Origin of the sequence: Roseateles sp., from assembly GCF_965262435.1 — a bacterium.
Lineage (GTDB): Bacteria > Pseudomonadota > Gammaproteobacteria > Burkholderiales > Burkholderiaceae_C > Paucibacter_A.
The window spans coordinates 4,220,836-4,277,601 of sequence record NZ_OZ253537.1; the positions used below are offsets into that span (position 1 = coordinate 4,220,836).

Genomic DNA, 56,766 nt, shown 5'->3' on the forward strand with positions numbered 1-56,766 from the left:
TTGAAACGCTCGCCCGGCGGCGCTGCGCGAGTGCCGAGCTGCTGGGCCGCAGCCTCCAGACCCTCGCGCGCAGCAGCACGCCCGAAGCGCTCCAGATCGTCGATGCCGTCGTAGCGTTCAGTGAAGCGCAGGCCGGAAGCCATGCGCAGAAGGTCGCGCAAGCGCACAGGGCCGTACAGCGAGCCGGTCAAGCTGGGCGCATAGCGCTGAGCCGGATCGTCCAGCGAATGCAGTAAACCTTCCTGCAAGGCCAGTCCCACGGCCAGTGAGACCAGGGACTTGGCAATGGAATTCGAAACAAAGCGGTGTTGTGGGCCGCGCCGATACTGATATCGCTCCAGCTGGATAACCCCGTCCTTGATGACCAGAAGACCCATGACTCTTTGGCGCGCAAGAAAATCATCCACACCCAGATTGCGCAAAGCGTCGATATGCCAGCGGTAGGCCGGCTCGGTCGCGCTGCGCTGCAGCGTCAGGGGCTGAGCACTGGGCGCCAGCTCCCGCACGCCGCCGTTCATCAAGCCTTGGATTTCGCCTTGATGAGTGAAAGAGCCGACACGCACCGATTCTTGACTGAACCAGTTGCTGGCTTGCCCGACCGGATAGCCCTGGGCGCGACCCAGCAGATCTTCATCAGGCGCCGCCCAAACGCTGACTGGCCACAAGGTCAGCAGCAAACAGAGAAGCATCGAGGCGCGCGTGGGGCCGCAGGACGGCACAAGACTGTAGGCAGTTTTCATGGAGCCGCGCAGCTTGCCAGTTACTGGAGCGCAGAACAAGTCCCATCGCCACGCGCCAGGATCTGTGCTACATTAGCGGCATAGATACGCACAAGACCGTTTCTTCAAGGTCTTCAATCTGCAGCCCCGCCGTACGTTCGCTTCATTCGTCGCGCCAGGCTCGCTTCAGTTTCAACTCCCCGTTTGACTGTTCTTGAGTGTTTCTGTCTCTGCAGGCTTTGCGTTGTCGCGAGCCGCGGAGTATTTTTAATTTGTTCAAAAGGAACACATCATGACAACAATGCAAACTGGCACCGTGAAATGGTTCGACGACGGCAAGGGCTTCGGCTTCATCACGCCTGAAGACGGCTCCAAGGACCTGTTCGCCCACCACAGCGAAATCCGCAACAACGGCGGCTTCCGCACTTTGGCCGAAAACCAAAAGGTTGAATTCGAAGTCAAGCAAGGCCCCAAGGGTCTGCAAGCTTCGAACATCCGCGCTCTGTAATTGAGCCCGGCGAGTGGCGCTCTTGAGCGCCACTCACCTGATGGGTTGGCGTGCAAGCGTCAACCCATTGTTTTTTGTTTGCATCGGGCACTTTGACCTAGGCAGCAGAAAACGAAGTACCAAGAAGTAGAAAAACAAACGAAGAAGACAAGTCCGGCCAGCATTGCGCTCCGTCAAAGCGCACACTGGACCTGACAAGCCCTGCCGATGATGGCAGGCTGAGGCGGCCCCGCCATGGCCGAGCACCTCAAGCCAAGCCGAGCATCCCAAGCCCGGCCCTGAGATCGATGGAGACCTTGAGGACTCTCGATCCACTGCATGCCCCAACATGCCGTAGCAAGCTACCCTCCCCTGTTTCGAACGCTTTTCCGAACTCCTTGGACTGAATCTTTTCATTCCAATCCCTGCGGCACGGGCAGCCAGCCCAGCCGCAATGCAAGAAAACAAGAATATGCAAAACAAGCACAGCATCGAAGTCGGCAAGTACCTGGTCTCGCCGATGATCAAGCCGCAATCCGATGGCAGCTTCGCCGCCTCGGTCTCCATCCGTTCTGGCCAGGGCATGGCCAGCCACGACCGCGTCATGCGCTTCACGCCGAGCTTCCACAGCCAGCGTGCCGCCATCCGCTACGCTCGGGCAGAAGGCCTGGCCTGGATTCAGGCTCACTGAGTTCTGCCTGAAGGCCGGATGGGCCCAAGCCCATCCGCATGAATGAGCGAAAAAGGCGCCCGGTCGATTCGACCGGGCGCCTTTTGCTTGGGCAGGTTCAACTCAGCGCATCAACCCGCTTTCAAGCCACCGCCCAGAGCCTTGTAGAGCTGCACGCCGTTGAGCAAGGAGCCCAGGCGCACTTGCAGCAAGGCTTGCTCGGCAGCGAAGGCGGCGCGCTGGGCGTCGAGCAGCTCCAGGCTGTTGGAGGCGCCGTTGGCATGGCGCAGCTCCACCAGCTTCAGGCGCTGCGATTCGGCGGCCGTCTGCGCGGCCTGGGCCTGCAACTGCTCGCCGAAAGTGGCACGGCCCGCGAGAGCATCTGCCACCTCACGGAAGGCGGTTTGCACCGCCTTTTCGTACTGCGCCACGGCCACGCCCTGGGCCGCCTTGACGGCTTGCAGATTGGCCTCGTTGCGACCCGAATCAAAGATGGGCATCAAGGCCTGACCCACCAGGCTGAACGCGGTGTTCTTGAACAGCTCGGACAGCTGCGAGCTGGTCGTACCCAGATTGCTGGTCAGCGTGATGCTGGGGAAGAAGGCCGCGCGAGCCGCGCCGATATTGGCGTTGGCGGCACGCAGCTGCTGCTCGGCCTGAAGCACATCGGGGCGCTGCACCAGCACTTCCGAAGGCAGACCGGCCGGCACATCGGCCAGACTTTGCGCTTGCAGGCGCTGGCCCGCCGGCAGATCGGCCGGCAAGGGCTGACCGACCAGCAGCACCAGGGCGTTCTCGTCCTGGGCACGCTGACGCTGCTGCTGAGCCACGGCCGCGCGGGTGGCGGCTGCGGCCGACTCGGCGGCGCTCAGGTCCAGCGAGGAGGCCGCACCTGCATCGAACTTCAGGCGAGTCAGGCGCAGCGTGTCTTCACGCGAAGCCAGGGTGCGCTGGGCCAGCTGCAGCAGTTCCTCGTCGGCCTGCAGCACCAGATAGGCCGAGGCCACGCCTGCCACCAGGCTGATCTGGGCGGCGCGGCTGCCTTCGGCCGAGGCCAGGTAGCGGGCCGTGGCGGCATCAACCTGGTTCTTCACCCGGCCCAGCAGATCGACCTCATAGGCCGTGACCTGCAAACCCGCCTGGTAGTTGTTGCTGCTGCCCACGCCATTGCTATTGGGCTGGCGGCTGGCGCTGAAACCGGCGTTGACCGTGGGCAGGCGGCTGGCTTCGCTGACGCGGGCCAGGGCCCGGGCTTGCTCGACATTGAGCAGGGCCACGCGCAGATCGCGGTTGTTCTTGAGTGACAGGTCGATCAGGGCGCGCAGGCGCTCGTCCTGGCCGTAAAAGCTCTGCCAGCTCAGCTCGGCCGCGGCCGTGCCGCTGGTGGCGGCCGGGGCCGACCACTGTGCGGCCACCGGGGCGGCCGGGCGCGCATGCTCGGGCGCCAGGCTGCCACAGGCCGTCAGGCTCAGAGCTGCGAAAGCCAGCGCGCTCAAACGCAGCAACGGGGTCTTGCGAAAGGTCTTGTTGTTTTCCATTCAAACCTCCTCGGCGGGCAAAGAACCGCTGGGCTGGGCACCATCGGCCTGATGGGCGTAGATGCGGCGTTGGCGTTCGCTGCCCTTGAACAGGCGACGCACCACCAGGAAGAACACCGGCACAAAAATCACCGCCAGAACCGTGGCTGACACCATGCCCGAGAGCACACCGGTGCCGATGGCACGCTGGCTGGCAGAGCCTGCGCCAGTGGCGAAGAACAGCGGCGTCACGCCCAGGATGAAGGCCAGCGAGGTCATGATGATGGGACGGAAGCGCAGATGGCAGGCCTCGAGGATGGACTCGATCAAGCCCTTGCCTTCAGCCTGCAAGTCCTTGGCGAACTCGATGATCAGGATGGCGTTCTTGGCGGACAAGCCGATGATGGTGATCAGGCCGACCTTGAAGTACACGTCATTGGGCATGCCGCGGAAACTGGCACCCATCAGCGCACCCAGCAGGCCCAGCGGCACGACCAGCAGCACCGACAGCGGGATGGACCAGCTCTCGTACAGCGCAGCCAGGCACAGGAACACGGCCAGCAGCGAGAAGACGAGCAGGATGGTGGCCTGTGAGCCCGAAAGCTTTTCTTCACGCGACAGACCGGTCCATTCGTAGCCGATGCCGGGAGGCAGTTGCTTGACCATCTGCTCCAGCTCGGTCATGGCCGCGCCGGTGGAAGCACCGGGCGCCGCGTCGCCGGCCAGGCGCATGGCCGGGTAGCCGTTGTAGCGTGTGGCTTGCATCTGGCCAGTGATCCAATGGGTCGAAGCGAAGGCCGACAAAGGCACGCTCTGACCCTTGGCGTTGGTCACGTTCAAGCGCAGCAGGTCTTCCGGCTGCATGCGAGCCTGGGCTTCCGCTTGCACGACCACGCGTTGCAGGCGACCGTTGCTTGGGAAGTCATTGACATAGGCCGAACCCAGCTGGGTGCCGATGACGGCAGCCACCGCGTCGTAGCTCACGCCGAGCGCGGCCGCCTTGTCGCGGTCGATGTCCAGCTGCAGCTGCGGCGCGTCTTCCAGACCGTCCGGGCGCATGCCGGTGATCAGCTTGCTCTTGCTGGCCATGCCCATCAGCTGGTTGCGGGCGTTCAGCAGGGCCTCGTGGCCGAGGCCGCCGCGGTCCTGCAAGCGCAGGGCGAAGCCGGTGGCCGTGCCCAGTTCAGGAATCGGCGGGGGCGAGAGCGGGAAGATGAAGGCATCACGCACCGCCATCATCGCGCCGAAGGCACGACCGGCCAGGGCCGAAGCACTGTGCTGCGGACCAATGCGCTCTTCCCAGGGCTTGAGCGGCACGAACACCAGGGCGGCGTTCTGGCCTTGGCCCGAGAAGGAGAAACCGATCACGCCCACGGTGTTCTGCACCTCGGGCTGGGCCAGCATGAAGTCTTCGACTTGCTTGACCGCCGCCTCGGTGCGGTTGGCCGTGGCGCCCGGGGGCAGCTGCACATTGACGATCAGATAACCCTGATCTTCATTGGGCAGGAAAGAGGTGGGCATGCGGGTGTACATCAGGCCGACGGCGGCGACGATGACGCCGTAGACCAGCAGCATGCGGCCGCTGCGCTTGAGCAGCTTGGCCACCCAGCCTTCATAGCCCTTGGCCGTGCGCGAGAAACCGCGGTTGAACCAGCCGAAGAAACCGGTCTTGGCGTGGCCGTGACCGGCTTCCACCGGCTTGAGCAAGGTGGCGCACAGGGCCGGGGTCAACGTCAGCGCCATCAGGGCCGACAGCAGCATGGAGGCCACCATGGCCAGCGAGAACTGGCGGTAGATATTGCCCACCGAACCGGCGAAGAAGGCCATGGGCACGAAGACCGAGACCAGGACCACGGTGATGCCGATGATGGCGCCCGAGATCTGGCCCATGGCCTTGCGGGTGGCCTGCAGCGGCGGCAGCCCCTCCTCGTTCATGATGCGCTCGACGTTTTCCACCACCACGATGGCGTCGTCCACCAAGATACCGATAGCCAGCACCATGCCGAACAAGGTCAGCACATTGATGGAGAAGCCCAGCCACAACATGATGGCAAAGGTACCCAGCAAAGCGATCGGCACCACGATGGTGGGGATCAGGGTGTAGCGCCAGTTCTGTAGGAACAGGAACATCACCAGGAACACCAGGACCACGGCCTCGACCAGGGTCTCGACCACTTGCGTGATCGAGATCTTGACGAACTTGGACGAGTCGTAAGGCACCTCGTAAGCCACGCCTTCGGGGAAGTAGGCTTGCAGCTCGGCCATGCGTTCCTTGACGGCAGTCGCAGAAGCCAAGGCGTTGCCGCCTGGCGCCAGCTGGATACCGATGCCGGTGGCCGGCTTGCCGTTCAGGCGAGAGTAGGAGCCATAGTTCTGGCCACCCAGCTCGACCCGAGCCACGTCCTTCAGGCGCACGCTGGAACCATCGGTGTTGGCGCGCAAGACGATGTTCTTGAACTGGTCCGCGCTTTCCAGCTGACCCTTGACCACCACGGTGGCCGACATGGTCTGATCGGACAGATTCGGCAGCTCACCGATGGAGCCTGCCGGCACCAGCGCATTCTGGGCGCGGATGGCGGCGTTGACCTCGGCCGGACTGATGTTGAAGGACAGTAGCTTGGCAGGGTCCAGCCAGATACGCATGGCGCGCTCGGTGCCGAAAAGCTGGGCCTGGCCGATGCCGGGCAGGCGCTGCAGCTCAGGCACGATGTTGCGCGCCGCATAGTCACCCAGAGCCTTGGTGTCCAAAGTGCCCGTCTTGCTGGACAGCATGACGAAGAGCAGGAAGTTGTTGCCAGCCTTGTCGATGCGCACGCCCTGCTGCGTCACGGCAGCGGGCAGGCGCGGCGAGGCGCGGCTCAGGCGGTTCTGCACCTCCACCTGAGCCAGCTCCAGATTGGTGCCGGGCTCGAAGGTGACGGTGATGGCGCCGGTGCCATTGGCCTGACTGACCGATTCCAGATAGGCCAGCTTGGGCGCGCCATTGAGCTCTTGCTCGATGACGGAGATGACGCTCTCGTCCAGGGTCTTGGCCGACGCGCCGGGATAGGCCACATTGATGGACAGGGCAGGCGGCGCGACCGTGGGGTACTGCGACACCGGCAGCTTGGTGATGGAGACCGCGCCGAAAACCAAGATGAACAGTGCGATCACCCAGGCAAAGACCGGCCGGTCAATGAAGAAACGTGCCATGTTGTGAACCTCGTATTAGCGGCTGGCGGCCGAGGCCGGAGCGGCGGGGGCGGCCGGCGCCGAAGCAGAAGCGGCCGACCAAGGCACCGGCGTGACCGGCGCGCCGGGCACGAACATCTTCTGGAAGCCGTCGACGATGACCTGCTCACCCGGCTTCAGACCGTCCAGCACCACCCATTGGTTGCCCTGGGCGCTGCCGACCTTGACCATGCGCGGCTCGGGCTTGTTGCCGGCACCGACCACCAGGACCGAGTCACCCTGGTTGCTGCGCTTGACCGCTTGTTGCGGCAGCAGGATGCCGGCCGGCAGTTCGCCTTGCGACAAACGCACCCGCACATACTGACCCGGCAAGAGCTGACCCTCGGCATTGGGCACCTCGGCGCGCAGGCTGACCTGGCCCGAAGCGGCATCGACGCTCAGGTCGGTGAACAGCAGGCGGCCGGGCTTGGCCAGCTCGCTGCCGTCGTCCAGCACGATGCGCACCTGGGCGGCCTGGGCACCGGCCGAGCGCAGCTTGCCGCCCGCCAGGGCACGGCGCAGCTGCTGCACTTCATTGGCGCTCTGCGTGAAGTTGACGTAGACGCTGCTGGTCTGCTGCACCAGGGCCAGCTGCGTGGCTTCCGCCGCGCTGACCAGGGCGCCTTCGGTCACCAAGGCGCGGCCGATGCGGCCCGAGATCGGCGCTGTGACGGCGGCGTAGCCGAGGTTGAGCTTGGCGCTCTGCACCGCGGCGCGGCCAGCGGCCACATCGGCCTCGGCGGCCTTGGCGGCGGCCACGCTGCTCAGATATTCCTGCTGGCTGATGGCGCGGGCCTCGACCAGGGGCTTGTTGCGCTCGGCCTGGGCAGATGCCTGGGCCAGATTGGCTTGCGCCTTGGCCAGGCTGGCTTGGGCGCTGTCGAAAGCGGCCTGATACGGTGCCGGATCGATCTGGAACAAGACCTGTCCGGCCTTGACCTCAGAGCCTTCGGTGAACAGGCGCTTGAGCACCACGCCGTTGGCGCGGGCGCGCACCTGCGCCGTGCGCTGCGCTTCCACCCGGCCAGGCAGCTCGGTCTGCAAGCCCACGGCCTGCAGCTCCGTCTTGACCACGCCGACCGGGGCCGGCGGCGGCATGCCGCCAGCGGCCGGGCCGGCGCCGGCATTGTCGCCGCCGCCACAGGCGGTCAGCGCGGCAGCCACGGCGATCACGAGGGGCAGCACATAGAGCGCGCGACTACGCATGGCGTCACGGGCGGGATTCAGAGCATCGGAGGCTTGAAGTTGGGAGGGCAGCATCGGGCTTGTCCTTTGATTTCGCTGAGCGTGCGGCGCAGCAGGGGCGATCGAAAAAGTGTGATTTGGCGTGTAGGGCATCTTGCTTCAGATCAAGCGCCGGCGACAAATGTCAGGCACGCTCGAGTCGTGGGGCTGTTGCAGAACGGTCGCCAGTATATACATACATTCGCGCATGTATGTTTTGTGCCTTAAAATCCTTGCACCATGGCCCGGAAAACCAAACAAGAAGCACAAGAAACACGCATGAGCTTGCTCGACGCGGCGGAGCAGCTGTTCCAGCAGCGCGGCGTCTCCCGCTGTTCCTTGCAAGACATCGCCCTCAGCGCCGGAGTCACCCGCGGCGCGATCTACTGGCACTTCAAGGACAAGGCCGAGCTCTTCGACGCCATGATGGAGCGCGCCACCATGCCCCTCGAAGAAGGCATGGACATGAATGTGGACGCCAGCGGCGTGCTCAGCCTTGCCGATCTGCGCTGGGGCCTGATCAACGTTTTCTACTCGGCCATGCACAACGAGCGCACCCGGCGCGTGTTCGAAATCGCCATGCAAAAGGTCGAGTACACCGGCGAGATGCAAGCCCTGCAGGAGCGCAAGCTGCAGTCGCACCGCAACTGGCGCGAACAAAACCGCCTGGCCTTTGAACATGCCATCAGCCTGGGGCAACTGCCACCAAGCTTGAACACCGGCCGCGCCGCCGTAGCCCTGGTGGCCCTGGTGGACGGCTTGCTGCACCAATGGATCATGGACCCGGAGTCCTTTGACCTGATGGAAGTCGGCCAGACCGCCATCGAAGGCTTTCTGACCAGCCTGGCGCAGAGCCGCGAACCCTTGCTGCCCCCGATGAGCGCAGAGGAGATCGCCCGCCTCGGCCAGCAAGGCATTTGTCAGGGCCTGAAGCGGGAAAACTGACGCGCCCGTGCAGGCAGCACGGCCGGCGCTCCCCTGCATTTCCACACAGAAAGCCCCGCAAATTTCACGGCTGATGCCGGGTTTGCCCGCAGTCCTGGGACAATCGCCGGTTGCTCTTTTGGAAACCGCCGCCGTGTCCGCACACCCCATCCTCACCGTTCCGAAACCGAACAAAGCCCTGACGGCCTACCGCCCGTTCTGGGCCAAGCGCTTCGGTCCTGCCCCATTCCTGCCCATGAGCCGGGCCGAGATGGAGCAGCTGGGTTGGGATTCCTGCGACATCATCATCGTCACCGGTGACGCCTATGTGGACCACCCCAGCTTCGGCATGGCGGTGATCGGGCGCACGCTGGAGGCCCAGGGCTTCCGCGTCGGCATCATCGCCCAGCCCGATTGGCAGAGTGCCGAGCCCTTCAAGGCCCTGGGCAAACCGAATCTGTTCTTCGGCATTGCGGCCGGCAATATGGATTCGATGATCAACCGCTACACGGCCGATCGAAAAATCCGCAGCGACGACGCCTATACGCCCGGCGGCCTGGGCGGTTCGCGACCGGACCGCGCCACCCTGGTCTACACCCAGCGCTGCAAGGAAGCCTGGAACGAGGTGCCCATCGTCATCGGCGGCATCGAGGCCTCGCTGCGCCGCATCGCCCACTACGACTACTGGCAGGACAAGGTGCGCCGCTCGGTGCTGGTGGACTCGAAAGCCGATCTGCTGGTCTACGGCAATGCCGAACGAGCCATTGTTGAAATTGCCCACCGCCTGGCCGCGCGCCAGCCGGTCGAGAGCATCACCGATGTGCGCGGCACGGCCTTCATGCGCCGCACCGACGACCCGACTTCGTCGGAATGGTTCGAGCTCAATTCCTCCGATGTCGACCAACCCGGTCGCATCGACACCCTGATCAGCCCCTACCAAACCATCGAAGAAACGGCCGAGAGCAAGGCCGCCTCCTGCGTGACCGGCCAGGTGAAAGCGCCCGGGCTGGAGGATGGCGCCAAGCCCATCACCATCGTCCGCAAGCCGCAGGCCGCAGCGCCGACCGGCAAGATCCAGATGCCGCCGCGTGAGCGCACCGTGATCCGCCTGCCGGCTTACGAGCAGGTCAAGAGCGACCCGGTGCTCTATGCCCACGCCAACCGCGTGCTTCATTTGGAGACCAACCCCGGCAATGCCCGCGCCCTGGTGCAGCGCCATGGCGAGCGCGATGTCTGGATCAACCCGCCACCGATCCCGCTGACCACGCCGGAGATGGACCATGTCTTCGACCTGAACTACGCGCGCTCGCCCCACCCCCGCTATGCCGACGAGAACGGCAGCCACGAGGGCGCGACCAAGATCCCGGCCTGGGAAATGATCCGCTTCAGCGTCAACATCATGCGCGGCTGCTTCGGTGGCTGCACCTTCTGCTCGATCACCGAGCATGAAGGCCGCATCATCCAGAGCCGCAGCGAAGACTCAGTGATCCGCGAAATCGAAGAGATGCGCGACAAGGTCAAGGGCTTCACCGGCATCGTCTCCGACCTCGGCGGCCCGACCGCGAATATGTACCGCATCGGCTGCAAGAGCCCCGAGATCGAGGCCGCCTGCCGCAAGCCTTCCTGCGTCTACCCCGGCATCTGCTCCAACCTGAACACCAGCCACGACCCGCTGATCAAGATGTACCGGCGCGCGCGCGCGCTGAAGGGCGTGAAGAAGATTCTGATCGGCTCCGGCCTGCGCTACGACCTGGCCATCAAGTCACCGGAGTATGTGAAGGAGCTGGTCACCCACCATGTCGGCGGCTATCTGAAGATTGCGCCCGAGCACACCGAGGGCGGGCCGCTGTCCAAGATGATGAAGCCCGGCATCGGCACCTACGACAAGTTCAAGCAGATGTTCGAGCAGGCCAGTGAAGAGGCCGGCAAGAAGCAGTACCTGATCCCCTATTTCATCGCCGCCCACCCGGGCACCTCGGATGAGGACATGATGAATCTGGCGGTCTGGCTGAAGAAGAACGGCTTCCGCGCCGACCAGGTGCAGACCTTCTACCCCAGCCCCATGGCCACGGCCACGGCCATGTACCACTCAGGCAAGAACCCGCTGAAGAAGATCACCCGCAGCGCCGAAACCAGCGAAACCGTGGACATCGTCCGCGGTGACCGCCGCCGTCGCCTGCACAAGGCCTTCCTGCGCTACCACGACGCCAACAACTGGCCGATGCTGCGCGAGGCCTTGAAGACCATGGGCCGCGAGGACCTGATCGGCAATGGCAAGTACCACCTGATCCCGACCTACCAACCGGTCACCGACGGCAGCTACGAAAGTGCGCGGCGCAAGAACTCAACGCCGACCGGCGTCAAGACCTCGGTGGCCAAGCCCCTGGCCAAGCAAGGTCTGGGCAATGGCCGTCCGGCGGCACCGCGCCCGGGTCAGATCTTGTCCCAGCACACCGGCTTGCCGCCGCGCGACAACGGCAGCCGCCCGGCCAAGGCTGGGGCACGTCCGGCTCGCCCTGCCGGATCCGCCAGCCCAAGCAGCACGGCTGCGCGAGCGCCCGGCAAACGGCCACGCTGAAGCTCTGGCGGTCAGAGCTCGGCTTCGCTGGCGGCAGGGCGCGCGCCCTGCCCCTGCCCTCGCCCATCAGCCGCCGCCTCAGGCCTGAAATCGGCCCTGAATTCGGCTTTGACCGCGGTCCAGAGGCGTGCGACCCGCAAGCCCAGGCGCAGCCAGTTCAAGCTTGCACCCAGGCTGCCAGCGCCCGACCTTGCGCCTTTGAAGTGCCAGGCCAAAGCCGCGGCCGCAAGGCCCAGGCCGCCCCACAAGCCGACACGGGATCGTGGCCCCGAGCCCATCAGGCCCTGAACCAGCTGCACGGGTTGGAGCAGATCACGGCGCACCGCGGCCAACTCGGCACGCAGCTCGATGTGTCGCAGCCGCAGGGCCAGTTGGCGCTGCTGCTGCTCATTCAATTCACGCTGGAACAACATGGCGGCTCACCTGTCCAGACCGGCGCGGTCGCGCGCCAATTCAGCCGCGCTGGCCGCGAACAAGCCCGAAGGCTGGCTCAGCTGCGCGCGCGCACCCGACCAGGCCCAAGCCGCCAGGCCTGCGTAGATCACCGTCAAGACCAGGCCGCTGAGCCAGCGCCAGCCGTCCGGGCTCAGCAGCAGAACGGCCAGACTGAACATGAACAGGGCGCCGCCGGCCATCAAGAGGGCGAGCAGCATCTGGACCAGAGCGCCAAACAAGCGCAGCTTCTCGGCTTCGAGTTCGCTGGACAGCAGTTCGACCCGCGTCTGCAGCAGCTCCAGAAGCAGGCGCGCCAGACGCCCCAAAGGCCTGGCGGCAAGGCCTGCCGCCGCCGCAGCGCCTCCGGCCTCTTGTCGCGATTCAGACCTGGGCCCGGTTTCATTCATGCTTGCCTCCCATATGTGATCTTCTTGCCTTGCATTTGCAGTGATCACACAGCGGGCAAATGCTCTATAAACCCAAACTGCATGTATCGTGAGTGCCACCACATAAGCACTTGCGCGCATGGCGACCGGGTACAGAATGAAATACCCTCAAGCTATTGTCAATCCATCGGCTGGAGCACAGGCCCTCATGCGCGAGACAAACAGTCCGGCCAAGCCCGATCACGAAGAAGACGACGATCTGCTGGAATTTCTGGACAGCCCCGAGCACACGGACCCGACCGATGCTCATCTGATCCATCCCTGGCGGGTTCTGATCGTCGATGACGACGGCGATGTTCACAAGGCCACCGAGCTGGCCATGCAAGGCCTTCTGGTGGAAGGCCTGCCCCTGAGCTTTCTGCATGCCACCTCGGCCGCCGAAGCACGCCAAGTGCTGGCCAATGAGGCCGATCTGGCGGTCGTGCTGCTCGATGTGGTGATGGAATCCGAAGACGCCGGCCTGCAGCTGGTGCGCTACATCCGCGACGAGCTCAAGCTCGGCGCTACCCGCATCGTTCTGCGCACCGGCCAGCCCGGCTATGCGCCCGAGATCGAGACGGTGCAGGCCTATGACATCAACGACTACAAGACCAAGTCCGAACTGACCCGCACCCGCCTCTACACGGTGCTCACAGCAGCGATCCGCTCCTACCGGCAGATCTGCGCCCTGGAGGCCAACCGGCGCGGGCTGGAAATGATTGTTGACGCCAGCACCGAGCTGAGCCGATTGCGAGGCCTGCACCGTTTTGCCGAAGGCGTGGTGACCCAACTCTGCGCGATGCTGGGCATCCTGCCGGAAGGCCTGGTCTGTGCCCAGGTTGGCATGGAGGCCGACGCCGAGGTGCGGGTGGTGGCCGCTGCCGGCCAGTACAGCGGCATGATCAATGCGCCGCTTTCGGCCGTGCAGATCAAGCCGGTGCGCGAACGCCTGCAGCAATGCCTGGACCAGCGCCAGAACATCTACGAAGAGGGCACCTGCCTGTATTTCGGCATGAGCAATGGCCGGCCGATGGCGGCCCTTGTCGACGTTGGGCGCGAGCTCAGCGAAACGGACCAGCAGCTGCTGCGCGCCTTCTGCTCCAACATCTCGGTCGGCTTCGAGAACGTGGTGCTCTACGGCCAACTGCTGGACCAGGCTTACAACGACCAGCTGCTGCAGCTGCCCAACCGCAACCGCTTTGTCGAGCTGCTGGACAAGAACCTCAAGAACCCAGCCGATGTCACCCTGGCCCTGATCGACATCGACGACTTCTCCGACATCAATGACGCCTTTGGACATCACTTTGGCGACCAGGTGCTGCGCGCCGTGGTCCTTCGCCTCGGTGAAGCCCTGGGTCTGAACACCGCCATGGCCCGGGTGGGCGCCGACACCTTCGGCCTGCTGGGCCCCAGCGACCATGTCAGCGCCAACAACATCCAGCAAGTCTTTCTCGAGCCCTTCTCGGTGGCCGGCGAACGCCTGCAGCTGTCCGCCACCACCGGCTTGGTGCGCTTGGCTGAATCCGCGGCAGTCGGCTCCGAACTGCTGCTCGATGCGCAGATTGCGCTCAAGCAGGCGAAGTCCCAGCACCGTGGCTCCTCGCAGTATTTCTCTTCGGCCATGGGCACCGATGCCCGCGAGCGATTCAAGCTGCTCAAAGGCTTGCGCGCCGGCTTCGAAGAAAACCGCTTGTTCGTGGTCTACCAGCCCCAGGTTCTGCTCAGCAATGGCCAGCCCCTGGGCGCCGAAGCGCTGCTGCGCTGGCGCACCGAAGAAGGCCAGTTCGTACCGCCTGACCAGTTCATTCCGCTGGCGGAGAAATCCGGCCTGATCATCAGCATCGGCGAGTTTGTGCTGCGCACCGCCTGCCACCAGCTCAAGCGCATGCTCGAACTCGGCTACCAGGACTTCCGCATGTGCGTGAATGTCTCGCTAGCGCAATTCCGTCACCCCGGCTTCATGGCCGTGCTGCGCAGTGCCTTGCGCGACACCGGCGTGGATGGGCGCAATCTCGAACTCGAAATCACCGAGTCCATGGCCATGGAGGACACGGAACTGGTCATGCACATCCTGGCCGACATCAAACGCTGCGGGGTCAGCGTGGCCATCGACGACTTCGGCACCGGCTTCTCCTCGCTCAGCCATCTGCGCCAGCTCGATGTCGACCGGCTCAAGATCGACCGCGCCTTTGTGCGCGAAGCGCAAACCTCGAGCGCCGGCTCGACGATTGCACAGATGGTGATCAACCTCGGCCGTGGCCTCAATCTGACCGTGATCGCCGAGGGCATCGAAACCGAAGAGCAGCGCCAGCAGCTGATGAGTCTGGGCTGCCATGAAGGACAAGGCTATCTGTTCGCACGCCCCATGCAGGCCGACCAGCTTGAGCGCTGGATGGAACAGGCGCCGGGCAAGACCTGACACCGGACCGTCCGCCACCTGAGCACCGTTCGGACACAAGAAAGCCCCGCCGGCCTTCGGGCCGCGGGGCTTTTTTTATGGCCGAGCGGGCTGCTCGACGGCTGCGCTTCAGCGCCGGGCGATCAACATGCCCAGCAAGAGACCAACGCCAGCCGCCACGCCGATCGACTGCCAGGGGTTCTCATGCACATAGTGGTCGGTCGCCCGGCCAGCGGCCTTGGCCTTGTCCACGGCGGCATCCTGCAGATCATGAAGATTGCGCTTGGCGCGGTCCAGGCTGGCCTGAACCTTGGCGCGCAATTCGCTCGCGCCCTCGCTTGCCGAACCGGCGGTCGCACGCAACAGGCCTTCGGCCTCGGCGACGACTGCATGCAGATCGTCCATCAAACGGTCTTTCTGGGATTGGTTGAAGCTGGACATGAGAAACCTCCTGGGTTGAACGAAATCAGATGATGCGGGCCTCGCCGCCGGCGTTCGCCGTTCGCTTGATCGCTCGATCAGTCGAACAAAGCCTCGGCCGGCACATACTCGTAGCCGAGGTCACGAGCCACCGCTTCATAGGTGACGTGACCGCGAGCCACATTGAGGCCGGCGCAGAGATGCGGGTTGTCAATCAAGGCCTGCTTCCAGCCCTTGTCGGCCAGCGCCACGGCGTGCCCTATGGTGGCATTGTTCAGCGCAAAGGTCGAGGTGCGCGCGACCGCACCGGGCATATTGGCGACGCAGTAATGGACCACGCCGTCGACCAAAAAGGTCGGGTCTGCATGGGTGGTGGCATGCGAGGTTTCAAAGCAGCCGCCCTGGTCGATGGCCACATCGACCACCACGGCGCCCTGTTTCATGCGCGCGACCATGGAGCGGGTCACCAGCTTGGGCGCCGCGGCGCCAGGGATCAGCACGCCGCCGATCACCAAGTCGGCGCTCAGCACGGCCTCCTCGACACTGGCGACGTTCGAGTACTGGGTGCAGATGCGGTTGCCAAACACCAGATCCAGTTGACGCAGGCGGTCAACGTTCTTGTCCAGCACCGTCACTCGCGCGCCCAGGCCCACGGCCATCTGCAGTGCATGGGTGCCCACCACGCCGGCGCCCAGGATCACCACATGGCCCGGGGCCACGCCGGGCACGCCGCCCAGCAGGATGCCCATGCCGCCCTTGCTCTTCTCCAGGTGGGCAGCGCCCGCCTGGATCGACATGCGGCCGGCCACTTCGCTCATGGGTGCCAGCAGGGGCAAGCCGCCGCCGACCCCGGTGACGGTTTCGTAGGCGATGCAGATGGCGCCGCTCTTGACCAGGGCAGCCGTCTGCTCGGGGTCCGGTGCCAAGTGCAGATAGGTGTAGAGAATCTGGCCTTCCCGCAGCATGGCGCATTCTTGCGGCTGCGGCTCCTTGACCTTCACGATCATGTCCGCCTTGGCGAAGATGCGGGCCGCGTCGGCCTCGATCGCGGCGCCGGCGGCCACATACTGCTCGTCCCTGAGGCCAATGGCGGCGCCAGCCCCCGCCTGCACCAGCACCTGGTGGCCGCGGCTGCTCAGCTCGCGCACGCTGGCCGGCGTCAGGCCGACACGGTACTCATGGTTCTTGATTTCCTTGGGGCAACCGATCAGCATGTCTGTCTCCGTGGCTCTGTGGCCGAGTTGAGGTGTCTCTTTGTACGAGCTATGTCGGCCGATGGGAAGCGGCATTTCCGCCTCTTCAGTTCGATTAGAACCGCTAATGCAAGAAGCCGACGGCACACGCGGCTTTGTCTGACACGTGCACTGCGCCCTGATAAGGTCCCGGCCTCCATAGACCGTGCGGAGGCGTCCGATCAAGTGCAGCGGCTGGGCAGCTGAGTCGCGAGCCACAAGCTCGCGAAAACCTGGCCTGAGCTGCCGCACAATCAGGCCCCATGGCCGGGCTGCGGTCGCCGCCCGCCACCGTCAACGGAGCACCTCATGAGCCCCTGCAAGATTCTCGTCACCCAGGGCGGCGGCCCGACTGCCGTCATCAATCAGTCCATGGTCGGCGTGGTGCTGGAAGCCCGCCGCCAGGCCGGTGTGGCCGCCATCTACGGCGCCCGCCACGGCGTGCGCGGCATCCTCACCGAAGACTTTGTCGACCTGGCCCAGGAAACCAGCCACAACCTGGAGCTGGTGGCACAGACGCCCTCCTCGGCCCTGGGCTCCACCCGCGACAAACCCGATGCCGCCTACTGCCACAAGATCTTCCAGGTGCTGCAGGCCCATGGCATCACGCACTTCTTCAATATCGGCGGCAACGACTCCTCGGACAGCACGCGCATCATCAGCGAGGAGGCGGCCGCCGCGAACTACCCGCTGCGCTGCATCCACATCCCCAAGACCATTGACAACGACCTGGTGCTGAACGACCACACGCCCGGCTTTCCCTCCGCCGCGCGCTTCGTGGCCCAGGCTTTTGCCGGCGCCAACCTCGACAACGCCGCCCTGCCCGGCGTTTACGTCGGCGTGGTCATGGGCCGCCATGCCGGCTTCCTGACCGCGGCCGCGGCCTTGGGCAAAAAGTTCCCCGACGACGGCCCGCACCTGATCTACCTGCCCGAGCGGGTGTTCGAGCTTGATCGATTCCTGGCCGATGTAAAGGCCATGTATGAACGCTACGGCCGCTGTGTGATCGCCGTGTCCGAAGGTATTCACGATGCCAGCGGCCAGCCCATCGCCGCCCAGCTGGCCAAGGACCTGGAGCGCGACGCCCACGGCAATGTGCAGCTCTCGGGCAACGGCGCCCTGGCCGATCTGCTGTGCGAAGAGATCAAGAGTCGGCTGGGCATCAAGCGCGTGCGCGGCGATACCTTCGGCTATTTGCAGCGCAGCTTCATCGGCTGCGTCTCGGACGTGGATCAGCGGGAAGCACGCGAGGTCGGCGAGAAGGCCGTGCAGTTCGCCTTCCACGGTGCCGGCGGGCGAACTTCAGGCTCGGTGGCCATCAAGCGCAGCGGCACCTACTCGGTGGACTACGAACTGCTGCCCCTGGCCGATGTGGCCGGCAAGACCCGGGTGATGGAAGACGAGTTCATCAGCCCCTGCGGCACCAACATCACCGACGCCTTCCGCCTTTACCTGCGCCCCTTGCTGGGCTCGGGCATGCCGGACGCCTTCCGCCTGCGGCCCAATGCAGTGCCCAAGATCCTGAATCGCACCTGATTCCGTCCTGACCGTTCCCGCGCCCGGCGTCCTTACAGTCAGCGGCCCACTCCACCCCGCATCACATCGCATCGCTGAACCATGAAGCCCACGCCTCTTCCGCTGAACCATTTTCTGCCCGGCAGCAGCCGCCTGGTCCTGGGCTGCATGAGCTTGGGTGGGCCCTGGGACGCCCAGGACATCGGCGAGGCCGACATCGCCCAAGCCCATGCGGCGCTGGAGGCGGCCCAGTCCATCGGCATCACGGTCTTCGACCATGCCGACATCTACAAACGTGGCCGGGCCGAGCGCTGCTTCGGCGCCCTGCTGCGCCGCCAGCCTTCTCTGCGCGACGGGATCATTCTGCAGAGCAAATGCGGCATCCGCTTTGCCGATGACGCGGGGCCAGGGCGTTATGACCTTTCGGCCAAACACATCATGGCCTCGGTGCAAGCCAGCCTGGAGAGGCTGGGCACCGAGTACCTCGACTTGCTCCTCTTGCACCGGCCGGACCCGCTGATGGAGCCCGAGGAAATAGCCGAGGCCTTCCGCCAGCTGCAGAGCCGCGGCCAGGTGCGCCATTTCGGCGTGTCGAATATGCAGGCCAGCCAGATGCGCTGGCTGCAGCGTGCGCTGGACCAGCCCCTGGTCGCCAACCAGTTGGAAATGAGCCTAGGCAAGCTCGACTGGCTGGCCCAGGACGCCAGCTTCAACGACGGCCAGAGTGGCACGGCCCTGCCCTGGGCCGGCACCTTGCAACACTGCCAGGCCGAAGGCGTGCAGCTGCAAGCCTGGAGCCCGCTGGCCCAAGGCCGCTTCAGCGGCGCGGCAGCGGCCGACGATCGCATCGCTCAGGCCGGCACCGCCCTGGTGCGCGAACTCGCCGACCAGCACCAGGTGTCGCCCGAAAGCATCGTCCTGGCTTGGCTGCTTCGCCACCCGGCCGGCATCCAGCCCGTGATCGGCAGCAGCCAGCCTGAGCGCATTCGGGCTTGCGGCGCTGCGACGCAGGTGCAACTGAGCCGCGAGGACTGGTACCGGCTGTTTGTCAGTGCACGGGGTCAGGCCTTGCCCTGAGCGCCAGGCTCAGAAAGCGCGGCTGAAGCTCATCGCCAGCGTTGGCTGGCGGCGCTTTTGAACCAAGGGGCTGTTGCCGGCATCGCCGCGCAAGCTCTGCAAGCCCATGCGGGCGCTGAAAGTCCAGTCCTTGTCCAAGGGCACCTGAGCCTGGGCAAAGACGCCGGCGCTGGCCACTCCTGCACGGACTCTGTGCGCGCGCAGCTTGCTGCTGGCGGCCTGGCTCGCGTCGACGCCGAACAAGGCCTGGCCCAGGCGGGCATCCATGGCCTCGACGCTGACACCGGCGGCCAAGGCCAAGCCCGGCGTGGCCAACAAGCCATAGCTGGCATCGAGCTGCACACTGTGCCCGCCCTTCTTGTCCTTGCTGCCAGCCGCGCCACGGCTCAGCGTCCCCAGGCGAGAGCTGCTGCTGAGTTCCAGGCTGAAACGCTCGACCTGCCACTGCGCGGCCAGACGCAAGGCCGGCGCAAATTTGACGTCGCCCAGGCTGGCCCAAGCCGTGGGCAAGTCCTTGCGACGCCGCCAGTGGCTGTCCAGCACCAAGGCGGCACTGAGGCTCAGGCCCTCGGCCGGCCGCCAGTCGGCACCCAGACCCTGCAGGGTGCTGGCGAAGAAGTGCTCGCCGAAGCGGGCTTCGATCAAGGGGGCGGCCAGCAGCTGCTGGCGATCGGCGCCCGGGTACTTGGGCAGGCTGAGGACGGCCGCACCCCAGCGCATTGGGCTGGCGGCCGCGGCGGACATCGACCCTTGTTGGGCTGGGGTGGCGCTCTGAGCCTGAGCGAGCGGGGCGATGGCCAAGGCCATCCAGAGGGGCAAGGTGTACAGATGATTCATGGTGTTCAGGTGGATGCTTGTGATCGGGCTTGCATTGCAGTGAAAAAGGCTCATCTCGAGAAAGCGAGGTCAGTGTCTGAGTGGGCGCATGAAGCAGCGATGAAGCCGGCGCATCCCCAGGGCGCGCAGCGCACGCGCGGCTTCTTGGTCCTTGCGGCTCGGCGCTCAGGGTTGCGCCGCAGTCGTGGGGGCAGCACCCGGCTCACTGCGGGCACGCACCGACCCCGAGCCCGGCAACCAGAGCTGCAAGGCCGGCTGACCGCCGTAGCTGACATCGCCCGAACCGTAGACACTCAGCTGCAGCTGCTCCACCGCACCCAGCTCCGCGTCACCGCTGCCGAAGGATCTCAGCCTGAGCCGCTGGCCGTGCAAACCGGCCGCCTTGACATCGCCGCTGCCCGACAGCAACCAGCTCTGCTGCGAGGCACGACCGGACCGCACGGTGACGTCCCCCGACGCCCGCAGCTTGGCCTCCAGCTGATCGGCCTGCAGCGCCGCAATCTGCACGCCACCGGAGCCCGTCAGGTTCAGACTCAGTTGCTGGGCTTGCACCTGCCCCAGCTGCAAGCTGCCCGAGCCATGCACGGCCAAATCCAGCTGGCTGGCCGTGACCCGCTCGACACGCAAGCTGCCTGAGCCGCTGAGCAACAAGCGCAGACGCTCCAGCTGCAGGCTGCCAATCTGCACCTGGCTGGAGCCGCGCAGCTCGATGGACTGCAGCTGACCCGCCGGGTGATGCACACGCACGCTCGGCCGCTCAGACAGGCCCAACTCGCTTGCCACGGCGGTGCCCACGGGCGACATCAAATGCAAGGTCTCACCCTCCACCCAAGCACGCACACGACCTGCCGGCAGCTCCAGCGTCGAGCTGCTGTCGGCTTGCAGCTGCAGGTCAAAAGCACCATCGAGCTGCAGCTTGCTGAAGGCCGGCAGTGGCTGGCGCGCGAGCGCCGGCGCGGCGGCGGCAATCGTTGCGGTCCCTGACGCAGCGGCCGACATGGGCGCAGCCAAGGCCATGCACAACAGCGCGAACCGGCAGCGCCGCGGGGAAAGATCGGAAAAGAGCTTCATGGCCATGTCCTGGGCAGAGTGGATCGGTCGCTGCAGTCTGAAAGCAGGCCCATGAAGGGACGGTGAAGCCGGGGGAAGCAAAGGTGGCCGCGCGCCGCAGATGAAGCGGAGATGAAGACCTGAGGGAGGCCGGCAACAGGCGTCACCGACAGCCTCCTAGAATCCGCCGCCAACGCCCAACTCCGGACTCACGCGCCAGCCCTCGCCCATGGCCAACATCCTGCTTGTCGAAGACGATTTGCCCCTGGGCAACTCGCTGCAACGCGTGCTGAGCATGGCCGGCCACCAGGTCGTCTGGCTGCGCAATGCCGGCGATGCCCGCCGCTTTCTCGGCGAGATGGATTTCGCACTGCTGCTGCTCGACATCGGCTTGCCCGACGAGCTGGGCCTGGACTTGCTGGCCTGGTTCCGCCAGCTCGGCCGCCAGACGCCAGTGATGCTGCTGACCGCGCGCGACAGCGTCGGCGAGCGCGTGCTGGGCCTGGACGCCGGCGCCGACGACTATCTGGGCAAGCCCTTCGCGATGGAAGAGCTGCTCTCGCGCGTGCGGGCCCTGCTGCGCCGCCACAGCGGCCAGGCCAGCAACCACTGGCAGCTCGGGCCCCTCATCATCGACACCGCGCGCCGCCGCGTGCAGCTGAACAATCAGGAGGTGATGCTGTCGGCGCGCGAATACGACATCCTCCTGGCCCTGGCGGCCGAGCCGGGCCGGGTGTTGACCCGAGCCCAGATCGACGCGCGCCACCAGCTCGCCGACACCCTGGACAGCAATGCCACCGATGTCCATGTCTACAAGCTGCGCAAGAAGCTGGGCAACGAGCTGATCGGCACCGTGCGCGGCGTCGGTTATGTGCTCGATGTGCCGAACGCATGAAGGTGGCCATGACGAGCAAGAACACGCAGGCACAAACCGCAGTGCAGCGCTACCCGTCCCTGATCCAGCGCCTGATCGCCTGGCAAGCCCTGGCTCTGGTGCTGGCCTGGCTGGCCCTGGCCGCGCTGCTGACCTGGCGCGGCGTGGCCTGGGGCGAGGCCGAAGTGAACGCCCGGCTGCAGCGCATGGCGACCGTGCTGGCCGGCGCCGCGCTCAGCCCGGAGGCCGAACTGCAAGCCCGCATGGACAGCACCGAGGATGCCGTGATGGCCTTGCTGGGTCTCGAGGAAGACCTCGCCAAGGGCTTGCGCTCCGTCTACCAACTCTGGGACCGCGAGGGCCGGCTGCTGTATCGCAGCGCCAATGCGCCGATCACGCGCCTGGACGCCGAACCGCCCCCGGGCGAGGCACCGCGCTGGATGGTGCAGCGCTCAGACCCGGGCCAGGGCATGGGCCGCGTGCTTTTGATCGCCGAACCCCTCGACACGCCGCTGAGCGCGGTGCTGCCCCTGCTCTGGCTGGTGCTGAAGTCGCAGCTGGGCGTTTTTCTCTGGCACGGCCTGGTCATCTGGCTGAGCGTGCGCGTCGGCCTGAGGCCGCTGGCGCAGTTGGCGCAACGCATCGCCAAGCGCCGCGCCGGCGACACCGCGCCGGTGCAGGTGGATCGCCTGTACGCCGAGACCGCGCCGGTGCTGCGCGAGCTCAACGATTTGCTGGCCCACGAGGCTCAGCGCCTGGACAAGGAGCGCCGCTTCCTGGCCGACGCCGCCCATGAGCTGCGCACCCCGCTGGCGGCCGTCAATGCCCAGGCCCATCTGCTGCTCAGCGAAGAGGACGGCCAGGCCCGGCGCGAAGCCGCCGGCGCGCTCAAGCAAGGCATCGCCCGCGTCTCCCACCTGCTGGCCCAACTGCTGACCCTGGCCCGCGCCGAGGCAGGGGCCAACGCACAACCGGAACGCAGCGAACTCGATGCCGCCGACCTGCTGCGCGCTCGCGTGGCCCAGCTGGCCGCCCTGGCGCGACCGCGGGGCATCGAGCTGTCGCTGAATGCACCGGAGCATTTGCCCTTCCGAGTGGAACGCGAGGGCTTTTGCTCCATCGCCGACAACCTGATCGACAACGCCATCCGCTACACCGGCCCGGGCGGCCGTGTCGAAATCAGCCTCGGCCTGCAGCTCGATCAGTGCCTGGAATTCTGTGTGCGCGACAACGGACGCGGCATCGCGCCCGAGCAACGCGAGCGTGTCTTCGAGCGCTTCTACCGGGTGCCCGGCAGCAGCGAGCAAGGCACAGGCTTGGGCCTGGCCATCGTCCGGCGCATTGCCGATCGCGAGGGGGCGGAGCTCAGCTTTGTGGCCGGGCTGGACGGCAGCGGCCTGGGCCTGCGGCTCCGCTACCCAGCCGCCTGACTGCGTGCCTGCCTGCAAGCGCGCAGCAAGGCGGAAAGTCCCCCCGGCGGAGGCCTCATCAAAAGCGGCTCGGCTCAGCTGCAGACCACCCAGCTGAGTCCGTCACGGCTGCATTCCTTCAAGCGCGTCTGGTCGGCGCGCATGCTTTCGCGGGTCCATTCGCCCACATAACGATCGGTCTGAACGCGCAGAGCGCCGCTGTCATCGGTCTTGCGCTTGTGCCAGTAAACAAAGCGCTGCTCGCCCACAACGGGGGCCTCGACGCGGTAGTCCAATGGAGCCAGATGTTCGATCAAACGCGCAGGGTCCAAACTGGCAGCCCTGTCTTTCAAGTTCAGCCAGTCGGCCAGTGGGCCGCTCACGGAAGCTTCGGGTGTCAATGAAAACAGGGCATCGTGGTGTATGCGTCCATCCCTGAAAGACACGCGGTAGCTCCTTGCGGTGGGCGCATCCCGCCAATCCGGCGCTCGCACCAGGCATTCGGCTGGGCTTGCAGCCTCGTCCGCTGGGAACACATTCGAAAGGCTGTACTCACGGCCTTGGTGCTGCACGGTCAAGACTTCCTCAACAATACAGTAAGCGGCCTTGCTCAGGTCCCAGTGCTGGGTGCCACTTTTGCGCAGGATGTAGCGCCCTGAACCCCAGGCCCTGCTGCTTTCTTCGCGAACGCTGTGGACGGTGCTGACTTCCGTCAAGCCAGCACGCATGCCCACCAGCTCTTCACGATAGCCACCCCCTGGCAGCCAGACCTGGCTGACCCGGTACCAGCCCTCGGTCGGCGCATACGAGGTCTTGCCATGGTAGATCTCGACGCGCAGGTAGCTGGCGTCGGGGTGGCTGGCCTTGAGCGCCTGCCGATGGGCAAAGCCGGCCTTCAGGCCGCGCACGAGGTCCTGGGCGACCAGGTAGGCGGCGCGGTCCTCGGTCTGGATGAAGTCGGCATGGATGCGCGGCTCAGATAGGTTGTGGCGCTGCACCAGCTCCTGCGTCACTGTGCGGATCTCCTGGCTCAGGCTTTCGCGCAGCGCTTGGTTCTGCTGCAAGGTCTGGCAACTGCTGACGCCAGGCTGGGTGGTCGAGACGCGGCCTTCGACCTGCTCCCAGATCGACGTGGTCAGCGGCGAGATGTTCATCACCGGGTCCTCGCTGAGCGCTTGCAAGCGCGGCGCCAGCGCCATCTGGTAGGCAGCACTGACCGGTCCACTGTCCTCATTGACGGCGCCCACCGGCACATCGGCGAAGAGCGTCGCATAGGGCAGGCAGGCGCGGTCGGCGGGTCCAAGCTCCAGCTGGTAAGCGCCGGCCTGCTGCGAGACGGCGCTGGGTTCGCCGGCATCGCGCACGCGGTTGCCGTTGAGATCAAGCCATACGGTGGCGCCGCGCACATATCCGTCGATCACGCGACCCGCCAGCGGCTTGGCGTCCGGAATTGGAGGCGTTGGCGAAGGATCCGAGCTTCCGCCACCGCAGGCCAGCAGACCGCTGACAGCCAGACCCAGCAACGCTCTCTCTGCGCCGCGTTGAACCCACACGCTCATTTTTCATCTCTCCGCTTGCTGACCCTCTTGGGGCCAGGTGGCCCAGAGCTCAGCCTCATGGTGCGCCGGCGTGTGTGAAACCACCATGACACTGGATCGAGATTGCCCCGTGGACTCCAAGGTAGCGCGGCGCGGCCACCCTGGTGCGAACGATCAATACCCGGGCATGTCTCTCATCTCCACCGACTTGTCGCTGAATTGGATGCGTTCGATGCTGCGCAAGACCAGGCGCGCTCCGTCGGGGCTGCCGCTGAGAAGATGGGCGTCATGCTGCCCTGGCATCGGCGTCACCACGAAGCGGAAGGGTCCAAAGGCATTGACCCGGGTGAGCTTGGCGTGCTGGCTGGGAAAGCCCAGCACCAAGGTGTCGCGCGCCAGGCCGCCATCGACCAGGGACAGCTTGTCACTGGCAGTCTTGAGCTCGATCACATCGTCACCGTTGCCGGCATAGATCAGATTGACCGCCTGCGGCTTGCCGACGATGCGGTTGCCGCCCTCGCCTCCGTAGAAGGCCGCTTCGGCCTTGGGCGCATCGCTGCCCGAGCCGACCGCTGCCAGCTGGATGGAGGTGGGGGCATCCGTGCTGAGCGTGGCCGCACTGTGCTCCACTCGCAGATCCACCAACGCAGCACCGGCGTTTCCGCTGGTCTCCACCTTGACGAAGACAGCACCATCGCGCAAGGCCAGCAGGGGAAAGGCAAGATGGCCCAGGCTGCCGATGCGATCGGGCTCGTTCACCCCCGCATAGAGCTGGTAACCGGCTTCGTCGTAGACGGTCAAATTGAATGACCAGTCATTGCTGCTGCTGAAGCGATAGAAATGGCCCTTGCGCAGCTCCACACGGTAGATGCCCGCACCCAGGACATCGGCTCGCTGCTCCCAACCATGCGCATTGGCCAGCACCGGCTGGAACCGGGAGGCGGCCACGCCCATGGCCGTTTGTGCCGCGCTCTCCGCCAGACGCCATTCGCTGTCATAGGCCGTGGGCTTGGGAATGTAGGGCGAGTGGACCGCCAAGGCAGGTGTGGTCGGTGTGGTCGGTGTGGTCGGTGTGGTCGGTGTGGTTGGTGTGGTTGGTGTGGTCGGTGTCGGCGTCGGCGTGGTCGGCGTGGTCGGTGTTGTGGGCGGTGGGGGTGTTGTCGGCGTCGCAGGAGGCGTCGGTGGCGGTGTTGGCGTCGTGGGCGTCACGGGAACCGAGCTGTCGCCCCCTCCACCGCCACCGCCACCACCGCAGGCGCTCAAAGCCAAGGCCATCAGGCACGTCAAAGCGGGGCTCGCCCAGCGCTCATGCGTGATTCTCTTCATCAAACGTCTCCCTCTTTCTTGATCACAAAGTGTGTCTTAAGTTGCGCGCAGGTGGCTTCAGCGCAGGCCTTGCCTTGCCCTCGCCTGCTCAACGGGCCCAAGTCCTAACGAGAATACAAAGCGCCATGCCGAGAGGGCGATTGCCGCACCTCGATGCTCAGCTCACGAACGATCCCAGCGCCAATCCATAGGCAGCCAGCCCTGGCGAAACAGCTCCTGCTGGCGATGCCAGGCAGGGTCCTGTAGCTTGCAGCGACCACCGTCCTCAGCTGCCCAGCTGCAGCCCATGGGCGTGAGCGCATCTTTCATACGCTGTATTAGCACAGCGTCCAGCGGCGCCGCGGGCGCCATGCCGGGCGCGAGTGACTGCTTCAGGTGAATCAAACGACTCAGGGCCTGCGGCGCTGACCAGGACGTGGTGGCATGAGGAACCGGGCTGAGATCCAAGCCATAGACCGAATCGGTGATCAAAGGTGGGGCCTGATTGACCTTGGGCGGGAATTCACCGTCTCGCATGCCGGTGCTGATGAACACATCGATCCAGCGTCGGTCGTCTGCGTTGGGCTCCAAGACCTCAGGTCGCTGGGCTCCGGTCACGCCATCGGCGGGGAGCTGCGCTGCTGCGGGGTGGAACAAGCTCACACGCACACGGTGCGCCAGTGGCAAGGTCTCCAAGGGATGGCTGATGGGCGACAACATCACGCCGGCGGCCTGCACACCCAGCACGCTGGGGTTCTCGAACAGGGCACCATACAGCGGCCGAAAGGCCATGATCAGCCCTTGTGCGTCGCTGGCACTGAGCGTACCGCCGCATGCCAAGGGCGCCCAACTGTCCGGCAGATTCGAAGTGTCCAGACCGCCTGACAGGTTCACATAGTCCACACCGTGGCGCTGCATCACCGTGTTCAAACTCTGCGCCATCTGCCGCACACCCTGCTCCAAGCCAGCCCAATCCTTGGCGCAAACACGGGCCCGATGGGCGCGCATCAGCGTGGTGATCGGGATGGGGTCCAGCACTACAAAGCCGGCTTGTGGGTTGGCCTCCACCAGCTGGGCCAACACCATATTGCCGTGCGGCACACGGTCGACCATCGCGAAATCGCGGTGCCCGCTCAGCAGGGGCCGCAAGGCGCTGAACCAATCGGCCGGTACAAAGCTCGACCCTTGCCGACCGGCTGCATCACGGTACTGAAAGCCGTCAATGGCGCGCAGCAGCTCGGCGCCCCAGCGCGGCGTACTCTCGATCACAGGATCATGGGCTTCGACCAAGCCGCTGCTTTCACTGACCCGGTAATAGCCCAGCATCCTGGAGCGGTAGCGCAAGGTGGCGGCGTGACCGATGCCGCTGTCGATCAAGAGGATGGTCTGATCGGCACGCAACTGGGTCGACCGTGCCTGGCCATCGGAGAAACGGATATTGCGCAGCGCTTCGCACGGGCCGGTCTGACTCTGCCGGCAATCCACAGGCTCGATCTTGGCTTTTTGCTCAGCCACCCAGGCATCGACCTGCTGGCGCAGACGAAGCTTGTCGACGGCTTCAGGCACAGCATCGGGTGGCTGAACCGGTGGCGGTGCTGGCGGGGGCGGCGGCGCTTCACTTCCGCCGCCACCTCCACACGCACTGAGCCAGACGCTCAAGAGGAATGCCAGCACCGTGGCACTCAACGGACGTACAGCCCAGGCCCCCGGCTTGTTGGCTCGGCCAGGTTCAGCGTGCAGCCGGCTTGTGGACTGAATCATGCAAGAGTCTCCGCTAACGTTCTGAAACAGCGGTCAATGAGCTGATTCAAGCGAGCGCAGTCTATGGCTGAGACAGCCTTGCCGATGTCAGGGCTTGCGCCCCAGGAACGCTGATCGCCCGACTTTTGGGGGAGTCCCTTGAAAGCCTCAGGCAGAGCAGCGCCCCACATCCATGGCAGGATCCCAGCCTCGCCCAGCTCACCTCAACCTCCCCCCTGTCACGGAGCTTCCCCTTGGCCCACATGATCGAATTCCAGCGCCCCGACGGCGCCCACAGCCCCGCCTACCTGGCCACGGCCTCACGGCCGGATGCACCGGGTTTGATCCTGCTGCAGGAATGGTGGGGCCTGAACGACAACATCCGCGCCACCGCCGATCGCTATGCCGCGGCCGGCTTTCACACCTTGGCGCCCGACCTCTACCGCGGCCGCCAGGCCAGCGATGCCGACGAGGCCAGCCACCTGATGAGCGGCCTGAGCTTTGCCGACGCCACCCACCAGGACCTGGCCGGCGCCCTGCGCCATCTGCGCGAGGTCTGCGGCAGCCCCAAGGTCGGCGTCAGTGGTTTTTGCATGGGCGGCGCACTGACGGTGGCGGCCGCCGTGCATGTGCAGGGCTTGTCAGCAGCCAGCTGCTTCTACGGCATCCCGCCCGCCGACTTTGCCGCGCCGCAAGACGTGGGTATCCCCTTCCAGGGCCACTACGCTGACATCGACGACTGGTGCACGCCCGCGGCCGTGCGGGCCTTCGTGGCCCAGCTGCCACCAGGCGCAGAAATCCACCACTACCCGGCCGCCCACGGCTTCTTCAACAGCAGCCGCGCCCATGTCTTCGACGCGGCCTGCGCCGAGCTCGCCTGGCAGCGCACGCTGACTTTCCTGCGCGCGCGCTTGAGCTGAGCTCAGGCCTGGCGGCGATGCCGGGCCTGAAAGCCGCGCAAGCCCGTCAGGCCCAGCAAGCCCAGGCTCATCAGAGCCACCGTGCCAGGCTCGGGCACCGGGGCCAGCTCCAGCTTGCCCAGCAGGCCGTCGCGCTCTTCATCCGGGCCGGCTGTGAAGTACAGCGCATTGGCGTCGCCCAGGGCCACACCGTTGCCAAAGGTCAGACCCCAGATGCCGTCGATGCTGATCACCTCGCCCTGCGCATCGCGCAGATAGCCCAGCGAAGCGCCGCTCTGCACGTCATAGCCGGCGATGGTGCCGTCGCCGAAATTGGCCACCAGCAGCGCGCCGGCAAAGGCGCCGAAGCTCTGCGGCGCGATCACCATGCCCCAAGGGGCGTTGAGCAGGCTGTGCTCGGAAAAGTCCTGCAGCAAGCGGCCATCGCGGTCGTAAGCGGCGATGCGGCCGAAGCCGGCGCCGGGGATCTCTTCGGTCGGCTCATCGATCTCGAAGGAATTTTCGGCCCAGGCCACGTACACCCGGTCACCCATCACCTGCACATTGAAGGGGTGGTAGCTGGCGGCCAGCCCGTCGGGTCGGGCAAAGCTGCCGGCGACCGTCACGTCCTGCCACTGGTTGTCAAAGGTCTGGATGAGGCCGTTGGCAAAGTCGGCGGCGTAGAGCCGGTTGTCGGCCAACTTCTGGCCCTGTGCATCCAGGCGCCAGGCCTCGGTCGTCATGGCCACGCCGGTGTAGCCCGGAGCCACACGCAGGCCATGATCGGCCGGCTGAATCAGAGAGTAGTCCTTGACCACCACGGCCTCCAACATGCCGGGGTTGGTGCCGCTGCGCCAGGCATTGATGGTGCCGTCCATGGTCACGAAGACGAACTTGGCGGCGCCCTCGATCACGCCGGCGCTCTGGCCGTTGTTGTAGTTGACCGCCGCGCCCCTGACCTTGAATTCAAGCGGCTGGCCGGCCACGTCGCTGGCCGCGTTGTAGACCTGGCCGGTCACCTGGGCCACGCCGTCGCTGCCGGTGGCGAAGGGGTCGCGGTCGCGAGCACTGGTGACGATGGGCACGAGCTTGAGCCCGTCCTGTTGCAGGGGCAGGCCATTGACATCACCGATGTAGGTGCTGGTCGTACCGGTACCAGCATTGCTGGTCCAGATGTGGCCGCCGATGCCGGGCGGGCGCAGGGCGATGCCCCAGGGATTGACCAGATCGGGGTCGATCAGGGCGGTGGGTTGGTATTTGGCGCTGTTGGCGACCAGATTGGTCTGCACAAAGGCGTTGAGCGCGCTGGGCGCCGCCTGGCTGGCCACAGAGGCCAGCAGGCCCATCAAGCCAGCCAGGGTGATGCGCGAGGCGGGGTGCAAGTTCAGCATGGGTCGGTTCCGTGAGAACTGAGGCCGACAGGCTGGCTTGCACGCCGAGATCAGGAGCTGGCTTGCCGTCGATACAGAAAGTTTGAAAACAAAAACAGTGCCGGCGCAGCCCCGGCCCACTGGACCCGGGCCGCGCCGAACAGCAGGGCCGATCAGGCCTTGCGGCGACGGGCGACGAAGCCCACCAGGCCCAAACCGGCCAGCAGCATGGCATAGGTCTGCGGCTCAGGCACAGCCGTGATCTGCACCAGGCGGTCAACACCACTGGCCGGATGCTGCACGTTCACATAGGCCACATTGGGGTTCACAGTGTCGAAGTACAGACCTGTGGGCTCGGCACCGGCCGTGCTCAGGCTGGCCCACTTGCCGACGGCATCGGCCACGCCGTCACCGTTCGTGTCCTTGGCGAACCAGATGTCGGCTTTGCCGCCGTCCTGGTCTTCGATCACATAGATGTTGCCGTCGGCGTCGATGGCCAGGTTGTCCGGGTTGCTCCAGGTGGCGCCGACCTTCAGGCCGGTGGCCATGTCGATGGTGTTGTTGTCGGCGAAGAGCTTGACCTCGGTGCTGTCCAGGTTCAGCGAGTAGACACGGCCACGGCCATTGCTGCTGCTGCCGTCGTTGTCAGAGTCGGTGGTCGTGAAATAGATGATCTGCTTGCCATTGGCGAGCGTGCGGATCTCCAAGTCTTCCGGACGGTTGTAGCCAGTGGCCAAAACGCTGGCGTGGTCGGCCGTGGCACGGCCGTCGATGGTGCCGTCAGCCAGCACCGTGGAGATGCCAGCCAAGGCGCCACCGTTGGCGTTGGTGATGGCCACCCAGGAAGCGGCGCCGGCGATGGCCGAGCCATTGTTGCCTTCGAACTGGCCACCGGCGCCGACCTTCAGCGCGAAGGTCTGACCGGCTGCAAAGTAGTCGTTGCCGTTGTTGGCGTTGGGGTTGGCCGACACGTACTTGTAGATGGCGCCGCCGTTCAGCTCGTCGACAAAGTACAGGCTGTTCTGCTTGTCGAAGGCCAGGCCTTCATGCGAAACGCGCGGCAGGATGCTGCGCTGGATGAAGTTGCCGCCATTGGCCGTGGCCGTCGTGGCATTGGTCAGCTCGAACAAGCGGCCACGGGTGCTGCCCGTGCCCCAGGATTCTTCGGCTGTGACATAGCTGCCCCAGGGGGTCCAGCGCGAGGCGTCGCCCGAGACAAAGCTCTGGGTGCCCGGTGCCACCACGGTGACGGTGCGAGTGGCGTAGTTGGTGTCCCACAGGTCCACGCGCTGCACGCCGCCGGCATTGGTCTCGAAAGGCATGAACAGGTAGCGGCCGCGATCCGCACCGCTCTCATTGGCGGTGATCATGTCCCAGGAACCGGAGTTGCTGCCCGGAACCAAGCTGTTTTGCGTGGCGCGGTCGGCCAGGATGGTCTGGCTGAAATTGGCCGAAGACAGCTTGAAGGGCGCGGTCTCCGGCAGCGCGCCGGCAGCCACATTGCCGGTCATGGGTGTGAAGTTGGAGAACTGGCTGAGGCCTGCGATAGCACTCTGGCTCAGGGCAAGAATTCCGAGGCCGGCGATAGCGGCGGCGATGCGGGACGGTGCGAAGGTCATGAGGTGGACTCCGAATTGCGGGCTTGAAGAACTGGCGGCTGCTGTCTTATGCAAGACCTGCAAGCGCCAGTGTCGGCAAAAGCCGTGACCTCGGAATGAACCGCAACGCGTTGGCATGAGCCGATCGGCTCATGCCCTTGGACTCATCTCAAAGCAGGTTCAGCCCGCCCGTTTCGCCAGCAAGGCCCGAGCCACGCGCGAGACCGGCGGACGGCCCAGCACACCGGAGATGAAGGCGCCGGCGTCGACGAGAAGATCGAGGTCGATGCCGGTGTCGATCCCCAGGCCGTTCAGCATGAAGACCACATCCTCGCTGGCCACATTGCCCGTGGCACCCTTGGCATAGGGGCAGCCGCCGAGGCCGGCGACGCTGGTGTCGAAATGGTGGACGCCCAGCTCCAGGCAGGCGTAGATATTGGCCAGGGCCTGGCCGTAGGTGTCGTGGAAATGGCCGCTCACCTCGACCAGCGGATAGTGCTTGAGCGCCCGTTCCATGGCCGCCTGGACCTTCTTGGGCGTGCCCACGCCGATGGTGTCGGCCACGCCGAGATGATCGACGCCAATGCCCTTCATCAGCTGCACCACGCGCTCGACCTGGTCGGCGCTGATGTCACCCTCGTAAGGGCAACCCACCGCGCAGGACAAGGCGCCGCGCACCTTGATGCCGGCCGCATGCGCGGCTTCGACCACGGGCGCAAAACGCTCGATGCTCTCGGCGATGCTGCAGTTGATGTTCTTCTGGCTGAAAGCCTCGGACGCCGCCGCAAAGACCACGATCTCGTCCGGTCGGGTTGGCTGGGCCGACTCAAAGCCCTTGAGATTGGGTGTCAGCACCGAATAGCGCACACCGGGCTGGCGGGCGATAGCTGCCATCACCGCCGTGTTGTCTGCCATCTGCGGCACCCACTTCGGCGACACAAAGCTGGTGACCTCGATTTCCTTCAAGCCCGCGGCCTGCAGCATGGCCACCAGCTGCGCCTTGTCCTCGGTGGACACGGCCTGTTTTTCATTCTGCAGGCCGTCCCGGGGGCCAACATCGACGAGGGTGACGTGATTGGGTAAGTTCATTCAATACTCCTCATTGCTGGGCTTAACTGCTGTCGGCACAAGGCTGAAATTCGGTGGCCGGGCTTCCGCGCTGCGGTGACTCGGCCCGCCGCCGTGCTCATGGTGCACGGGTCGGCTCTGCGAGCCGACTGCCCTCGCTGCTCACTTCGCGGCTCAGCGGCGCCAAACTCCCTCCGTTCGCTGCGCTCACTGTGGTCAAACAGTGGCGCCGAGTCAGTGCTTGAAGCGCGCTTGAAGCAAGCTTCGGCGCGCGCCTGAGCCGCTTCGCTGCGCTCTCGGCCGCGCACAAATCGCCCGTCGTCGGGCCGAGCCACCTTCGAATGTGGTGTGTTCCACCGTCGAGGGGCACATCGATCGCGATGCAAGCGCCCTGCAGTTCGGGCCGCCGCTGGGCGATTTGTGAAGGGCTGAGCAGCGCAGCGGCTCGGGGCGCGCGTGTACCCGCGCGCTTCAAGCGCTGACTTGGCGCGTCTGTTTGAACGGAACGAACGCAGTGAGTGAAGTGAGTTATGCGCCAGCCCCGAGGCGCGAGCAGCGCAAGGCAGTCGGCCCGCCAGGGCCGACCCCGGAACCATGAGCCCTGCGGCGGCCCGGACTGCAGGGCCCACGAGGGAGAACAAGATGGTTGCATGGGGCCGCTCGCAGCCGAAGGCGTGCCGAACACCGACGCGCCACTCATGTGTTCAAGCCTCGAGCCGCAGCAGCTCAGCACCGTCGCCGATCTGGTCGCCCACAGCGAACAGCAGCTCGGCCACCACGCCGTCCTTGGGCGCGTTGATGGTGTGCTCCATCTTCATGGCTTCCATCACCGCCAGCGGCTGGCCTTTGCTGACCTTGTCGCCCACCGCCGCCAGGAAGCTGACCAGCTTGCCCGGCATGGGCGCTGTCAGGCGCCCCGCTTCGGCGGCGCCGTCGCCGGCATGGGCCAGAGCATCAATCTCGGTGATGTAGGCACTGCCTTGCGGCGCGAACACAGCCACGGTTTCGCCGTCGGCATAACTGTTCACCAGCACACGCTGCTGCGCCAGGCCTGATCCCAAGAGCAGCTCATGGCGTTCCAGGCTGCTGGAGTTGACGGCAAAGGCCAGAGCCTCGCCGCCATCGATGCTCAGCTGCATGACACCCTGGTGGTGGCGCGACAGCAGCACCGCGTGGCGCTGTGCGGCGATCTCCAGATCGAAGCGGCGCGCCGACGCACCGAACAAGCGCCAGCCGTCGCGACGACTCCAAGGGTCGGCATCCTGTTGCTGCGCCTCGGCGGCCAGGGTGTGGGCAACCACAGCGGCCGCGCTGATCTGCAGCGGCAGGCCGGGCTGTTCAAACAGAGCTGCGCGCTCGCGCTCGATCAGGGCAGTGTCCAGATCGGCGCTGGCAAACGAGGCCGTGGCGGCACAGCGGCGCAGAAAGGCCACATTGGTCTGCAGTCCGACGATGTGGGTGTCGCGCAGCGCCGCATCGAGCCGAGCCAAGGCCTGGGCGCGGTCCTCGCCCCAGACGATCAGCTTGGCGACCATGGAGTCGTAGAAAGGGCTGATGGCATCGCCCTCGCCCACTCCGGCGTCGATCCGCACCGAGCCACGCTCGAAAGCCACATGCTCCGGCCAGCGGGCCACGTTCAGCGCGCCGGTGGCGGGCAGGAAACCGGCCTCTGGGTTCTCAGCGCAAATGCGCGCCTCGATGGCATGGCCATGCATGCTCAACTCGTCCTGCTTCAGCGGCAAGGGCTCGCCCGAGGCCACGCGCAGCTGCCACTCGACCAGATCCTGGCCGGTGATCGCTTCCGTCACCGGATGCTCGACCTGCAGGCGCGTGTTCATTTCCATGAAATAGAAGCGTCCGTCTTGCTCGCAGATGAACTCCACCGTGCCGGCACCGCTGTAGCCCACGGCCTTGGCCGCCGCGACGGCCGCGCCACCCATCTGGGCGCGGCGCTCTGCGGTCATGCCAGGAGCCGGCGCTTCTTCCAACACCTTCTGGTGACGGCGCTGGACCGAACAATCGCGCTCGAAGAGGTAGACGCAATCGCCGAAGTTGTCGCCGAAGACCTGGATCTCGATATGGCGTGGGCGTTGCACATAACGCTCGATCAGCACCGCATCGTCGCCAAAGCTGTTGATCGCCTCGCGCTTGCAGGAAGCCAGCGCAGCATCGAACTCGTCGGCGCTGTGCACGGCCCGCATGCCCTTGCCGCCACCACCGGCGCTGGCCTTGATCAAGACGGGGAAGCCGATGCGCACGGCCTCGGCCTTGAGCAGGGCCGGGTCTTGATCGGCACCGTGGTAGCCGGGCACCAGGGGCACGCCGGCGGATTCCATCAAACGCTTGGACTCGGCCTTCAAGCCCATGGCCTGAATGGCGCTGGCCGGCGGGCCGATGAAGACCAAGCCATTGGCCGCGCAAGCCTGAGCAAACTCGTCGTTCTCGCTCAAGAAGCCATAACCCGGGTGCACCGCCTCGGCGCCGGTCGCCTTGGCCGCATCGATGATGCGCTGCCACTGCAGGTAGGAATCACGCGGCGCCGGGCCACCGATCAGCACCGCCTCGTCGCAAGCCTGCACATGCTTGGCGCGCGCATCGGCCTCAGAGTAGACGGCCACGGTCTTCACACCCAGGCGACGTGCCGTCGCCGCCACGCGGCAGGCGATCTCGCCGCGGTTCGCGATCAGGATTTTCTTGAACATCTTTTTGTCTCCGATTTCTTGTTCTGGGCGTCGATGCAGCGTGCTCAGCCGAGACTCCAGCTCAGTGCGAGTGGCAGCTCACCTTGCCGCAGTCCCCTTCGCCCTCTGTCGCAGCTTGCGCCTCTTGCGGCGCCAGATTCGCCTCGCTGGCGCAGCGCATGCCGAGGCGATTCAGCAGGGCGCGATCTTTCTCGGCCTGCGGGTTGCTGGTAGTCAGCAGCTTGTCGCCGTAGAACATGCTGTTGGCGCCGGCCAGGAAGCACAGGGCCTGCATGCTCTCGGGCATTTCTTCGCGGCCGGCAGACAGGCGGACCATGGCGCGCGGCATGGTGATGCGGGCCACGGCGATGCTGCGGATGAACTCGAAGGGGTCGAGCGCCTCGGTGCCCTTGTCGGCCAGCGGTGTGCCTTCGACCTTCACCAGGTTGTTGATAGGCACCGATTCCGGGTAAGGGTTCAGATTGGCCAGTTGCACGATCAGGCCGGCGCGCTGGCGGCGGGTTTCACCCATGCCGACGATGCCTCCGGAGCAGACCTTGAGGCCGACATTGCGCACGCGGTCCAGCGTGTCCAGGCGGTCCTGGTAGGTGCGGGTGGTGATGATCTGGCCGTAGAACTCGGGCGAGGTGTCGAGGTTGTGGTTGTAGTAGTCCAAGCCGGCTTCGGCCAGCTGTTCGGCCTGGCCGTCGCCGAGCATGCCGGCGGTCAGGCAGGTCTCCAGACCCATGGCCTTGACCTCCTTGACCATCTCACCGATGGCTTCCAGATGGCGCTCCTTGGGCGAGCGCCAGGCAGCGCCCATGCAGAAACGCGTGGCGCCATTGGCCTTGGCAGCGCGGGCGGCTTCCAGTACCTCTTGCAGGGGGATCAGCTTTTCGGCCTTGAGGCCGGTGTCGAAGTGGGCCGATTGCGGGCAGTAAGCGCAATCCTCTTCGCAGCCACCGGTCTTGATGGACAAGAGCGTGGACAGCTGCACCGCATTGGCATCGAAGTTCTCGCGGTGCACTTGCTGGGCTTTGAACAGCAAGTCGTTGAAGGGCAGATCGAACAAGGCCACAACCTCGTTGACGGTCCAGGGCTTGGCGTTCTGGCGGTCGGCGTCGGTGGTCGGCGTCAGCGATTGGATCTGGTTGGTGGTTTGGGTGTGGGAAGAGTGGCTCATGGCGATTCCGAAAAACAGCAGGTGTCAGTAAGCAGAGGCGGCCAGCGAGGCTTGCACGCGCTCAAGATTCAGATGGGCGGCCACGGCCGCGGCGGAAGGGTCAGACAAGCGAGGCACATGACCCCAGCAGGGCGCGGCCAGGGCCGCGTCCAGCGCGGCCAGATTGTCCGCCACATAAGGCATGGCGGCGTCCACGGTGTTGGCCACCCAGCCGACCAGGCTCAGGCCGCGCGCGCGCACGGCTTCCGCCGTCAGCAAGGCATGGTTGATGCAACCCAGTCGCAAGCCCACGACCAGGACCACGGGCAGGCCCAGGTCCTGCGCCAGATCGGCGGTGTCATAGTCCTCGCCCAGAGGCACACGGAAACCGCCCACCCCTTCCACCAAGGCCAGCTCGCCCAAGGCGGCGCTGGCGCGGACGGCGGCCAGCAGCGGCGCACGCTCAATGCGCTGCCCTTCCAGGGCGGCGGCGATGTGCGGCGCGCAGGCGGCGCGGAACTGCAAAGGCCCGACCTGATCGGGGCGCATGCCCAGACGCTGGGCCGCCTGCAGGCGTTGCACATCCTCATTGACCCACTGACCGTCGACCGATTCCTGGCCGGCAGCCAGCGATTTGACCGGCGCCACGCGCAGGCCGGCTTCGGACAACAGATGGGTCAGGCCGGCGGTGATGCAGGTCTTGCCGATTTCGGTGTCGGTGCCGGTGATGAAAAAACCTCTCATGCGGCCACCTTGTCCATGTCGGCAGCTGCGGCGGCGAGAGCTGAGAGCAGCTGATCGACATCCGCCTCGCTGTGCGTGGCGCACAAGGTGATGCGCAGCCGCGCCTCGCCCTTGGGCACGGTGGGCGGGCGGATGCCCGGCACGCGGATGCCTTCGCGCTCCAGGCGCGCGGCCAGGGCCATGACCTCGGCATTGCCGCCGACGATCAAGGGCTGAACAGGGGTGTCCGAGGGCGCCAGGCGCCAGCCCAGGGCCGGGTGGCGGGCCAGCAAGGCTTGGACACCGGCGCGCAGGCGCGCCTGCAAATGACGCAGGTTGGCACGTCGAGCTTTGCCCAGATCGCCCTCGATCAGGGCAAAGCTGCTCAGCAGCGCATGCTCGACGGCCGGCGGCGAGGCGGTGGAGAAGATGTAGTTGCGGGCCGCCTGCAGCAGGTACTGCGTCACCGTGGCATGCGCCACGACAAAAGCGCCGGCCAGGCCAGCCGCCTTGCCCAAGGTGCCGACCAGGATCAGGCGCTCGCTGCGCAGGCCAAAGTGCTCCAGCGAACCGCGGCCGTTTTCGCCCAGCACGCCAAAGCCATGGGCGTCGTCGACGATCAGCCAGGCATCGAACTCCTCGGCCAGGGCCAACAAGGCCGGCAGCGGCGCCAGATCGCCATCCATGCTGAAGACCGCATCGGTGACGATGAGCTTGACCTTGGCCGTGCTGGCGGCCAGCAGCTCGCGCAGCGCCGCCACATCGCCATGGGCATAACGTTTCACTTGCGCGCGCGCCAGGCGGGTGCCGTCGATCAGCGAGGCATGGTTCCAGGCCTCGGAGAAGATCTCGGCCTCTTCATCGCCGAGCGCAGTGACCACGGCCAGATTGGCCATATAGCCGGTGCAAAAACCGAGGGCGCGTGCTTCAGGGATGTGGGGCGCCAGCCAGCGGCCGAGGGTCTCGGCCACCTGCTCATGGGCGCGGCTGTGGCCGCTGATCAGAGGCGAGGCGCCGGAGCCGCCGCCGTAGATCTGGGCGCCTTCGATCAAGGCCTCGCGCAGCGCGGGCTCGGCGGCCAGGCCCAGGTAATCGTTGGAGCAGAACATCAGCAGCTCTCGCGTGCGGCCGTCGGCGCCGCGCACCTGCTGGCGCGGCGCGGTGCCGCTCTCGGCCTGGCGCAGAAAACGCGTCAGGCTCTGGGCTTCGATGGTGCGCAGCTTGGCGCTCAGGTGATCAAGCAACATGGACTTCTTTGCTCACGGGCTGGGCGCTGCCCTCAGAAGATTGGGACAGCACCTCATCCAAGGTCAGGCGCACAGCGCGGGCCAGGAAGGCGGCCGCTTCGGCGTCGATCAGATAGGGCGGCATCAGGTACACGGTGCCGCCGATGGGGCGAATCAGCAGCTCATGGGCGCGCGCGGCCAGATGGAATCGTTCGGCGAAACGCAGGCCCGGCTCGATCACATCGAAGGCCAGCACCATGCCTTGCTGGCGCAGATGGGCCACGCGTGGGTGGCTGGCCAGCGGCGCGAAGGCCTGCTTCAAGAGCTGGGCCTGCTCGGCATTGACCTGCAGCTGGCCGGCATCGAAGCGGTCCAGCACCGCATTGGCGGCGGCACAGGCCAGCGCATTGCCGGTGTAGGAATGCGAATGCAGAAAGCCGCGGCTGACCTCTTCGCTCCAGAAGGCCTGGTAGACCGCCTCGGTCGTGAGCACCAGGGACAGGGGCATGGTGCCGCCAGTGATGCCTTTGGACAGGGTCACAAAGTCAGGCCAATCGCCTGCTTGCGCAGGTTGGGCATGCTCCCAGGCAAAGAAAGTTCCCGTGCGGCCGCAACCCATGGCGATCTCATCGACGATCAGGTGCACCTCGAACTCGGTGCACAAGGCCCGCAGGCCGCGCAGATAGGCAGCCTCGTACATCACCATGCCGGCAGCGCCTTGCACCAGGGGCTCGATGATGACGGCGGCGATGTGCGCGCCGCGCTCGCTCAGCAGCGCGCGCATGGCGGCCAGGGCGGCGGCCTCGTTGCCCAAGCGGGCATCGGGCGACTCCACGATATGGGCCCGCATCAAGAGCGGGTCGTAAGCGTCGCGGAACACCTTCACATCGGTCACGGCCAGGGCGCCGATGGTTTCACCGTGGTAGCCGTTCTTCAGGCAGACGAACTCGCGCTTTTCGGCACGGCCGCGGTTGCGCCAGCTGTGGAAGCTTTGCTTGAGCGCAATCTCCACCGCGCTCGCGCCGTCGCTGCCGAAAAAGACATGGCCCAGGGCGCCTCCGGTGCGCGCGCTAAGGCGCTCGGCCAGGCGCACGGCCGGCGCGTGGGTGCAGCCGGCCAGCATCACATGGGGCAAGGTGTCGAGCTGCGCCTTGATGGCCGCGTTCAGGCCCGCATCGGCATGGCCAAAAAGATTGACCCACCAGGAGCTGTTGGCATCGAAATAGCGCCGGCCCTCGTAGTCGTAAAGCCAGGGGCCGGCACCACGGGCAATGGGCAGGGGCGGCACCACTTCGGCGCGCGCCATCTGCGTGCAGGGGTGCCAGACGGCGGCCACGCTGCGGCGCTGCCAGTCCTGCTGGGGTGTCAAAGGTGTACTGCTGGAAGTCATCAAACGGGATCGAAAAGAACTCAGGCCAACCAGCTCGGCCGGCTCTTGTTCAGAAAGCTCTGCACACCTTCGCGGCCTTCGTCGCTGGCACGGATGTCAGCGATGCGGCGCGCGGTGTCATCACGCAGCGAAGGCGTGATTGTCGCGTGTGCGACATCCTGCACCAGACGCTTGCAGGCGCGCACCGCGGCCGGGCCGTTGGCGTAGAGGGCGGACAGCAGGGCTTCGACCTTGTCGTCCAGGGTCTCGGCCGTGGCCAGCTCGTGGACCAAGCCCAGGCGATAGGCCTCGGCGGCACCGAAGCGCTCGGCCGTGATGAAGTAGCGGCGCGAAGCCTGCTCACCCAAAGCGCGCACCACATAGGGCCCGATGGTGGCCGGCAGTAGGCCCAGCTTGGCCTCGGACAGGCAAAAACCCGCCGTGTCCACGGCGACCACCACATCGCAGACCGAGACCAGGCCCACGCCGCCGGCGTAGACATCGCCCTGCACGCGGGCGATCACCGGCACCGGGCAGCTGTAGATCGTCCACAGCATCTCGGCCAGGCGGGAGGCATCGGCATGGTTTTCGTCCCAGCTGTAGCCGGCCATGGCCTTCATCCAGTTGAGATCGGCGCCGGCGCAAAAAGCCTTGCCCTCGGCGGCCAGCACGATGGCGCGCAGACCTGGGTCCCGGCCCAGTTCCGCGAACGCAGCCGTCAGCTCGGCGATCACGCCTTCGTTGAAGGCATTGCGCACCTCGGGGCGGTTCAGGGTGACGCGAGCGATCTGGCCCGAAGGGCCGACACGCTCGATACGCAAACTGGTGTTCATGGGGCTGCTGCTCGTCATCATTGGGTCCAAACCTTCAATCCTCGGCGGGCGTGAAATGCATCGAAATCGCGATCACGATGCAAAAGCACGTAATCGCGCTCGATGCAAAAAGACGCCACCAGCACATCGATGCTGCTGCGCACCGTCACGCCGGCCGCGCGCAAGCTGCGGTAGTGCTCGGCGCCCAGCAGGGCCAGGTCCTCGTCCACGCAGGATTCAATGCTCAGGCCCTGCATCAGCAGGCTGGCCTGACGCAGATCGCGCGGATGGCGAAAGCCGCGCAGCACCTCGTACAGCACTAGGTCCGGCACGACCAGGCGAAGCTCGCCGTGGTGCAACAACTCGGCCAACTGTTCCGTCTGGGCATGACGCACACCGGCGAAGAAGTCGATCCAAACCGAGGAGTCAACGACCAGCATGACGCTTGCGCGTTGGCGCTTTGGCAGTGCTGTCGGCACTGCCCTTGGGTCTGGCCTGGCCAGCCCGATACGGCTCGGCAGGTCCGGCATCCTGCACCAACAGGGCCGAGCCCGATGAAATCGGCTCTGCAGCAGCGGCAGCCTCTGCATCAGCGGCATCGGCAGCATCAGCAGCCGGCCAGTCGTGCGCCTCGTCGCCTTCCCAATGCAACTTGCCGCGCCATTTCAGGATCTCACGGTAGGCCGATTGGCGGGCGAGCAGGCGCAAACCCGCCTCCACAGCGTCCTTCTTGGTCTTGAACGGGCCGGCTCGCAAGGCCTGCTCCATCAAGGCATCGTCGATCTCAATATTGGTGCGCATGATGTGTACCAGTCTCCAACTACACACACATTATCGACATTACATGCGGAAAACGCCAAATCGGGTTTCGGCAATCGGCGCATTCATCGCCGCCGACAGGCCCAGAGCCAGCACCCGGCGGGTGTCGGCCGGGTCGATCACGCCGTCGTCCCAGAGTCGGGCACTGGCGTAGTACGGGTGGCCCTGGTCTTCATATTGCTGACGGATCGGCGTCTTGAAGGCTTCTTCTTCCTCGGCGCTCCAGCTGCCGCCCTTGCCTTCGATGCCGTCACGCTTGACCGTGGCCAGCACCGAAGCGGCTTGCTCGCCGCCCATCACCGAGATGCGCGCGTTCGGCCACATCCAGAGCCAGCGGGGGCTGAACGCACGGCCGCACATGCCGTAATTGCCGGCACCGAAACTGCCGCCAATGATGATGGTGAACTTGGGAACACTGGCGCAGGCCACCGCCGTCACCATCTTGGCGCCGGCGCGGGCAATGCCTTCGTTCTCGTACTTGCGGCCAACCATGAAGCCGGTGATGTTCTGCAGGAACACCAAGGGGATCTTGCGCTGGCAGCAGAGCTCGATGAAATGTGCGCCCTTGTTGGCGCTCTCGGCAAACAGGATGCCGTTGTTGGCGACGATGCCGACCGGCATGCCCTCGATGTGGGCAAAGCCGCAGACCAGGGTGGCACCGTAGCGGGCCTTGAATTCGTCGAACTCGGAGCCATCGACGATGCGGGCGATGACTTCGCGCACATCGAAAGGCTTGCGGGTGTCGGTGGGGATCACGCCGTGCAGCTCGGCCGCATCGAAGAGCGGCGCGCGCGGCGCTTGCAGGCGCTGCTGCTGTGTGCCTTCCTTGCGCCAGTTCAGCGCCGCCACCGACTGCCGAGCCAGGGCCAAGGCATGGGTGTCGTTGTGAGCCAGATGGTCGGCCACGCCCGAGAGCCGGGTGTGCACATCGCCGCCACCCAGGTCTTCGGCCGTCACCACCTCGCCGGTGGCCGCCTTCACCAGCGGCGGGCCGCCCAGAAAGATGGTGCCCTGGTTCTTGACGATGATGGTCTCGTCGCTCATGGCCGGCACGTAGGCGCCGCCGGCCGTGCAAGAGCCCATGACCACGGCGATCTGCGGAATGCCCTGGGCACTCAGATTCGCCTGGTTGAAGAAGATGCGGCCGAAATGGTCGCGGTCGGGAAAGACATCGTCCTGGTTGGGCAGATTGGCGCCGCCCGAGTCGACCAGATAGACACAAGGCAGGCGGTTCTGCGCCGCGATCTCTTGCGCGCGCAGATGCTTCTTGACCGTCATCGGGTAATAAGTGCCGCCTTTCACCGTCGCGTCATTGCAGACGATCATGCAGTCCACACCCGAGACGCGGCCGATACCAGCGATCATGCCGGCGCCAGGCGCAGCGTTGTCGTACATATTGAGCGCAGCCAAGGGCGCCAACTCAAGAAAAGGCGTGCCCGGGTCCAGCAGCATCTCAACGCGGTCGCGCGGCAGCAGCTTGCCCCGGGCCGCATGCTTGGCGCGTGCCGCGTCGCCGCCGCCCAGCGCGATCTGCGCCAGCCGCGCATTCAAGTCATCGAGCAGGCCTTGCATGGCCTCGGCGTTGGACTTGAAATCTGCCGAACGGGCATTGAGCTTGGTGGTCAGCTGGGCCATGGGGTCTCCGAAAAACAGCGGCCCGCAGCGACGACGCCAGGGCCACGGGTGAGTTCAACTCAAATTCTTCTCAGGGCCTCGCACACCAATTGTGGGAGGCGGCGAGGCGTGAAGAATAGGCCAGAGCGGAAAGACTGGCAAGTCCGACTTGAGTTCCACTCAATTATTGCGCAGAATCGCGCCGTGACTGCCTCAACGCCCTCCCCTGCCGCCGCCATCACCAAAGCCGCGGCCACGCAACCCGCCCGCCGCGCCCCAGCCGGCGCCAAGGCCGAGCAGCGCGTGCGCGACATCCTGCGCGTCGGCCGCGAGGTGTTTGCCGAGCGCGGCTTCGAGCGCGCTACGACCACCGAAATTGCCGAACGCCTGGGTGTGTCCGAGGCCACGGTATTCACGTACTTCCGGGGCAAGCGCGAGTTGTGCATGCGCGTGATCGCCGATTGGTATGACGAGATCATTGGTGAGATTGAGGCCGGCCTGCCGCGCGAAGCCTCGGTGCGCGAGCAGCTGGAGTTCATGGTCCACACCCATTTGCGCCTGTTTCTGATCCAAGGCACGGGCTTGTGTGCCCTGGTGCTCTCGGAAGGCCGGCGCAGCGGCGATGACAAGCTCGGCGATGGGTTTGTCGAACTGCAGCGCCGCTACACCGCGCCGCTGATGGACCTGCTGGCCCGCGGCCAGGCCAGCGGCGAGCTGCGTGCCGACATCCCGCTGCGCCTGCTGCGCTCCCTGGTCTTCGGGCCCATGGAGCACATGCTCTGGGAAGTCATCCTGACCGGCCGCCAGATCGACACCGACGCCAGCGCCCGCGATCTGGTCGCCCTGCTCTGGCCGGCCTTGCAAGCCCCCGATCAAGAACTGCACAACCTGCGCGCCCTGCGGCAAGAGCTGGAAGCGGCGCTGTCACGCCGTTGAACAGAGCCGAGCCCCAGCTTTTCGCCGGGCATTGCCAGGGAATACCCGCAAGCCGCGCCGATGCAACGCGCACAAACGCACACGAAAACCCTCTCGCTGCCGGCAGCGTCGCCTCCTAAGATCCTCCGTTCCAAGGCAGGGCTGTGCACCCTGCGACCCACGAGACGAGGAGACCCCCCCATGAACAAGCCTTTTCTGGCCGCCCTGGGCCTGAGCCTGGCGGCGCTGAGCAGCGCCAGCCTGGCCGGCGAAAAAATCTGGATCAGCCTGGGCGACGCCGCCCTGGCCCAGCTGCAAAAGCACAACGACAACGCCCGCCCGACCTTGAGCGTGAACAGCGCCCTGACCGGCGCCGGCAGCAACTCAACCCTGAGCACCGCACGCCGCCCGGGTATGACGGCCAGCATCGCCGCCAAGGGCGAAGCCATCCACCTGGTGCAGATCGACGAAGACCTGCTGGGCGCCCTGTCCGGCTCGATCCATGAAGAGCTGAACCGCTGCGGCGGCTTCATGTTCCATGCCAGCCTGGAAGACGGCCTGGCTACCTTGCAAGCACACAGCAGCGACGCCGCGAAGTCCGCAGCCAGCTCGGCCACGCAGAGCGCCGGCCGCAGCGCGCTGAGCTCGCGCCCCAACTATGTCATCGACCAGCAGGCCGTGGTCACGCCCATGCTGGCGCAGATGCAGGCCAGCCGCATCGGACAGACCATTGTGGACCTGTCCAGCTTCGTCAACCGCTACTACAAGACCAGCTCGGGCGTCGCCGCCTCGAACTGGCTCCAGCAGCAATGGGCCAGCCTGGGCGCCGGGCGCAGCGATGTTTCGGTCGTGCAGTTCACGCACCCGAACTGGGCGCAAAAGTCGGTGATCGCCACCATCAAGGGCACGGACAACAGCCGCGAAATCGTGGTGCTGGGCGCGCACCTGGACTCCATCAACGGCGCCGGCACCACCGAGACCACGGTGGCCCCGGGCGCGGACGACGACGCCTCGGGCGTGGCCAGCCTGACCGAAATCCTGCGCACCCTGATGGCCAACAACTACAAGCCGCGCCGCACGATCCAGTTCATGGCCTACGCGGCCGAGGAAGTGGGTCTGCGCGGCTCGCAAGAAATCGCCAAGAGCCATAAACGACTGGGCGCCAATGTGGTGGGCGTCATGCAGCTGGACATGACCAATTACAAGGGCTCGCCCAAAGACATCTACATCTACACCGACTACACCGACGCGCCCCAGAACCAGTTCGTCAGCAACCTGATCCAGACCTACCAGCCCGAGCTGACGGTGGGCACCGACGTCTGCGGTTACGCCTGTTCGGACCATGCCTCATGGACAGCGCAAGGCTATGCAGCCTCCATGCCCTTCGAGGCCGCTTTCAACCAGGACAACCCCAAGATCCACACGGCCAACGACACCTATGCCAACACCGGCAGCCAGGCCGACCATTCGCTCAAGTTCGCGCGCATGGGCTTGTCCTACGCCGTGGAACTCGGCAGCGACGCCCCGGGCACCAGCGTGCCCAGCGACAAGACAGAAGTCGTCAAGGGCAGTCTGGCCAATGGCGCCAGCCGCCTGTTCGGCCCCTACAAGGCCAAGGCCGGCAGCTTCAAGGCCAACACCATTGGCACCGGTGATATCGACCTCTATGTGAAGGCCGGCTCCGCACCGACCACCACCAGCTATGGCTGCAAGTCGGACGGCAGCACCGCGAGCGAAGACTGCAACATCAACCTGACCGGCAACAGCGACGTCTATGTGCTGCTCAAGGGCTACACCGCCGGCAACTACAAGCTGACGGTCAGCTACCAGCCCTGATTCCTTGGTCTGTGTTTCAGCCAGCCCTGGGTCTACTCAGGGCTGGTTTTTTTACTCGTCAGCGACACGGCTTCGGCTTGGGCTGAGGTGAGCTTGCGGGCTTGCAAAAGCTGCAATTCGCCCAGGGTCGCCAGATCGGCAAAGTACTGCACAAAGTCGGGCCGGCTTGAGCATTCCAGAGGCTGGCCCGCGGCGGCTTCATAGAGCTTCCCAGCTTCAGAAAGCGCGCCCGCTTGAAGATCCATGCGCTCCTGCCCACGCGCGGTCCAGTCGGGCGTAGCACCGTCCGCACGCTTGCCAAGCGCTTCGGCCAGGGCGAGCGCGCCCAAGTCCTCACTCTCTTTCCAAAGTTGCAGCGCCAGGGCCGAGCAGGCTTGCTTCAATTCAAGGTCCTGCGCAGCTTCTTCCGCTTTGCACAGGCGCAACAGGCCGCTGCGCTGAAACAGTCCCGTGTCGACGGCAAACAGCACCCACAGCGATTGCTGCGCAGCCTTGCGCAGGCCTGGGGTCTGAACCAGCGGCAGGCTCAGCAAAGACTGCAAGACGTGGCGGCCGTAGTCGGTGGAACGGGGGGCCTGGGCAGCCCGCAACAAAGCCGCACGCTGGGCGCTCGCCGTGGGCATTTCACCCAAGGCCGCCAGCCAGGCCAGGCGATTGTCCGGCTCGACCTCCGCCCACAGGGACGCCGGCACACGCGTACAAGCGGCCGCACCCGAGCAATGCGCCTGCAAGGCCTGATACACGGCGAAAGGCTGGCGACTCTGAAGAGCCAGCTCCTGCAGCCGGGCCCGGGCCCGAGATCTCATGGCCTCGTCGGCCGGGTAGCGAAACTGCAGCCACTCCGCCACCACCTGAGATTGCGCATCAGCGCGAAGCCGAAGCTGGTGAGCCGACTCGTCGACCAGGCGACGTAAAGCCCGGCTCCGGCTGACGTCGGTTGAAGCGGCATCGCCTTCACCCTGACGCCACGCTTGATCGGCACACCAGCGCGCATCGACCCGCCGGGCTTCCCACTCCACTGCGTCGATGCGCGAGCCCGGCGGCGGCGTGACCGTGGCCACACCGGCCCGGCGGTAATGCTCGGCCAGCACCTGGTCCTCGGCTTCGCGAGCCAGGCTCCAGAAAGGGCTGATTGACGCGCCCGAAGCCGCATCGGTCTGGGCCATCACAGTGCCCGCGGCGAACTCGGCCGCCGCCTCAAGCGGCGGGCGCGCGGGCCAGCACAGCCACGCGGTCAGGCCCAGCCCGGCCACGCCGGCCAGCACACCAAGCCAGCGGCGGCGGCGATGTGGATGACGAAGATTTCGACGATCTGGCTCTGTGGCCATGCTGCCCCTCCCCGGAGTCCCTGTGTCGGGACAGCGATGATAGGGGCGTGGCTCAGCTACCCCGGTCGGCCAGCGCTTCCCGCACGGCCGCCACCTGGCGGCGCGAGACCGACAGCCATTCGTTGACATGGGCGATGCGCACCGCCCAGCCATCGGCCACCTCGGCGTTCACCAGGTCCAAGCCGCCGAGCTGGGTGTCGCCGGCATCGTCCGGGCTGGCATGGCTGGGCGCATGGCGCTCCAGCTGGCGCACCGCCGACTTGGCCACCAAGGCATTGCGGTGCACGCGCAGAAAGCGCTCACCCAGGCGCGGCTCCAGCTCGGACAGGCTGCCGTCCATCACCAGGCTTTGTGTGGCAGTGCGCAGGGTCAGGTACTTCAGCTCGGCCTTGAGGTACAGCACTTCGTTCAGCGGCACGCGGATCAAACGGCCGCGGTCGCTGACGACGATGACAGGCTGCTCGGGCTCCAGCTCGCCGGGCTGGGTGGCCTGAAAGGTTTGCATGGCCGAGCGCTCGGCCAGGCGCTGGGCGACGCGGGTCAGCGCCGCCTGCAGGCGCTCGCGCCGCACCGGCTTGGTCAGGTAATCCATGGCTTCGAGCTCAAAGGCACGCAAAGCATGGCCGGCATGGGCGGTGACGAAAACGATGGCCGGCGGCTGCGCCATCTGCTGCTGAAGGCTGTCGGCCAGTTGCAGGCCATCGGCGCCAGGCATCTGCACATCGAGCAGGATCAAGTCGCAGCTGTGCTCGCGCAGCCAATGCTGGGCCTGGGTGGCGCTGCCCGCCTCGGCCACCACCTCAGCGCGCGGGTCCACGCAGGCCTCGAGCAGGCTGCGCAGGCGCAGGCGAGCCAGGGGTTCGTCATCTACGAGAAACACGGTGAGGGCAGCGGGCTGCATGGCGTGAAACTGAAAAACGGAAAGACAGGGCAAGGGTCAAAGCGGCAGGACGATGCGCACGGCAAAGCGCCCCGGCGAAGGACTCAGCTCGAAGCTGGCCGCGACATCATGCATCAGGCGCAGGCGCTGACGCACATTGCGCAGGGCCAAACCGTGACCAGATGTTTGCGCCACGCGACCGACGCTGTTGCTGACGGAAATTTCCACCTCGGCACCGCGCCGGCGTGTGCGGATCTCGACGTCACCGCCCTCGTCATTGGGTTCGACGCCGTGGCGCACCGCGTTCTCGACCAAGGGCTGCAGCAGCAGGGGCGGCACGCGCGCGCCACTGGCGGCGGGGTCCAGGTCCCAGTGCAGGCGCAGGCGTTCGCCGAAGCGCACCTGCTCGATGTCGAGGTAGCGCCGCGCCAGCTCCACCTCCTCATCCAGGCGCACCACCGTGGTGGCGTCGGCCAGAGCGACGCGAAACAACTCGCTCAAGTCTTCCAGCAAGCCCTCGGCCTTGAGCGGGTCCAGGCGCACCAGGGCGATGGCGCTGTTCAAAGTGTTGAAAAGAAAGTGCGGGCGGATGCGCGCCTGCAGCTCGACCAACTGGGCCAGGGCGTCGGCCGGGCGCTGCGAGCGCTCGCGCAGCTTCATCCAGACCAACAGCAAGGCCGCCACCGCGGCGCCCGCCACGAAAATGCTGACGAGCCGGAACAGCGTGCTCGGTTCAAAGGCCGCAAAGCTGAGCAACTGCCAGCCCGTGGAGGAACACAGGCCACCCAGGCTCAACAAACCCAGCCATTGCGCAGGTTCGCTGAGCCGGGCGAGCAGGCGTTTGCCCCCACAGACCAGCAGCAACCAGAGCAACACGGCCGACAGCGTCACCACCGTGCCGCTGGCCACCCAGCTCATCCACTCGTCCAGATTGCGCGCCGCCAGCGCCAGGCCCAGAGCCAGCAAGCCCTGCACGCCCAGCACCGCGCGCAGCACCAGGCCGACATGGCAAACATCAAAGACCCGCTGCGGGTCGAACAGAGGCAGGACCTCGGTCTCCTCGGCCGGCTGGGTGGGCAGGCCGAGGATGCTGGTCAGGCTGGTGGTGTCGGGCCAGACACTGACGCGGCTGGGCATGCCGCCTTCGGCATCGGTGGAGGAAGGCTTGGGGCGAGGCGAGGACACGAGGGACACAGCTCCTGAAGTCATGCCAGCCGCACGGGGAAGCGGCCGGTGGGGCTCGATAGAATCGAGCGCCCTCGGATTGTGCGTCAGCCCCCGGGGGCCCCAGCCTCTTCTTCAGCAGCAAAGCGCCCTCCTGCCCATGTCCTCCTCCGCCCAAGCCCCCGGTCAGCCCAGTGACAACCAGCTCGCCAACAAGGCACAAGCCTGGTCCGCGCTCTTCTCCGAGCCCATGAGCGATCTGGTCAAGCGCTACACCTCCAGCGTGTTCTTCGACAAGCGCTTGTGGGCGGCCGACATCCAGGGCAGCCTGGCCCATGCCGAGATGCTGCATGCCCAGGGCATCCTGGCCGCCCAGGACCTGGCCGACATTGAGCGCGGCATGGCCCAGATCAAGAGCGAGATCGAAGCCGGCCAGTTCGACTGGCAGCTCGATCTGGAAGACGTGCACCTCAATATCGAAGCCCGCCTGACCGCCCTGGTCGGCCTGGCCGGCAAGCGCCTGCACACCGGCCGCAGCCGCAACGACCAAGTCGCCACCGATGTGCGCCTGTGGCTGCGCGGCGAGATCGACGAGCTGCTGCTCCTGCTCAAGGCCTTGCAGACCGCCCTGGTCGATGTGGCCGAGAAAAACGCCGAGACCATCCTGCCCGGCTTCACCCATCTGCAAGTGGCCCAGCCGGTCGCCTTCGGTCACCACCTGCTGGCCTATGTGGAAATGTTCGCCCGCGATGCCGAGCGTCTGGTCGATGCACGCCGCCGCGTCAACCGCCTGCCCCTGGGCGCGGCGGCTCTCGCCGGCACCAGCTACCCGTTGGATCGCGAGCGCGTGGCCCGCACGCTGGGCATGGAAGGTGTCTGCCAGAACAGCCTGGACGCCGTCTCCGACCGCGATTTCGCGATCGAGTTCAGTGCCGCCGCCTCGCTGGTGATGGTGCACATCTCGCGCCTGTCGGAAGAGCTGATCCTGTGGATGAGCCAGAGCTTCGGCTTCATCGACCTGGCCGACCGTTTCTGCACCGGATCAAGCATCATGCCGCAGAAGAAAAACCCCGATGTGCCCGAGCTGGCGCGCGGCAAGACCGGCCGCGTGGTCGGCCATCTGATGGGCCTGATCACCTTGATGAAGGGCCAGCCCCTGGCCTACAACAAGGACAACCAGGAAGACAAGGAGCCGCTGTTCGACACGGTGGACACCTTGAAAGACACGCTGCGCATCTTTGCCGAAATGGCCGGCGGCATCACGGTCAAGCCGGAAGCCATGGAGCGCGCGGCGCTCAAGGGCTACGCCACCGCCACCGACCTGGCCGACTACCTGGTCAAGAAAGGCCTGGCCTTCCGTGACGCGCACGAGATCGTCGCCCACGCGGTCAAGACCGCGATCGCCAGCGGCGTCGATCTGTCCCAGCTGCCCTTGCAAGAGCTGCAGAAGTTCGATGCCCGCATCGGCGACGATGTGTTCGAGGTGCTGAGCTTGCGCGGCTCGCTCAACGCCCGCAACATCCTCGGCGGCACGGCGCCGGCCCAGGTGCAGGCCCAGGTGGCCCGCCACCGCGCCCGCCTGGCGTAAATCCGGGCGATCCAGCACCGAGACCTCATTCATGTTCAAAGCCCGCTTGAGCGTCTGGCTGGGCGTGCTGGTGGCCGTGGTGGCCACCCAGTTCGCGGTGGTGGTCTGGCTGGTCAACCAGTCGGAGCTGGAACGCTCGCGCAGCCTGCGTGCCAAGGACGCCCTGGTCCAGTACCTGGACCTGGCCGCCAACAAGCAGCGGCTCAAGGTCTGGTTCGCCCAGTACCTGCTGACCGATGCGGCGCCCGTGCCCTTGCGTGACCGCTATCTTGAGCGCATGCAGGCGAGCCTGGTCGAGCTGGAGCGATTGCACGCGCTCGAAGCGGCCGACCCCAGCGACCAGGCCATCGAGACCGTATCGCGCCAGACCCTGGCCGCACTGCAAACGAACTTCGAGGCCTTGCGCGCCCAGATCCTGCAGGCCCAGCCGCACACCCCCCACCCCAACCCGAGCAGCGAGCGGGCCACGGTCTGGGACGAGATGCTGGGCGTGTTCGACATCTCCCAGGGTCAGGACATGCGCACCCTGATCGCCGAGGCGATCCGCCTGCAGGAGACGCACAGCCGCGCCACCGAGGCGGCCGCGCAGACCGCGCTGGAGCGCTCGCGCCGCCTCGCCATCTTCAGCATCCTGTCCACCATCGCCCTGTCCATGGGCTTTGTCGCCTATTTCGCCTGGGACATCCGCCGCCGCATGGCGCCCTTGCTGGATGGCACCCTGGCCTTGCAGGCCGGCCGCATGGAGCACCGCATCGCCGTGCACGGCCGCGACGAATTCGACCGCCTGAGCCTGAGCTTCAACCGCATGGCGGAAGAGATCCAGCTGCACCGCGCCAACGAAGCCAGCCAGCGCCAGCGCCTGGAAGACGCCGTGGCCCAGCGCACCCAGGACCTGCATGCCGCCAACCAACAGTTGCTGGAGATCGACCGCTCGCGCCGACAGTTTTTCGCCAACATCAGCCACGAGCTGCGCACGCCCACCACCGCCATCCTCGGCGAGGCCGAGATCAGCCTGCGCCGCAGCGGCCATGCTGAGAGCGTGTACCGCGAGGCGCTGGAGCGCGTGGCCGCCACCGCACGCCAGCTGGGCGCCCGCATCGCCGAGCTGATGAGCGTGGCCCGCCAGGGCGAGGACAGCCTGCAAGGTGAGCGCCATCCCATCGATATGCCGGCCCTGCTGCAGCAGGCGCTGGAGCAGCAACGCGGCGCGGCGGCCGCGCAAGGCCTGGATCTGCAGCTACAGGGTCAGGCGCTGGAGCTGCTGCAGGCCCTGCCCGGTCAAGGCCTGCAGCTGCGCGGCCAGGCCGCCAAGCTGGGCCAGGCCCTGACCATCTTGCTGGACAACGCACTGCGCTACACGCCCTCGCCGGGTTCAGTCCGCCTGGGTGCCAGCCTGGACCTGGCCACGCCCCAGCCCCGCCTGGTGCTGTGCGTGGAAGACAGCGGCATCGGCATGGCCCCCGAGGAACTGGGCCGAGCCAGCGAACGCTACTGGCGCGCCGAGGCCGCACGCCGCCTGCGCCCCGAGGGCATGGGCTTAGGCCTGGCGATTGCCGCAGACATTGCCGCCGCACATGAGGGCCGGCTGGAACTGCAAGCCCGGCCCGAGGGCGGCTGCCGTGCCTGCCTGATCCTGCCGCTGGATGCGGCGGCGCAAGACTGAGCAGCAAGGCCCACGACATGCCCCATCTCCTGATCGTCGAAGACGACCGCCGGGTCTCGGATTTTCTCAACCGCGGCCTGCGCGCCGAGGGTTACCAGATCACCGTGATCGAGCGCGGTGATCTGCTGCAAAAAAGCGTGGAACAGGTCGAGCCTGATCTGATCCTGCTCGATGTGATGCTGCCCGGCATCAGCGGTGTGGAAGCCTGCCAGCGCCTGCGCGCCGCGCGCTGCCGCACGCCGGTGCTGATGCTCACCGCCATGGATGCGCTGGAGGACAAGGTCAGCGGCCTGCGCTGCGGCGCCGACGACTACCTGACCAAGCCTTTTGCCTTCGAGGAGTTGTTGGCCCGCATCGAGGCCTTGCTGCGCCGCGCCGAAGCGCCCGGTGAAGACGCGGGCGGCAACGGCACCCGCCAGCGCCAGCTCAGCCTGGCCGATCTGGTGCTGGACCTGGAGCGCATGCAGGTGCGGCGCGATCAGCAGCTGGTGGCCATGACGGCGCGCGAGCTGGCCCTGCTGGAGCTTTTGATGCGCCACCCGGGCCGGGTGTTCAGCCGCGAGCGCATCCTCAACACCGTCTGGGGTTACAGCGAAGATCCGCTGACCAATGTGGTCGATGTCTACATCCGCCGCCTGCGCGCCAAGCTGGACGAGGGCCGCGAGCAGCCCCTGATCCAGACCGTGCGCGGCCTGGGCTACAAGATCGACAGCGAGCCGGCCTGAGCCTTCCGCTTCTGGCCGGACCCGCTGCAGCGACTCAGTTCGCCGCGTAGGGCAGCGAGGAGTGGTGCAGCACGATGCGGATCACGCCGCTGTCGTCCTTCTTGAAGGTCCAGGTCTTGTCCACGGTGGTGACCTTGCCGTTCTTGTCGGTCATGCTGACCTTGCCCATGGTGTTGGCCACATCGCCGTTGATGTGCACGGCGGCGTTGCTGACCTCCACCTTTTTCCAGCCCTTGAGGGCGAAGCCGCTGTCCTTGGGGAAATTCGTGTCGCCGCCGACGAAATAGGACAACGCGCCCTCCTTGGTGGTGCGGAAGGTCTGTGGCTCCACCGTCAGCGTGGGCTTGAACAGCACCGGGCCGAGCTTGTAGCCGTAGGCACCGTCCAGCACGGCGCTGGCCGTTGCCTTGGCCTTGGCGAGGCCACCGCTTTGGTAGTCGTCGCTGATCTTGACCAGGGCCTCGCCCCAGGCTTTTTGCGCGGCCTCAACCTCAGCAAGGCTGATATTGCTGTTGTAGACACGCGCTTCGCCGGTCTGGGCCAGGGCGGCGTTGGCGCCGAACAGGGCCAGCGAGGCGGCCAGGGTCAAAACACCGGTGGAGAGCTTGGATTTCATGTTCATGGCGAGCTTTGCGGTCGCGCTGCAGACGCAGGCGGGTTGAGGGGAGTGGTTGGCATCGTGAGCGAGGCCGACCGGGCGATTTCTCTGCTTCATTCAACGCCGCACCCTGGGGTGCTGCACGGCCTCCATTCCATCAAGCCGGCCTGATCGCTCCATGAACCAGAGATGAACCGCAGCGAACGCACAGATGAACCTCAGATGAACAGCCTGAGCCGCGCTACACCCCAATTCAGATACCGCTACGCCCGCCGGGCGACGCCAAGCGCGAACGCCAGAACCACGAGACCGGCGAAACGATGAGTCGCGGACAGGACAGGCTCACACCCGACACCCCGGTGCGCCGCAGCGAGGGCATCGTGCTCAAGGGCCAAAGCTGGACCGTGTTCGAGGCCAAGGACAGAAGCTACACCTGCAAGGTGCAGCTGCGCGCCGGGGCCGCTTCATGAGGGTGATCCAGCTGAACGTCAGCTCGCGCTACCAAACCGACGCGGGCGGCCCAAGCTCAGGCCTTGAGCCTCTCACCCTCGGGCAGCTTGAAACGCTCCACCCCGGCCACCAGCTCGCCCGATTCCTGCTGCAGTGCCTGGGCCGAGGCAACACTGCGTTCGACCAGGGCGACATTGCGCTGGGTCAGACCGTCGAGCTCCTGCACCGAGATACCGACCTGGGCCACGCCCTCGCGTTGCAGCGACGCGCCGCTGGCGATCTCAGCCAACAGCTGGTTCATGGCCTCGGCGCTGCGGGCGATGCGGGCCATGGTGCCCTCGACCTCGCCGACCTGCTCGCCACCCACCTGCACCCGCTCCAGGTTCGCAGAGATCAGGCTGCGAATCTCTTTCGAAGCCACGGCCGAGCGCTGCGCCAGAGCGCGCACTTCGGCCGCCACCACCGCGAAGCCGCGCCCCTCCTCGCCCGCCCGCGCCGCCTCCACCGCGGCATTGAGGGCGAGGATGTTGGTCTGAAACGCCAGGCTGTCGATCAGGCCCGTGATGTCAGCCATGCGGCCCGAGGCCTGCTCGATGCCCGAGATGCTGTGCCGCAGGCGCTGCACCTGGGTGCTGCCCTGCTGGGACAGGTCGGCGTTGCCGGTGGCCATGCCGGCGGCATCACCGGCGTGCTCTGCGGTCTGGCGCACGGTGACCGCAATCTGCTCCAAGGCCGAGGCCGAGGTCTGCAAGCTGGCCGCGCTTTGCTCGGTGCGCCGGGCCAGTTCCACGGCGCCCTGGGCCATGTCGGCACTGGCCTGCAGGATGGCGCCCGAGCCATCGCGCACGCCGGCGACGATGTGGCACAGCGAGGCTTGCATGTCATGCAAGGTGTTCATCAGCCGCGCCGCCTCATCGCAGCCCCAGGGCTCGGGGCGGGTGCGCAAGTCACCGGCCGTCATGGCCAGCATGTGCCGGCGCAGCTCTTTCAGCCCGCCGTCCATCACCAGGAAAAAACAGTGGAACAAATAGGCTGCCAGCGCCAGGCCGAGCACCGTGGCCAGGCCCAGCCACTGGCGAAGTTGCAGCTGCTGCGCTTCGCGCTCCGCCAGCAGACCGTCCAGGGCACGCAAGCCTTGGTCAGCCAGGCCCAGGGCTTGTTGCAAGGCCGCGTGGCCCTGGCGATAGGCCTGCTCGGCGGTGCGCGTACCCAGCAAACGGGTGGGATCGCCGACCTCGCTGCGGTAGGCCGCCACCGCGTCCAACGCCTCAACCGGGACCGCCTGCTTCAAGGCCGGCCGGGCCAGGGCCGCGCGCTGCAAATCGCTGCGCACCGCCTGCAGGCCACTCTGCACACCGGCATCCCAAACCGCATAACGGCGCAATTGCTCGGGCGTGTAGAAGCCCTTGGCCAAACCGAAAGTCGACCAGCCCCAGAGCTGGCCCAGGTCATCGGCCAGGCGCGGCAGATTGAGCACCAGGGCATCAACCAGGTAGAAGCCGTCCAGCTCGCCGTCAAGCACCAGACGCGAGTTATCGCCGATGCCCTGCAGCAAATCGACCACCGCCGCCGCCACCGGGCCGAAGACGGTGCGGCCCTGTTCGTCCACACCCTGCGGCGCCTGAGCCGCCTGCGACCACGCCGTTCTCAATGCCTGCAACTTGGGCTGCAAGCCCAGGGTGGCCAGGTCCTCCTGGCCGCCCTGGGCCAGGCGGGTCAGCGCCGCATCGACACGCTGTCGGCCTTGGGCCAGATCGGCTTCGGCCGGCTGGTAGCCGCCCAGCAAGGCGCGCGTGGCGTTGCGCACCTCCAGCAAGCTCAGCAACAAGGGCTGGGCCTGGGCCATCAAGCGCACCCCGGCGCGCTCCTTGCGCACCGTCTCCAGCGCCTGCTGCTGCGTCTGCCAGAAGCTCAGGCTCAGCAGCACGATGGGCAGGCCGAAGGCCAGGCTGATGCAGGCGGCCTTGAGCCGGAAGCTCAGGCGCCGGAACAGGCGCACGCCCAGGGCCCAGACGCCGTGGTGGCGAAAGAACTCGAGCGCCGGGCGGAGAGGAATCTCCGAAGCGTGGACGGACATGATCTGTTTTCCCTCGTTCAAGACTTGCCTAGAAGCGCCGGCCTCGCGGGCGATGCCGGGCCTTGGGTGAGCGGCTCCATCACCAGCAGGGAGCGGGCCGCTTCTTGGCGACTGCGTCAGGCCGCAGAGGGCCTGACACAGCGCATTGGGGCGCATTGTTGGCGCATGGCGCCGGCGCGATGGCCCGAGCAGAGCGGGCTCTGCCGGCCATCTTCACAATCACTCGAACGACATAAGCCGAACGGATCATGCTTAGAGAGCAAATGGGCGAACTGCGAACCGCGCCGCAAGAAGCTCGCAGTTGATCTGCCACAAGCACGGGCCAACTGACGCCCGCCTGGGCGCCATTCGGCCGCGCAAATGCGCTACCCTTGCGCCCCTATGAGCACCACCCTTGCATGGACCGAAGCCCTGGTCCTGAACCAGCCCCAGATCGACCAGACCCACCAGGAGTTCGTCGCCCTGCTCAATGAGCTGGGCGACGCGCTGGCCCAGCCCGAACCCGACCCGCTGCCCCTGTATGCGCGTCTGCTGAGCCACACCGAGCAGCATTTCGCGATGGAGGAAGGCTGGATGGCCGCCACCGGCTTTGCCGCCGACAACTGCCACAGCAAGCA

46 protein-coding genes and 2 pseudogenes (2 of these 48 cut by a window edge) are annotated in these 56,766 nt (G+C 66.1%); 17 read left to right on the plus strand and 31 right to left on the minus strand.

Going from position 1 to position 56,766, the window contains the following annotated elements:
- Positions 1–689, minus strand: partial view of a serine hydrolase domain-containing protein gene (locus ACQY39_RS18210; RefSeq protein WP_428508618.1) — the 5' portion only. The gene continues 547 nt to the left of window position 1, outside the view; 689 of the gene's 1,236 nt are visible here — the first part of the coding sequence; it begins with the start codon at positions 687–689; its stop codon lies beyond the left edge, outside the window.
- 331 nt (positions 690–1,020) lie between these two features.
- On the opposite strand from ACQY39_RS18210, the gene ACQY39_RS18215 reads away from it, so the two are divergent.
- Together ACQY39_RS18215 and ACQY39_RS18220 are read left to right on the plus strand one after the other, a co-directional pair.
- Complete coding sequence (locus ACQY39_RS18215; protein ID WP_058720877.1) at positions 1,021–1,227, plus strand: cold-shock protein; 207 nt, start codon at positions 1,021–1,023, stop codon at positions 1,225–1,227.
- 451 nt (positions 1,228–1,678) lie between these two features.
- Positions 1,679–1,897, plus strand: coding sequence for a hypothetical protein (locus tag ACQY39_RS18220; protein ID WP_263519787.1), 219 nt, complete (start codon positions 1,679–1,681; stop codon positions 1,895–1,897).
- 110 nt (positions 1,898–2,007) lie between these two features.
- Here ACQY39_RS18220 and ACQY39_RS18225 read toward each other — a convergent pair whose 3' ends face one another.
- The 3 genes from ACQY39_RS18225 to ACQY39_RS18235 are packed head-to-tail and all read right to left on the minus strand — an operon-like array spanning position 2,008 to position 7,863.
- The gene (locus ACQY39_RS18225) at positions 2,008–3,414 is read right to left on the minus strand and encodes an efflux transporter outer membrane subunit (RefSeq protein ID WP_428508620.1); all 1,407 of its coding nucleotides are present in this window, start codon (positions 3,412–3,414) and stop codon (positions 2,008–2,010) included.
- On the minus strand, positions 3,415–6,585 hold the full coding sequence (locus tag ACQY39_RS18230) for an efflux RND transporter permease subunit (protein WP_428508622.1): 3,171 nt from the start codon (positions 6,583–6,585) through the stop codon (positions 3,415–3,417).
- Between the two features lie 15 nt (positions 6,586–6,600).
- Positions 6,601–7,863 carry an efflux RND transporter periplasmic adaptor subunit gene (locus ACQY39_RS18235; RefSeq protein WP_428508624.1) on the minus strand — a complete coding sequence of 421 codons (1,263 nt, stop codon included), beginning with the start codon at positions 7,861–7,863 and terminating at the stop codon, positions 6,601–6,603.
- A gap of 243 nt (positions 7,864–8,106) precedes the next feature.
- Here ACQY39_RS18235 and ACQY39_RS18240 point away from each other — a divergent pair, with 243 nt between their 5' ends.
- Positions 8,107–8,772 (plus strand): TetR family transcriptional regulator, encoded by a 666-nt coding sequence (locus ACQY39_RS18240; protein WP_428508626.1) that lies wholly within the window; start codon positions 8,107–8,109, stop codon positions 8,770–8,772.
- Between the two features lie 133 nt (positions 8,773–8,905).
- The gene (locus ACQY39_RS18245; protein ID WP_428508628.1) at positions 8,906–11,329 is read left to right on the plus strand and encodes a YgiQ family radical SAM protein; all 2,424 of its coding nucleotides are present in this window, start codon (positions 8,906–8,908) and stop codon (positions 11,327–11,329) included.
- An 11-nt stretch (positions 11,330–11,340) separates the two neighbouring features.
- Here the strand turns inward: ACQY39_RS18245 and ACQY39_RS18250 are convergent, their stop codons facing one another.
- Positions 11,341–11,742 (minus strand): hypothetical protein, encoded by a 402-nt coding sequence (locus ACQY39_RS18250; protein WP_428508630.1) that lies wholly within the window; start codon positions 11,740–11,742, stop codon positions 11,341–11,343.
- Between the two features lie 6 nt (positions 11,743–11,748).
- Complete coding sequence (locus ACQY39_RS18255) at positions 11,749–12,171, minus strand: phage holin family protein (protein WP_428508632.1); 423 nt, start codon at positions 12,169–12,171, stop codon at positions 11,749–11,751.
- Positions 12,172–12,358: 187 nt separating this feature from the next.
- Here ACQY39_RS18255 and ACQY39_RS18260 point away from each other — a divergent pair, with 187 nt between their 5' ends.
- Positions 12,359–14,608 (plus strand): GGDEF/EAL domain-containing response regulator, encoded by a 2,250-nt coding sequence (locus tag ACQY39_RS18260; protein ID WP_428508634.1) that lies wholly within the window; start codon positions 12,359–12,361, stop codon positions 14,606–14,608.
- Between the two features lie 108 nt (positions 14,609–14,716).
- Here ACQY39_RS18260 and ACQY39_RS18265 read toward each other — a convergent pair whose 3' ends face one another.
- Entirely contained in the window at positions 14,717–15,028 is a 312-nt protein-coding gene (locus ACQY39_RS18265) for a DUF883 family protein (RefSeq protein WP_428508636.1), read from the minus strand.
- 77 nt (positions 15,029–15,105) lie between these two features.
- Positions 15,106–16,221 carry an alanine dehydrogenase gene (gene ald, locus ACQY39_RS18270; RefSeq protein WP_428508638.1) on the minus strand — a complete coding sequence of 372 codons (1,116 nt, stop codon included), beginning with the start codon at positions 16,219–16,221 and terminating at the stop codon, positions 15,106–15,108.
- A 327-nt stretch (positions 16,222–16,548) separates the two neighbouring features.
- Between ald and ACQY39_RS18275 the strand changes: the two genes are divergently transcribed.
- Together ACQY39_RS18275 and ACQY39_RS18280 are read left to right on the plus strand one after the other, a co-directional pair.
- Positions 16,549–17,775, plus strand: coding sequence for a 6-phosphofructokinase (locus ACQY39_RS18275; RefSeq protein ID WP_428508640.1), 1,227 nt, complete (start codon positions 16,549–16,551; stop codon positions 17,773–17,775).
- A gap of 81 nt (positions 17,776–17,856) precedes the next feature.
- Positions 17,857–18,831 carry an aldo/keto reductase gene (locus ACQY39_RS18280; RefSeq protein ID WP_428508642.1) on the plus strand — a complete coding sequence of 325 codons (975 nt, stop codon included), beginning with the start codon at positions 17,857–17,859 and terminating at the stop codon, positions 18,829–18,831.
- 9 nt (positions 18,832–18,840) lie between these two features.
- Here the strand turns inward: ACQY39_RS18280 and ACQY39_RS18285 are convergent, their stop codons facing one another.
- A complete protein-coding gene (locus tag ACQY39_RS18285) occupies positions 18,841–19,668 on the minus strand; it encodes a MipA/OmpV family protein (RefSeq protein ID WP_428508644.1) in 828 nt (275 codons plus the stop codon).
- 165 nt (positions 19,669–19,833) lie between these two features.
- Entirely contained in the window at positions 19,834–20,739 is a 906-nt protein-coding gene (locus ACQY39_RS18290) for a GIN domain-containing protein (protein ID WP_428508646.1), read from the minus strand.
- Positions 20,740–20,947: 208 nt separating this feature from the next.
- Here ACQY39_RS18290 and ACQY39_RS18295 point away from each other — a divergent pair, with 208 nt between their 5' ends.
- Positions 20,948–21,613: a response regulator transcription factor gene (locus tag ACQY39_RS18295; RefSeq protein WP_428508648.1), complete on the plus strand. Its 666-nt coding sequence runs from the start codon at positions 20,948–20,950 to the stop codon at positions 21,611–21,613.
- Positions 21,614–21,621: 8 nt separating this feature from the next.
- A complete protein-coding gene (locus ACQY39_RS18300) occupies positions 21,622–23,022 on the plus strand; it encodes an ATP-binding protein (protein WP_428508650.1) in 1,401 nt (466 codons plus the stop codon).
- 74 nt (positions 23,023–23,096) lie between these two features.
- On the opposite strand, the gene ACQY39_RS18305 is transcribed toward ACQY39_RS18300, so the two are convergent.
- The 3 genes from ACQY39_RS18305 to ACQY39_RS18315 form a co-directional block, all read right to left on the minus strand.
- Positions 23,097–24,560, minus strand: a complete 1,464-nt coding sequence (locus ACQY39_RS18305) for a hypothetical protein (RefSeq protein WP_428508652.1) — start codon at positions 24,558–24,560, stop codon at positions 23,097–23,099.
- Between the two features lie 153 nt (positions 24,561–24,713).
- A complete protein-coding gene (locus tag ACQY39_RS18310) occupies positions 24,714–25,865 on the minus strand; it encodes a hypothetical protein (RefSeq protein ID WP_428508654.1) in 1,152 nt (383 codons plus the stop codon).
- Between the two features lie 162 nt (positions 25,866–26,027).
- Positions 26,028–27,410, minus strand: a complete 1,383-nt coding sequence (locus ACQY39_RS18315; RefSeq protein ID WP_428508656.1) for a hypothetical protein — start codon at positions 27,408–27,410, stop codon at positions 26,028–26,030.
- Between the two features lie 437 nt (positions 27,411–27,847).
- On the opposite strand from ACQY39_RS18315, the gene ACQY39_RS18320 reads away from it, so the two are divergent.
- Positions 27,848–28,504, plus strand: coding sequence for a dienelactone hydrolase family protein (locus ACQY39_RS18320; protein WP_428510876.1), 657 nt, complete (start codon positions 27,848–27,850; stop codon positions 28,502–28,504).
- 2 nt (positions 28,505–28,506) lie between these two features.
- Here ACQY39_RS18320 and ACQY39_RS18325 read toward each other — a convergent pair whose 3' ends face one another.
- The 13 genes and pseudogenes from ACQY39_RS18325 to ACQY39_RS18385 form a co-directional block, all read right to left on the minus strand.
- Positions 28,507–29,874, minus strand: a complete 1,368-nt coding sequence (locus ACQY39_RS18325) for a TIGR03118 family protein (RefSeq protein WP_428508658.1) — start codon at positions 29,872–29,874, stop codon at positions 28,507–28,509.
- Between the two features lie 152 nt (positions 29,875–30,026).
- Positions 30,027–30,113, minus strand: a pseudogene (locus ACQY39_RS18330) (FxDxF family PEP-CTERM protein); the annotation flags it as partial.
- A gap of 42 nt (positions 30,114–30,155) precedes the next feature.
- Positions 30,156–31,589 (minus strand): annotated as a pseudogene (locus ACQY39_RS18335) (alkaline phosphatase PhoX); the annotation flags it as partial.
- 42 nt (positions 31,590–31,631) lie between these two features.
- Positions 31,632–32,540 carry a hydroxymethylglutaryl-CoA lyase gene (locus ACQY39_RS18340; RefSeq protein ID WP_428508660.1) on the minus strand — a complete coding sequence of 303 codons (909 nt, stop codon included), beginning with the start codon at positions 32,538–32,540 and terminating at the stop codon, positions 31,632–31,634.
- A gap of 683 nt (positions 32,541–33,223) precedes the next feature.
- Positions 33,224–35,221: a biotin carboxylase N-terminal domain-containing protein gene (locus tag ACQY39_RS18345; RefSeq protein ID WP_428508662.1), complete on the minus strand. Its 1,998-nt coding sequence runs from the start codon at positions 35,219–35,221 to the stop codon at positions 33,224–33,226.
- Positions 35,222–35,282: 61 nt separating this feature from the next.
- Positions 35,283–36,383, minus strand: a complete 1,101-nt coding sequence (gene bioB, locus ACQY39_RS18350) for a biotin synthase BioB (protein ID WP_428508664.1) — start codon at positions 36,381–36,383, stop codon at positions 35,283–35,285.
- A gap of 24 nt (positions 36,384–36,407) precedes the next feature.
- Entirely contained in the window at positions 36,408–37,106 is a 699-nt protein-coding gene (gene bioD / locus ACQY39_RS18355; protein ID WP_428508666.1) for a dethiobiotin synthase, read from the minus strand.
- Complete coding sequence (gene bioF, locus ACQY39_RS18360) at positions 37,103–38,332, minus strand: 8-amino-7-oxononanoate synthase (protein ID WP_428508668.1); 1,230 nt, start codon at positions 38,330–38,332, stop codon at positions 37,103–37,105. The genes bioD and bioF overlap by 4 nt, the downstream gene beginning before the upstream one ends.
- On the minus strand, positions 38,322–39,701 hold the full coding sequence (gene bioA, locus ACQY39_RS18365) for an adenosylmethionine--8-amino-7-oxononanoate transaminase (RefSeq protein ID WP_428508670.1): 1,380 nt from the start codon (positions 39,699–39,701) through the stop codon (positions 38,322–38,324). The genes bioF and bioA overlap by 11 nt, the downstream gene beginning before the upstream one ends.
- A 20-nt stretch (positions 39,702–39,721) precedes the next feature.
- Positions 39,722–40,513: an enoyl-CoA hydratase/isomerase family protein gene (locus tag ACQY39_RS18370; RefSeq protein WP_428508672.1), complete on the minus strand. Its 792-nt coding sequence runs from the start codon at positions 40,511–40,513 to the stop codon at positions 39,722–39,724.
- Positions 40,514–40,530: 17 nt separating this feature from the next.
- The gene (vapC, locus tag ACQY39_RS18375) at positions 40,531–40,932 is read right to left on the minus strand and encodes a type II toxin-antitoxin system VapC family toxin (RefSeq protein WP_428508674.1); all 402 of its coding nucleotides are present in this window, start codon (positions 40,930–40,932) and stop codon (positions 40,531–40,533) included.
- The gene (locus ACQY39_RS18380; protein WP_428508676.1) at positions 40,919–41,293 is read right to left on the minus strand and encodes a type II toxin-antitoxin system VapB family antitoxin; all 375 of its coding nucleotides are present in this window, start codon (positions 41,291–41,293) and stop codon (positions 40,919–40,921) included. The genes vapC and ACQY39_RS18380 overlap by 14 nt, the downstream gene beginning before the upstream one ends.
- A 39-nt stretch (positions 41,294–41,332) precedes the next feature.
- Positions 41,333–42,946: a carboxyl transferase domain-containing protein gene (locus ACQY39_RS18385; protein WP_428508678.1), complete on the minus strand. Its 1,614-nt coding sequence runs from the start codon at positions 42,944–42,946 to the stop codon at positions 41,333–41,335.
- A gap of 216 nt (positions 42,947–43,162) precedes the next feature.
- On the opposite strand from ACQY39_RS18385, the gene ACQY39_RS18390 reads away from it, so the two are divergent.
- Both ACQY39_RS18390 and ACQY39_RS18395 read left to right on the plus strand, forming a co-directional pair.
- On the plus strand, positions 43,163–43,861 hold the full coding sequence (locus tag ACQY39_RS18390) for a TetR/AcrR family transcriptional regulator (protein WP_428510878.1): 699 nt from the start codon (positions 43,163–43,165) through the stop codon (positions 43,859–43,861).
- Between the two features lie 180 nt (positions 43,862–44,041).
- Positions 44,042–45,676, plus strand: coding sequence for a M20/M25/M40 family metallo-hydrolase (locus ACQY39_RS18395; protein ID WP_428508680.1), 1,635 nt, complete (start codon positions 44,042–44,044; stop codon positions 45,674–45,676).
- A gap of 32 nt (positions 45,677–45,708) precedes the next feature.
- Here the strand turns inward: ACQY39_RS18395 and ACQY39_RS18400 are convergent, their stop codons facing one another.
- The 3 genes from ACQY39_RS18400 to ACQY39_RS18410 are packed head-to-tail and all read right to left on the minus strand — an operon-like array spanning position 45,709 to position 49,069.
- Positions 45,709–47,004 carry a hypothetical protein gene (locus ACQY39_RS18400; RefSeq protein ID WP_428508682.1) on the minus strand — a complete coding sequence of 432 codons (1,296 nt, stop codon included), beginning with the start codon at positions 47,002–47,004 and terminating at the stop codon, positions 45,709–45,711.
- Positions 47,005–47,056: 52 nt separating this feature from the next.
- Positions 47,057–47,905, minus strand: coding sequence for a LytR/AlgR family response regulator transcription factor (locus tag ACQY39_RS18405; protein WP_428508684.1), 849 nt, complete (start codon positions 47,903–47,905; stop codon positions 47,057–47,059).
- A gap of 36 nt (positions 47,906–47,941) precedes the next feature.
- Complete coding sequence (locus ACQY39_RS18410) at positions 47,942–49,069, minus strand: sensor histidine kinase (RefSeq protein WP_428508686.1); 1,128 nt, start codon at positions 49,067–49,069, stop codon at positions 47,942–47,944.
- 139 nt (positions 49,070–49,208) lie between these two features.
- Between ACQY39_RS18410 and argH the strand changes: the two genes are divergently transcribed.
- Genes argH through ACQY39_RS18425 form a run of 3 tightly spaced genes read left to right on the plus strand, consistent with a single transcriptional unit; the run spans position 49,209 to position 53,024 of the window.
- Entirely contained in the window at positions 49,209–50,636 is a 1,428-nt protein-coding gene (argH, locus tag ACQY39_RS18415) for an argininosuccinate lyase (RefSeq protein WP_428508688.1), read from the plus strand.
- Positions 50,637–50,667: 31 nt separating this feature from the next.
- A complete protein-coding gene (locus ACQY39_RS18420) occupies positions 50,668–52,299 on the plus strand; it encodes a sensor histidine kinase (RefSeq protein WP_428508690.1) in 1,632 nt (543 codons plus the stop codon).
- A 17-nt stretch (positions 52,300–52,316) separates the two neighbouring features.
- Entirely contained in the window at positions 52,317–53,024 is a 708-nt protein-coding gene (locus ACQY39_RS18425; RefSeq protein ID WP_428508692.1) for a response regulator transcription factor, read from the plus strand.
- A gap of 34 nt (positions 53,025–53,058) precedes the next feature.
- On the opposite strand, the gene ACQY39_RS18430 is transcribed toward ACQY39_RS18425, so the two are convergent.
- Positions 53,059–53,646: a hypothetical protein gene (locus tag ACQY39_RS18430; protein ID WP_428508694.1), complete on the minus strand. Its 588-nt coding sequence runs from the start codon at positions 53,644–53,646 to the stop codon at positions 53,059–53,061.
- Positions 53,647–53,942: 296 nt separating this feature from the next.
- Here ACQY39_RS18430 and ACQY39_RS18435 point away from each other — a divergent pair, with 296 nt between their 5' ends.
- Positions 53,943–54,092 (plus strand): hypothetical protein, encoded by a 150-nt coding sequence (locus ACQY39_RS18435; RefSeq protein ID WP_428508696.1) that lies wholly within the window; start codon positions 53,943–53,945, stop codon positions 54,090–54,092.
- A gap of 56 nt (positions 54,093–54,148) precedes the next feature.
- On the opposite strand, the gene ACQY39_RS18440 is transcribed toward ACQY39_RS18435, so the two are convergent.
- Positions 54,149–56,149: a methyl-accepting chemotaxis protein gene (locus ACQY39_RS18440; RefSeq protein WP_428508698.1), complete on the minus strand. Its 2,001-nt coding sequence runs from the start codon at positions 56,147–56,149 to the stop codon at positions 54,149–54,151.
- Positions 56,150–56,530: 381 nt separating this feature from the next.
- On the opposite strand from ACQY39_RS18440, the gene ACQY39_RS18445 reads away from it, so the two are divergent.
- A protein-coding gene (locus tag ACQY39_RS18445; protein ID WP_428508700.1) for a hemerythrin domain-containing protein crosses the window boundary here: on the plus strand, positions 56,531–56,766 show its 5' end (the start). 250 nt of this gene lie beyond the right edge of the window; the window shows 236 of its 486 coding nt (coding positions 1–236); the start codon lies at positions 56,531–56,533; the stop codon falls past the right edge of the window.

What these genes read in the sequence shown, in the direction of transcription:
- ACQY39_RS18215 (WP_058720877.1), top strand. Translation starts at nt 1,021, where the DNA reads ATGCAAACTGGCACCGTGAAATGGTTCGACGACGGCAAGGGCTTCGGC.
- ACQY39_RS18220 (WP_263519787.1), top strand. Translation starts at nt 1,679, where the DNA reads ATGCAAAACAAGCACAGCATCGAAGTCGGCAAGTACCTGGTCTCGCCG.
- ACQY39_RS18225 (WP_428508620.1), bottom strand. Translation starts at nt 3,414, where the DNA reads ATGGAAAACAACAAGACCTTTCGCAAGACCCCGTTGCTGCGTTTGAGC.
- ACQY39_RS18230 (WP_428508622.1), bottom strand. Translation starts at nt 6,585, where the DNA reads ATGGCACGTTTCTTCATTGACCGGCCGGTCTTTGCCTGGGTGATCGCA.
- ACQY39_RS18235 (WP_428508624.1), bottom strand. Translation starts at nt 7,863, where the DNA reads ATGCTGCCCTCCCAACTTCAAGCCTCCGATGCTCTGAATCCCGCCCGT.
- ACQY39_RS18240 (WP_428508626.1), top strand. Translation starts at nt 8,107, where the DNA reads ATGAGCTTGCTCGACGCGGCGGAGCAGCTGTTCCAGCAGCGCGGCGTC.
- ACQY39_RS18250 (WP_428508630.1), bottom strand. Translation starts at nt 11,742, where the DNA reads ATGTTGTTCCAGCGTGAATTGAATGAGCAGCAGCAGCGCCAACTGGCC.
- ACQY39_RS18255 (WP_428508632.1), bottom strand. Translation starts at nt 12,171, where the DNA reads ATGAATGAAACCGGGCCCAGGTCTGAATCGCGACAAGAGGCCGGAGGC.
- ACQY39_RS18260 (WP_428508634.1), top strand. Translation starts at nt 12,359, where the DNA reads ATGCGCGAGACAAACAGTCCGGCCAAGCCCGATCACGAAGAAGACGAC.
- ACQY39_RS18265 (WP_428508636.1), bottom strand. Translation starts at nt 15,028, where the DNA reads ATGTCCAGCTTCAACCAATCCCAGAAAGACCGTTTGATGGACGATCTG.
- ald (WP_428508638.1), bottom strand. Translation starts at nt 16,221, where the DNA reads ATGCTGATCGGTTGCCCCAAGGAAATCAAGAACCATGAGTACCGTGTC.
- ACQY39_RS18275 (WP_428508640.1), top strand. Translation starts at nt 16,549, where the DNA reads ATGAGCCCCTGCAAGATTCTCGTCACCCAGGGCGGCGGCCCGACTGCC.
- ACQY39_RS18280 (WP_428508642.1), top strand. Translation starts at nt 17,857, where the DNA reads ATGAAGCCCACGCCTCTTCCGCTGAACCATTTTCTGCCCGGCAGCAGC.
- ACQY39_RS18285 (WP_428508644.1), bottom strand. Translation starts at nt 19,668, where the DNA reads ATGAATCATCTGTACACCTTGCCCCTCTGGATGGCCTTGGCCATCGCC.
- ACQY39_RS18290 (WP_428508646.1), bottom strand. Translation starts at nt 20,739, where the DNA reads ATGAAGCTCTTTTCCGATCTTTCCCCGCGGCGCTGCCGGTTCGCGCTG.
- ACQY39_RS18295 (WP_428508648.1), top strand. Translation starts at nt 20,948, where the DNA reads ATGGCCAACATCCTGCTTGTCGAAGACGATTTGCCCCTGGGCAACTCG.
- ACQY39_RS18300 (WP_428508650.1), top strand. Translation starts at nt 21,622, where the DNA reads ATGACGAGCAAGAACACGCAGGCACAAACCGCAGTGCAGCGCTACCCG.
- ACQY39_RS18305 (WP_428508652.1), bottom strand. Translation starts at nt 24,560, where the DNA reads ATGAGCGTGTGGGTTCAACGCGGCGCAGAGAGAGCGTTGCTGGGTCTG.
- ACQY39_RS18310 (WP_428508654.1), bottom strand. Translation starts at nt 25,865, where the DNA reads ATGAAGAGAATCACGCATGAGCGCTGGGCGAGCCCCGCTTTGACGTGC.
- ACQY39_RS18320 (WP_428510876.1), top strand. Translation starts at nt 27,848, where the DNA reads ATGATCGAATTCCAGCGCCCCGACGGCGCCCACAGCCCCGCCTACCTG.
- ACQY39_RS18325 (WP_428508658.1), bottom strand. Translation starts at nt 29,874, where the DNA reads ATGCTGAACTTGCACCCCGCCTCGCGCATCACCCTGGCTGGCTTGATG.
- ACQY39_RS18340 (WP_428508660.1), bottom strand. Translation starts at nt 32,540, where the DNA reads ATGAACTTACCCAATCACGTCACCCTCGTCGATGTTGGCCCCCGGGAC.
- ACQY39_RS18345 (WP_428508662.1), bottom strand. Translation starts at nt 35,221, where the DNA reads ATGTTCAAGAAAATCCTGATCGCGAACCGCGGCGAGATCGCCTGCCGC.
- bioB (WP_428508664.1), bottom strand. Translation starts at nt 36,383, where the DNA reads ATGAGCCACTCTTCCCACACCCAAACCACCAACCAGATCCAATCGCTG.
- bioD (WP_428508666.1), bottom strand. Translation starts at nt 37,106, where the DNA reads ATGAGAGGTTTTTTCATCACCGGCACCGACACCGAAATCGGCAAGACC.
- bioF (WP_428508668.1), bottom strand. Translation starts at nt 38,332, where the DNA reads ATGTTGCTTGATCACCTGAGCGCCAAGCTGCGCACCATCGAAGCCCAG.
- bioA (WP_428508670.1), bottom strand. Translation starts at nt 39,701, where the DNA reads ATGACTTCCAGCAGTACACCTTTGACACCCCAGCAGGACTGGCAGCGC.
- ACQY39_RS18370 (WP_428508672.1), bottom strand. Translation starts at nt 40,513, where the DNA reads ATGAACACCAGTTTGCGTATCGAGCGTGTCGGCCCTTCGGGCCAGATC.
- vapC (WP_428508674.1), bottom strand. Translation starts at nt 40,932, where the DNA reads ATGCTGGTCGTTGACTCCTCGGTTTGGATCGACTTCTTCGCCGGTGTG.
- ACQY39_RS18380 (WP_428508676.1), bottom strand. Translation starts at nt 41,293, where the DNA reads ATGCGCACCAATATTGAGATCGACGATGCCTTGATGGAGCAGGCCTTG.
- ACQY39_RS18385 (WP_428508678.1), bottom strand. Translation starts at nt 42,946, where the DNA reads ATGGCCCAGCTGACCACCAAGCTCAATGCCCGTTCGGCAGATTTCAAG.
- ACQY39_RS18395 (WP_428508680.1), top strand. Translation starts at nt 44,042, where the DNA reads ATGAACAAGCCTTTTCTGGCCGCCCTGGGCCTGAGCCTGGCGGCGCTG.
- ACQY39_RS18400 (WP_428508682.1), bottom strand. Translation starts at nt 47,004, where the DNA reads ATGGCCACAGAGCCAGATCGTCGAAATCTTCGTCATCCACATCGCCGC.
- ACQY39_RS18405 (WP_428508684.1), bottom strand. Translation starts at nt 47,905, where the DNA reads ATGCAGCCCGCTGCCCTCACCGTGTTTCTCGTAGATGACGAACCCCTG.
- argH (WP_428508688.1), top strand. Translation starts at nt 49,209, where the DNA reads ATGTCCTCCTCCGCCCAAGCCCCCGGTCAGCCCAGTGACAACCAGCTC.
- ACQY39_RS18420 (WP_428508690.1), top strand. Translation starts at nt 50,668, where the DNA reads ATGTTCAAAGCCCGCTTGAGCGTCTGGCTGGGCGTGCTGGTGGCCGTG.
- ACQY39_RS18425 (WP_428508692.1), top strand. Translation starts at nt 52,317, where the DNA reads ATGCCCCATCTCCTGATCGTCGAAGACGACCGCCGGGTCTCGGATTTT.
- ACQY39_RS18430 (WP_428508694.1), bottom strand. Translation starts at nt 53,646, where the DNA reads ATGAACATGAAATCCAAGCTCTCCACCGGTGTTTTGACCCTGGCCGCC.
- ACQY39_RS18435 (WP_428508696.1), top strand. Translation starts at nt 53,943, where the DNA reads ATGAGTCGCGGACAGGACAGGCTCACACCCGACACCCCGGTGCGCCGC.
- ACQY39_RS18440 (WP_428508698.1), bottom strand. Translation starts at nt 56,149, where the DNA reads ATGTCCGTCCACGCTTCGGAGATTCCTCTCCGCCCGGCGCTCGAGTTC.